48 protein-coding genes, 1 tRNA gene and 1 pseudogene (1 of these 50 running past the window's edge) are annotated in these 57671 nt (G+C 63.4%); 21 read left to right on the top strand and 29 right to left on the bottom strand.

The window, feature by feature from the left end:
- The first annotated feature begins 136 nt into the window (after positions 1–136).
- The 3 genes and pseudogenes from NKI06_RS03720 to NKI06_RS03730 all read left to right on the top strand — a co-directional run bounded on the left by NKI06_RS03720 (position 137) and on the right by NKI06_RS03730 (position 1920).
- Positions 137–213 (top strand) — tRNA-Met (locus NKI06_RS03720).
- Positions 214–275: 62 nt separating this feature from the next.
- A pseudogene (locus tag NKI06_RS03725) lies at positions 276–1629 on the top strand (IS3 family transposase).
- Positions 1630–1689: 60 nt separating this feature from the next.
- A complete protein-coding gene (locus NKI06_RS03730) occupies positions 1690–1920 on the top strand; it encodes a hypothetical protein (RefSeq protein ID WP_352984121.1) in 231 nt (76 codons plus the stop codon).
- Between the two features lie 40 nt (positions 1921–1960).
- On the opposite strand, the gene NKI06_RS03735 is transcribed toward NKI06_RS03730, so the two are convergent.
- On the bottom strand, positions 1961–2755 hold the full coding sequence (locus tag NKI06_RS03735; protein ID WP_352984123.1) for a SapC family protein: 795 nt from the start codon (positions 2753–2755) through the stop codon (positions 1961–1963).
- Positions 2756–2994: 239 nt separating this feature from the next.
- On the opposite strand from NKI06_RS03735, the gene NKI06_RS03740 reads away from it, so the two are divergent.
- A complete protein-coding gene (locus tag NKI06_RS03740; protein ID WP_023672960.1) occupies positions 2995–3264 on the top strand; it encodes a DUF6916 family protein in 270 nt (89 codons plus the stop codon).
- Between the two features lie 72 nt (positions 3265–3336).
- Positions 3337–3915: a 2OG-Fe(II) oxygenase gene (locus NKI06_RS03745; protein WP_352984125.1), complete on the top strand. Its 579-nt coding sequence runs from the start codon at positions 3337–3339 to the stop codon at positions 3913–3915.
- A 15-nt stretch (positions 3916–3930) separates the two neighbouring features.
- On the opposite strand, the gene NKI06_RS03750 is transcribed toward NKI06_RS03745, so the two are convergent.
- The 5 genes from NKI06_RS03750 to NKI06_RS03770 form a co-directional block, all read right to left on the bottom strand.
- Positions 3931–4458: a GNAT family N-acetyltransferase gene (locus tag NKI06_RS03750; protein WP_031203583.1), complete on the bottom strand. Its 528-nt coding sequence runs from the start codon at positions 4456–4458 to the stop codon at positions 3931–3933.
- A 10-nt stretch (positions 4459–4468) separates the two neighbouring features.
- Positions 4469–4996, bottom strand: a complete 528-nt coding sequence (locus NKI06_RS03755) for a phage tail protein (RefSeq protein WP_352984127.1) — start codon at positions 4994–4996, stop codon at positions 4469–4471.
- A 9-nt stretch (positions 4997–5005) separates the two neighbouring features.
- Entirely contained in the window at positions 5006–5527 is a 522-nt protein-coding gene (locus tag NKI06_RS03760) for a phage tail protein (RefSeq protein ID WP_023672956.1), read from the bottom strand.
- A gap of 12 nt (positions 5528–5539) precedes the next feature.
- On the bottom strand, positions 5540–6046 hold the full coding sequence (locus tag NKI06_RS03765) for a phage tail protein (RefSeq protein WP_023672955.1): 507 nt from the start codon (positions 6044–6046) through the stop codon (positions 5540–5542).
- 118 nt (positions 6047–6164) lie between these two features.
- Positions 6165–18407, bottom strand: a complete 12243-nt coding sequence (locus tag NKI06_RS03770; RefSeq protein ID WP_352984129.1) for a beta strand repeat-containing protein — start codon at positions 18405–18407, stop codon at positions 6165–6167.
- A gap of 261 nt (positions 18408–18668) precedes the next feature.
- Between NKI06_RS03770 and NKI06_RS03775 the strand changes: the two genes are divergently transcribed.
- Positions 18669–19217 (top strand): invasion associated locus B family protein, encoded by a 549-nt coding sequence (locus NKI06_RS03775; protein ID WP_031196023.1) that lies wholly within the window; start codon positions 18669–18671, stop codon positions 19215–19217.
- A gap of 55 nt (positions 19218–19272) precedes the next feature.
- On the opposite strand, the gene NKI06_RS03780 is transcribed toward NKI06_RS03775, so the two are convergent.
- From NKI06_RS03780 to NKI06_RS03820, 9 genes are all read right to left on the bottom strand, one after another.
- Positions 19273–20781, bottom strand: a complete 1509-nt coding sequence (locus NKI06_RS03780) for an aldehyde dehydrogenase family protein (protein ID WP_352984131.1) — start codon at positions 20779–20781, stop codon at positions 19273–19275.
- Between the two features lie 20 nt (positions 20782–20801).
- On the bottom strand, positions 20802–21146 hold the full coding sequence (locus tag NKI06_RS03785; protein ID WP_023672951.1) for a cupin domain-containing protein: 345 nt from the start codon (positions 21144–21146) through the stop codon (positions 20802–20804).
- Between the two features lie 23 nt (positions 21147–21169).
- On the bottom strand, positions 21170–21511 hold the full coding sequence (locus NKI06_RS03790; RefSeq protein ID WP_023672950.1) for a cupin domain-containing protein: 342 nt from the start codon (positions 21509–21511) through the stop codon (positions 21170–21172).
- Between the two features lie 21 nt (positions 21512–21532).
- Entirely contained in the window at positions 21533–21883 is a 351-nt protein-coding gene (locus NKI06_RS03795; RefSeq protein WP_023672949.1) for a cupin domain-containing protein, read from the bottom strand.
- On the bottom strand, positions 21880–23154 hold the full coding sequence (locus NKI06_RS03800; protein ID WP_023672948.1) for a glycosyltransferase: 1275 nt from the start codon (positions 23152–23154) through the stop codon (positions 21880–21882). The genes NKI06_RS03795 and NKI06_RS03800 overlap by 4 nt, the downstream gene beginning before the upstream one ends.
- A gap of 9 nt (positions 23155–23163) precedes the next feature.
- A complete protein-coding gene (locus tag NKI06_RS03805; protein ID WP_352757865.1) occupies positions 23164–24237 on the bottom strand; it encodes an ABC transporter ATP-binding protein in 1074 nt (357 codons plus the stop codon).
- Positions 24234–25025 carry an ABC transporter permease gene (locus tag NKI06_RS03810; protein WP_352984132.1) on the bottom strand — a complete coding sequence of 264 codons (792 nt, stop codon included), beginning with the start codon at positions 25023–25025 and terminating at the stop codon, positions 24234–24236. Before NKI06_RS03810 ends, NKI06_RS03805 begins: the two co-directional genes overlap by 4 nt.
- A gap of 186 nt (positions 25026–25211) precedes the next feature.
- Positions 25212–26054, bottom strand: a complete 843-nt coding sequence (locus NKI06_RS03815) for an ABC transporter permease (protein WP_023712268.1) — start codon at positions 26052–26054, stop codon at positions 25212–25214.
- A 94-nt stretch (positions 26055–26148) separates the two neighbouring features.
- Complete coding sequence (locus NKI06_RS03820) at positions 26149–27213, bottom strand: polyamine ABC transporter substrate-binding protein (RefSeq protein ID WP_023686655.1); 1065 nt, start codon at positions 27211–27213, stop codon at positions 26149–26151.
- A gap of 235 nt (positions 27214–27448) precedes the next feature.
- On the opposite strand from NKI06_RS03820, the gene NKI06_RS03825 reads away from it, so the two are divergent.
- The 5 genes from NKI06_RS03825 to ggt are packed head-to-tail and all read left to right on the top strand — an operon-like array spanning position 27449 to position 34002.
- Complete coding sequence (locus NKI06_RS03825; RefSeq protein ID WP_352984133.1) at positions 27449–28387, top strand: GntR family transcriptional regulator; 939 nt, start codon at positions 27449–27451, stop codon at positions 28385–28387.
- A 10-nt stretch (positions 28388–28397) separates the two neighbouring features.
- Positions 28398–29681, top strand: coding sequence for a glycosyltransferase (locus NKI06_RS03830; protein ID WP_352666185.1), 1284 nt, complete (start codon positions 28398–28400; stop codon positions 29679–29681).
- 6 nt (positions 29682–29687) lie between these two features.
- The gene (locus NKI06_RS03835; protein ID WP_023820474.1) at positions 29688–31070 is read left to right on the top strand and encodes a glutamine synthetase family protein; all 1383 of its coding nucleotides are present in this window, start codon (positions 29688–29690) and stop codon (positions 31068–31070) included.
- A gap of 2 nt (positions 31071–31072) precedes the next feature.
- The gene (locus NKI06_RS03840; protein ID WP_352984135.1) at positions 31073–32374 is read left to right on the top strand and encodes an NAD(P)/FAD-dependent oxidoreductase; all 1302 of its coding nucleotides are present in this window, start codon (positions 31073–31075) and stop codon (positions 32372–32374) included.
- 41 nt (positions 32375–32415) lie between these two features.
- A complete protein-coding gene (ggt, locus tag NKI06_RS03845) occupies positions 32416–34002 on the top strand; it encodes a gamma-glutamyltransferase (protein ID WP_352984136.1) in 1587 nt (528 codons plus the stop codon).
- A gap of 22 nt (positions 34003–34024) precedes the next feature.
- Here the strand turns inward: ggt and NKI06_RS03850 are convergent, their stop codons facing one another.
- From NKI06_RS03850 to NKI06_RS03870, 5 genes are all read right to left on the bottom strand, one after another.
- Complete coding sequence (locus tag NKI06_RS03850) at positions 34025–34189, bottom strand: hypothetical protein (protein WP_023701459.1); 165 nt, start codon at positions 34187–34189, stop codon at positions 34025–34027.
- The gene (locus NKI06_RS03855) at positions 34186–35241 is read right to left on the bottom strand and encodes an ABC transporter ATP-binding protein (protein WP_352984138.1); all 1056 of its coding nucleotides are present in this window, start codon (positions 35239–35241) and stop codon (positions 34186–34188) included. Before NKI06_RS03855 ends, NKI06_RS03850 begins: the two co-directional genes overlap by 4 nt.
- 12 nt (positions 35242–35253) lie before the next feature.
- Complete coding sequence (locus NKI06_RS03860; RefSeq protein ID WP_023686650.1) at positions 35254–36087, bottom strand: carbohydrate ABC transporter permease; 834 nt, start codon at positions 36085–36087, stop codon at positions 35254–35256.
- Positions 36088–36097: 10 nt separating this feature from the next.
- The gene (locus tag NKI06_RS03865) at positions 36098–37027 is read right to left on the bottom strand and encodes a carbohydrate ABC transporter permease (protein ID WP_155923309.1); all 930 of its coding nucleotides are present in this window, start codon (positions 37025–37027) and stop codon (positions 36098–36100) included.
- A 67-nt stretch (positions 37028–37094) separates the two neighbouring features.
- Complete coding sequence (locus NKI06_RS03870; protein WP_023672935.1) at positions 37095–38408, bottom strand: ABC transporter substrate-binding protein; 1314 nt, start codon at positions 38406–38408, stop codon at positions 37095–37097.
- A 237-nt stretch (positions 38409–38645) separates the two neighbouring features.
- Between NKI06_RS03870 and NKI06_RS03875 the strand changes: the two genes are divergently transcribed.
- From NKI06_RS03875 to NKI06_RS03895, 5 genes are read left to right on the top strand one after another with little or no spacing between them, the layout of a single operon-like run.
- On the top strand, positions 38646–39323 hold the full coding sequence (locus NKI06_RS03875) for a beta/alpha barrel domain-containing protein (protein ID WP_023672934.1): 678 nt from the start codon (positions 38646–38648) through the stop codon (positions 39321–39323).
- A complete protein-coding gene (locus NKI06_RS03880) occupies positions 39323–40780 on the top strand; it encodes a xylulokinase (RefSeq protein ID WP_352984140.1) in 1458 nt (485 codons plus the stop codon). Before NKI06_RS03875 ends, NKI06_RS03880 begins: the two co-directional genes overlap by 1 nt.
- Before the next feature lie 14 nt (positions 40781–40794).
- Entirely contained in the window at positions 40795–42087 is a 1293-nt protein-coding gene (locus NKI06_RS03885; protein ID WP_352984142.1) for an iron-containing alcohol dehydrogenase, read from the top strand.
- 7 nt (positions 42088–42094) lie between these two features.
- The gene (locus NKI06_RS03890) at positions 42095–42898 is read left to right on the top strand and encodes an HAD-IIB family hydrolase (RefSeq protein WP_352984270.1); all 804 of its coding nucleotides are present in this window, start codon (positions 42095–42097) and stop codon (positions 42896–42898) included.
- Between the two features lie 2 nt (positions 42899–42900).
- Positions 42901–43683, top strand: coding sequence for a DeoR/GlpR family DNA-binding transcription regulator (locus NKI06_RS03895; RefSeq protein WP_023692035.1), 783 nt, complete (start codon positions 42901–42903; stop codon positions 43681–43683).
- An 11-nt stretch (positions 43684–43694) separates the two neighbouring features.
- Here the strand turns inward: NKI06_RS03895 and NKI06_RS03900 are convergent, their stop codons facing one another.
- The 6 genes from NKI06_RS03900 to NKI06_RS03925 form a co-directional block, all read right to left on the bottom strand.
- Positions 43695–44204 carry an L-2-amino-thiazoline-4-carboxylic acid hydrolase gene (locus tag NKI06_RS03900; protein ID WP_352984144.1) on the bottom strand — a complete coding sequence of 170 codons (510 nt, stop codon included), beginning with the start codon at positions 44202–44204 and terminating at the stop codon, positions 43695–43697.
- Positions 44201–44986: an ATP-binding cassette domain-containing protein gene (locus tag NKI06_RS03905; protein WP_352984145.1), complete on the bottom strand. Its 786-nt coding sequence runs from the start codon at positions 44984–44986 to the stop codon at positions 44201–44203. The genes NKI06_RS03900 and NKI06_RS03905 overlap by 4 nt, the downstream gene beginning before the upstream one ends.
- The gene (locus NKI06_RS03910) at positions 44983–45984 is read right to left on the bottom strand and encodes an ABC transporter ATP-binding protein (protein ID WP_352984146.1); all 1002 of its coding nucleotides are present in this window, start codon (positions 45982–45984) and stop codon (positions 44983–44985) included. Before NKI06_RS03910 ends, NKI06_RS03905 begins: the two co-directional genes overlap by 4 nt.
- Positions 45981–46811 carry an ABC transporter permease gene (locus NKI06_RS03915; protein WP_352762659.1) on the bottom strand — a complete coding sequence of 277 codons (831 nt, stop codon included), beginning with the start codon at positions 46809–46811 and terminating at the stop codon, positions 45981–45983. The genes NKI06_RS03910 and NKI06_RS03915 overlap by 4 nt, the downstream gene beginning before the upstream one ends.
- Positions 46808–47794 (bottom strand): ABC transporter permease, encoded by a 987-nt coding sequence (locus NKI06_RS03920; protein ID WP_352984147.1) that lies wholly within the window; start codon positions 47792–47794, stop codon positions 46808–46810. Before NKI06_RS03920 ends, NKI06_RS03915 begins: the two co-directional genes overlap by 4 nt.
- A 110-nt stretch (positions 47795–47904) precedes the next feature.
- Positions 47905–49506: an ABC transporter substrate-binding protein gene (locus NKI06_RS03925; RefSeq protein WP_502900571.1), complete on the bottom strand. Its 1602-nt coding sequence runs from the start codon at positions 49504–49506 to the stop codon at positions 47905–47907.
- Between the two features lie 365 nt (positions 49507–49871).
- Between NKI06_RS03925 and NKI06_RS03930 the strand changes: the two genes are divergently transcribed.
- A complete protein-coding gene (locus NKI06_RS03930) occupies positions 49872–51062 on the top strand; it encodes a M24 family metallopeptidase (RefSeq protein ID WP_023804583.1) in 1191 nt (396 codons plus the stop codon).
- A 170-nt stretch (positions 51063–51232) separates the two neighbouring features.
- Here the strand turns inward: NKI06_RS03930 and NKI06_RS03935 are convergent, their stop codons facing one another.
- From NKI06_RS03935 to NKI06_RS03945, 3 genes are read right to left on the bottom strand one after another with little or no spacing between them, the layout of a single operon-like run.
- Complete coding sequence (locus NKI06_RS03935) at positions 51233–51649, bottom strand: cupin domain-containing protein (protein ID WP_023737504.1); 417 nt, start codon at positions 51647–51649, stop codon at positions 51233–51235.
- Positions 51646–52509 (bottom strand): phosphoenolpyruvate hydrolase family protein, encoded by an 864-nt coding sequence (locus NKI06_RS03940; protein ID WP_023754222.1) that lies wholly within the window; start codon positions 52507–52509, stop codon positions 51646–51648. The genes NKI06_RS03935 and NKI06_RS03940 overlap by 4 nt, the downstream gene beginning before the upstream one ends.
- 10 nt (positions 52510–52519) lie before the next feature.
- Positions 52520–53716, bottom strand: coding sequence for a Tm-1-like ATP-binding domain-containing protein (locus NKI06_RS03945; protein WP_352984149.1), 1197 nt, complete (start codon positions 53714–53716; stop codon positions 52520–52522).
- 111 nt (positions 53717–53827) lie between these two features.
- On the opposite strand from NKI06_RS03945, the gene NKI06_RS03950 reads away from it, so the two are divergent.
- The 4 genes from NKI06_RS03950 to NKI06_RS03965 form a co-directional block, all read left to right on the top strand.
- Positions 53828–54511, top strand: a complete 684-nt coding sequence (locus NKI06_RS03950; RefSeq protein ID WP_023704248.1) for a TetR/AcrR family transcriptional regulator — start codon at positions 53828–53830, stop codon at positions 54509–54511.
- 359 nt (positions 54512–54870) lie between these two features.
- Positions 54871–56187, top strand: coding sequence for an ABC transporter substrate-binding protein (locus NKI06_RS03955; RefSeq protein ID WP_352984150.1), 1317 nt, complete (start codon positions 54871–54873; stop codon positions 56185–56187).
- Positions 56188–56254: 67 nt separating this feature from the next.
- Entirely contained in the window at positions 56255–57160 is a 906-nt protein-coding gene (locus NKI06_RS03960; protein WP_023682997.1) for a carbohydrate ABC transporter permease, read from the top strand.
- 1 nt (position 57161) lies between these two features.
- Positions 57162–57671 carry the 5' portion of a carbohydrate ABC transporter permease gene (locus NKI06_RS03965; protein WP_352984152.1) on the top strand. Its footprint extends 450 nt past the window's final position, so only the first 510 of its 960 coding nucleotides appear in the window; its start codon is at positions 57162–57164; its stop codon lies off the right edge, out of view.

Raw genomic sequence — 57671 nt, forward strand, 5'->3', positions numbered from 1 at the left:
TAGGCTTACGTCCAGATAAGCAAGCAAACGCTTGCTTCAGATCCGGAGCAAGCAAGAGCTTGCCCTGGAGAGTCCGGAGCAAGCAAGAGCTTGCCTTGGAGAGTCCGGAGCAAGCAAGAGCTTGCCTTGGAGGTGACGCGGGGTGGAGCAGCCCGGTAGCTCGTCAGGCTCATAACCTGAAGGTCACAGGTTCAAATCCTGTCCCCGCAACCAACAAAAAAGCCCGCTTCGTGAACTGACCCCCGAAAGTTGGACACAACCTTCGGGGGTTTTGCATGTCCAAATACAGCGAGAGTTTCAAGCGCTCGGTTGTCGACATCTATTTAGGCGAGGATGAGGGCTACGCGAGCGCGGCGTCAATGCATGGCGTTGATGCGGCCACTGTTCGCAAGTGGGTTGCGTTGTACCAGGCCCATGGAGATGCCGGGCTATCTGCCAAGTACGATCGTTATGACGCGGCGTTCAGGCTGTCGGTGCTTGAGCGGATGTGGGAGGAAGGTCTGTCGTATCGGCAGACGGCTGCATTGTTCAATATCCGCAATGCCAGTTGCCTGACGGGCTGGGAGAAGCGCTATCATGCGGGCGGGATAGAGGCGCTCGGCCCACGTCCCAGAGGACGACCCATGTCAAAGCCGCCGTCCCCCGCAGTGCCTGTTGCAGCCAGTGACGAGGCCAAAAGCCGCGAAGAACTGCTGGCTGAGCTGAAGCATCTGCGGATGGAGAACGACTACCTAAAAAAACTGGAGGCCTTAACGCAGGGACATGCGCCCAAAAAGCGCAAGCCGTCCAGGCGTTAAGGCCGTTGCATTCGCTTGAGGGGCTGCTCGAGCTGGCGAAGCTTGCGCGCAGCACGTTCTATTACAGACAGAAAGCAGCGAAGCGCTCGGACCGCCATGCGGCGCTGAAGGCGGTGATCAAGGCCATCTTCGACAGCCACAAGGGTCGCTACGGCTATCGCCGGGTGACTGCGCAACTGCACCGGTTGGGCCGGCGCGTCAACCACAAGACCGTCCAGAGCCTGATGGCCGGGATGGGATTGAAGTCGCTGGTCAGGCCGAAGAAGTATCGCTCCTACAGGGGCGAGGCTGGGCGGACCGCTCCCGATCTGTTGCAGCGCAAGTTCGGCGCCGACCGCGCCAACCGCAAATGGGTGACCGACGTGACGGAGTTCAGCCTGGCCGGCGACAAGCTCTATCTGTCCCCGGTCATGGATCTCTACAATGGCGAGATCGTCGCGTTCGAGACGGCGCGGCGGCCACGCTTCAAACTGGTGGACAATATGCTGACCAAAGCCCTCGCCCGGCTTGGTGAGAACGAAAGGCCGATCCTGCATTCCGATCAGGGATGGCAGTATCAAATGTCGGCATTCCAACGCAGGCTGAAGCCAGAGGCCTTCAACAGAGCATGTCACGCAAAGGCAATTGCCTCGACAACGCCCCAATGGAGAGCTTCTTTGCCATCCTCAAATCCGAGCTCTTCCATCCCGGAACCTTCGACACCGTTCAAAGCCTGGACGACGCCATCACGGACTACATCGACTACTACAACCACCGCCGCATCAAACTGAAACTGAAAGGGCTGGCCCCTGTGCAATACAGGAACCAGCCCTTAAACCTGCCAACTCAATGAACCGTCCAACTTTATGGGGTCAGTTCATCACGCGGGCTTTTTGCGTTCGGACCGTGATCGATGGCCACGACCGGCTATTCAACGATTGAGGAGGGCAGCAAGGTTGGCGTGCTCGGCTTTATTGAGAGGTCCGCGAACCGGGGGATTGATGCCGCCTCGGCGCATTTCGCCGAGAGCTACACGTCGAGCATTGGGAGTTCGCCAACCCGTCATGGCAAGCGATCTGCACGACAACAGCATGATTCGAGCGGCGGAGAGATCGTCGTACGAAGGCGCGAACCGTTGATTTAAACAACCCGCGCCTTGCCGAAGCTTTTCGTCGCGGGCCGCGTCAGCCAGCTCGCCGCAATGACGCCTGGAAGACCAGCGAGGTCCAGCTGTTGCTCGAGGCGAGATGGCAATAGAGCAGCGCAAGCGCGCCGGATTTCCTGAGATCGAGAAACGCCTCGTCGCTCAATTTGTTGAAGGCCGGCTCGTCGATCACCTGAAAGTCGGTGAGGTTGAGGGTCTCGCCGCCCTCCAGCGTCACCTTGCTCTGCCGCGGCGCGAACAGGCCGTGCGCGTCGATCTTGTCGATCATGGCGCGAGTCGCATTGAAGTCGGTCTGGAACTGGCTGCAGAAGGCGAGCGCCTGCTTCGAGGCCTCGGCCGGCTCGTTGCCGTCGAAGAAGGGCGCGATCTCGTCGCTGTCCTTGGACGAAGGCATCTGCTCGACGACGCGTTCGCTGGCACGGTCGATGCACAACGTCAGGCGGCCGGTCGTTTTCGATTCATCGGCGAGGATGAAGGGGTAACGGCGGACATAGGCGGGAATGTAATGCGGCTCCGCCCATTTGCCGTCGGCGCCTACGAACAGGTTCTGGTCCTGGCGCAGACCGGTGATGATGACAGGCGCCTTGGCGTCGCCAATGAAAACGATCGGATAGGAGCGCATCGCCGCGGGCATTTCCGATGCGACGACGGGGATGGCGTGCGCGGTGCGGGAAAAGGAGAAATCGGCCCGCGCCGTAAGGCCGAGTGAGCCGTGCCGCAGCGGATTGAGCGCCTCGGGTTTTTTGTAGAACAGCGGCAGCGCGTTGGTCGCGGTGCTTCCGGCCGGGGCCGTGTCTGTTTTCGCGTCAGTCATCCCTAGTGTTCTCCTCTTATACCATTCCGGTTTAGGCCAGCGTCGGCGAGGGCGCAACGCGCTGACGACTGATCTACCCCGACATTAGCGGGATAAATCTACATCGTTGTTCGATCGTGCTCTTTTGTACTTCTGGAGATCGAGCTCTATAGACAGCACGCCATGAAGCGGCGAGATTGGTTGACGGGATAGACATCTCAAGAGAGCCGTCTGAAAGACAGACGAACCAGGGCAGGCGCATGGCATCGCTTTCGGATTTCGAGCAGGGGCAGAGCTTTTCCGTCGAAGCCGGCGGTCAGACGCTCACGATGGAACTGAGCGCGGTGCAGCCCATTGCCAACAGCCCGCGCGACGGCGGTGGCTTCACGCTGCTGTTCAGGGGGCCGCGCGACGCGGCGCTGCCGCAGGCTATCTATCGGTTCAACGGCAAAAGCGGCGCCCATGAGATCTTCATCGTGCCGATCGCTGCCGATGAGGCAGGGCGGCTTTACGAGGCGGTATTCAACTGATTTTTTTCGACCGGATCGGCCACGGGGACGCTCCGGCCATCAGGGCGATTTGGCAGCGCGGCGGCTCGACATATGATCGACTATATCGAGATTGCGGACGTATTTGACGGAGCGGCGTGTAGCGCACTGTGCGCGGAAATTCGGGCGGCCTTGAGCCGTCCGGCCGGCCTGCTGGGGCGTGCCGACCAGAAGATGGCATGGCCGGAGATCCGAAAGACCGTGCGCGCCGATGTTTCGCAGGCCACTGAAGAGCGAGTGAGTGCCCTGTTGGCGCAGCAGAAGGCGGCTCTGGAGCGGCATTTCGGGCTGCTGCTCGGCCAGGTCGAGAAACCTCAGTTCCTTCACTATCGGCAAGGCGATTTCTTTGTGCCGCACCAGGATGGCAATACGCCGCTCATTCACGACGAGTCGCGGTTCCGAAAGATCTCGGTGGTGATCTTTCTCAACCGTCAATCGGACAACCCTTCGCCAGAAAGCTATGCAGGCGGCTCGCTGGTCCTGCATGGGCCTTACAGCGGCCCGGACCTGCGCATTGCCATGCCGGCATTGCCGGGCTCTCTCGTCGCCTTTCGCTCGGAAACGACGCATGAAGTCACGCCGGTCACGTGCAACGAACGTTTCACCATCGTCTCCTGGTATCGCGGCACGTGACGACCGGCACGGCCCTTACGGCGAACGGATCATCAGGTCGTAGACGCCCTTGTCCTCGGCAACGGTGAAGCCGAGGCGCTTGTAGAGCCGCCGCGCTGGATTGTTCTTCTCGACATGGATCGAGACCGACTTGCCGACGGCGGCGGCCTCATCGATGAGATCGGCGAGCAACGCACCGCCAGACCCCTTGCCGCGATGCGCCGGCAGGAAGGCGATATCTATGATGCAATGCTCGCTCGCCGAGCGCTCGATATACAGGCGACCGATATCTTGCCTTGCCTGCTCGATCACCAGCCAGTCGGCGTTGGGATAGTATTTCTGGTAATGCGCGTGCTGCGCTTGAAACTGCATGTCGAGGAACGCCGTTTTCTGCGCGTCGCTCCACGGCGTGACGGCAAGTTCTTCGGCGCGGGTCGAGGCGTAGAGCGCCGACAGGAACGGCAGATCGGTGTCCGCCATCGGGCGGAACGTCAGATCAATCCGCGCCGCGCGCACCCAGCAAAATATAACAGGCCCGTTGTCCACAATCGGAAGCTGGATCATGGAGTGGCGCTTACGGACGCGCCGGATAAACGCCTTGCATAGCAATGATGAACGTCATCGCCATATAGGGAGGCAGGTTGTTGTGAGGCAACGTACTGCCCGTCATGCTCAGTGCCTGGGGGTCCATCTGGACCAGATTTTGCGAAGTGTTGTTCTGATACAGCGTTCCGCCCCCCGATTTCCCCAGAACAACCGCATCGGTAAGAGTTCCCTGGGCGCCACTCTCGGTGGATATCGCGACAAAATGATTATGTTGCGGCATTTCCGTTTGCAGAAGGGTGATGGACGTTTCGCCACCCGTCTCGCCGAGAAACCGCTCCGACAAGCCATTGCCCTGTCCTTGCCCCATGGGCGCGGAGCCAGCCATATTCGGCAACGCGAAGGTCGACTTGCCGTCGCCGCCGTAAACTGTGCCCAGCAGCGAAAACAGCGCCGTATTCTGCGAGATTGGCAGGAGCTGGCCATCGCAGGTCGCCCACCCCGTCGGGGCGAAATCTCCGGCAAAAATTCGAATTTCGGCGACGAACGGATTGGTCATGGCAAGTCTCTAGCTTTGCTGGGGGAAGATGCCAAATAGCGAGATGATGAAACTGACGGCGAGGAACGGCACCATATTGTCGTGAGGCTGGCTGCCGCCGGCCGGCGAAATGGCTCCGGCGGCCATGTTGCCATCAGGTGCGATACCCACATAGGGCGTCAGCAGGCTCGATGTCGCCAGGACACCGCCGGACGGACCCGGATTCTTGGCGATATTCGACGAACCGGTCCAGGTATGGGAATGGTTCGGCATTTGTTGGGTTGAAACAGTGACGGATTCGACCCCGCCCAGTTCTCCGATGATATAGGTCTGGCTGACCAGCGGGCCCTTGCCAGCATGGACGGGGATGCGGGATGCGAGGTTGGGCAGGGCGAATGTTTCCTCCCCGTCGCCGCCATAGGTCGTACCGATCAGATTGAACAAGGTTTCGTTCTCGGAGATCGGCATCAACTGGCCTTGGCAGAACGCCCAGCCATTCGGAGGGAAATTGCCACCGAACATCCTGATCTCGCCGACAAAAGGTTGGCTCATCGAAGCGTCCTCTTAATTTCGCGACGGGAATATGCCTTGCAGGGCAATGATGAAATTCAAGACGAGATAGGGCGATCTGTTCTCATGCGGCTGGCCGCCACCGACGAAAGTGATGTTTTCCTTCGCCATAGCCACCGCGCTGCCAGGCGGCTGATAGATCGGGCTGGCGTTCGCCCCCAACAGCGCGCCGGATGGATTGTTGACGTTGCCGGCAGTGTTCGATGCGTTGACGAAATGGTTGTGTGTCGGCATTTCGCCGAGCGTGAGCGTGTGAAACTCTTCGCCGCCCTGGCCGCCGACAATTGCACCAATAGGGCCGCCCGTATGAACCGGCGCACGTCCCCTCATATCCGGAAGGGCAAAATTTGTCTGGCCGTTGCCGCCGTACCTGGTGCCAAGAAGTGAGAACAATGGCTGGTTCTGGTTAAGCGGCAACAACTGGCCGTTACAAAATGCCCAGCCGCGCGGTGCATAGTTCCAGGAAATGATCTTGACTTCACCTAAATAAGGCTCACTCATCCCCGTTCCCTCCGTTGGCCGCTTACTGTCTGAATTCTTGTATTATGCCTAAGCAAGACAACAAGTCGATATCAAATTCATAAAATATATTTCCTAGGACGAAATCCAAGGTTGCTGACTACGGTGTCGCGGCAGGCAGCAGTGGCAGCGGCTGGTTGAAGAACGTCCGGGTGTCCGTCAGTGCCGTTGCCCCGCCATTGACGGTTTCGATACCGGCCTCGCTCGCCTGCGGTACGTTGATCGTGCCGTCGGCGCCGCCGAGGCCGTCCGCGAGGAAGCGGATGGCATTGGCGTTGTTGACGTTGGTGATGGTGTTGGCATGAACGTCGGCATTGATGATAGCGCCGGCAAATGTGGCGGTGACCGTGATGCCGCGGCTGTCGGCATTGTCGCGAATGGTGTTGTTGGTGACCGTCGCGTGCACGGTGCCCGGCTGCACGAGCTGCGTGATCGAGACGCTGTCGCCACCGCTTATGCCGTTGACGCCGATGCTCTGGATAATGTTGTTGTCGATCAGCACCTTGGCGACGCCGAGGCTTTCATGCCCAACCCTGATGCCGTTGCCGGTTCGCGATCCCGAGGTTGCTACGCCTTGCGTACCGATGACGTTGTTGGCGATTGTGCCGTCAAGCGTCCGTGCGAGGTCGCCGCTGCTGAACACGTTGATGGCCGTCGAGTCGCTGTTGGTGACGGTGTTGTTCCGGACGGTGAAATTCAGATTGCCGCCCGTGCCGGCGCCGGAATTGCTGCTCTGGGTAAGGTTGATGCCGTTGTTCAGATTGTTGAATAGATTTCCCGTGGTCTCGCCGATGTGAGCGTTGACGGTGCCGTCATTGGCAATGACGAACAGACCGGTTCCAGGGATGACTCCCGGTCCGGGATAGGCGTTGTTGCCGGTGAAGGTTGCGCCGTCGACGGTCAGCGTCATCGTCGGCGCGCCGGCGACACCGGCGCCGTCCGCCTCGAAGATGAAGTCGCTGCCGGCATTGTTCGAGGCGCCGTTGTTCGAGAACGTGCCGCCGCTCACCACCAGGTTCGCCAACGTGCCGCCGGAATTGATGACCTGCACGTTATGGGTGAATGAGTTGGAGACCGTAAGGTTGGTGAACGTGGTGACGTGCGAGGCGTTGCCGGTAAGTTCGTTGAACAGGATTCCGGACTCGGTGTTGGCATCGGCATTGCTGTTCAGGGTCAGACCGTTGAGCACCACACCGTTGACGCGCAGGCCCTTTATGCCGTTGCCCGCATTGTCGCTGATAATCATGTTGCTCAGGCTGACATCCTGAGTGTCGGTCAGGCTGACGCCATCGCCGGTCGAGTTCTGGATCGTGCCGCCGCTGCCCCCCGTCGCGCCGGTGCCGGTCACCACCAGATTGCCGCTGGTGCCGGTGTTGTTGAGCACGATGCCGTTGGCTGCACCATTGGACGCAATGCTCCTGAACGTCACGTCGCCGGCGCCGATCGTCGTGTTGGCGACATTAAGGGCCGTGCCCGTGCCGGACACGATGGTGTTGCCGGTGCCCTGCACCGTCATCGTGCCGCCGGTGGTGGCTGCCGGACCGGGGCCGGTGGCGCTGAAACCGGCGCCGCTGGTCGTGGCGATGACCAGCCCGCCATTGGTGAAGTTGATCGTCGCGCCGGCATTGTCGCTCAGGCTGACGCCAGCCGCCGTGGTCGAGGTGATCGATTTCGACGCGCCGGAGAAGGTGATGATGCCGGCGACATTGTCGTCCAGCAGGATGCCGATCTGGCCCGCCGCATTATGCGTGATGTTGCCCGACAGGGTGATGTTGCCGGCGGTCAGGGCGCGATCCTGGATGTTGACCGCCTGGCCGGTGCTGCCGCTGGTGATCGCGCCGGCATAGGTGAAGGCCGCCGTGCCGCCGCTGTTGGCGGTGCCTAGGCCATCGCCGATACGGATCACGGCGCTTGTTCCGCCCACCAGCGCGCCGGTGCCGAGGTCGATCGCTCCCGAACCGGTGACGGTATCGAGGATGACGGCGCTGGTGCCGCCGGCGCCTTTGTTCGTGGAAGCGAAGGTCACGCCGCCCGCCGCGATGGCAACGCTGTCAAGGTTGACCGCGACGCCGCTGCCGGTCGAAATCGTGTTGCCCGAGCCGATAACGGTCACGGTGCCAGTACCGTTGCTCGTGGCGTTGAAGCCGGTGCCGGAGGTGGTGGTGATGGCTAGGCCGCCGCCGGTGAAGTTGACCGCGGTGTTGGTGTTCGCCGTCAGGTCGACGGCATTGTTGGCTCCGGTGGTCAGTATCTTGCTGGCGCCGGAGAAGTTGATCGTGCCGCCGGTGTTGGCGTTGACGAGGATCCCGTTGGCCACGCCGCCGGTGGCGCTGAGAGTGCCCGACAATGTCGTGGTGCCGGCGGTGCGGGTGGAGATGCTGACGACGTTTCCGGCCGTGGTCTTGGTGACCGAGCCGGCATAGCTGACATTGGCCGAGCCGCCGGTGACCAGGAAGGCCGCGCCGGTCGCGCCGCCGAGCGCACCGGAGCCGAGGCTGACAGTGCCGGCGCCGGTGACATTGGTCAGCGACACGTTGTTGGTGCCGCCGGTCGAATTGGTCGAGGTGAAATTGATGCCGGTGGTGGTGGCGATGCCGTTGAGGTTGACCGCCTGCGCGGAAGTGGAGCTCACCGTGCCGGTCGTCACATTGACCGTGCCGCCATTGATGGCGCTGAATCCGGTGGTGCCGTTGGTGACGATGTCGAGGTTTGCGAAGCTGACGGTCGAGGCCGTGGCGCCGTTGTTGATTGCGACTGCGGTGCCGGTCATCGGCGTCGTGGTGCCGAGATCGACCGTACCGGTGAAGCTCACCGTATTGGCCGCCGTCGCGCCGGAAATACTAATGCCGCTCGCAGCGCCGTTGGCGATCACCGAGCCGGCGAAGGTGAAGCTGCCGCCAGCGCGGGTCGAGATCGTGGCCGCCGCGCCCGACGTGCTGATGATGGAGCTGGCGCCGTCGAAGCTGATCACCGCGTTGCCGCTGGTCACCGAAAGGCCGCTGCCGCCCGATATATCGACATTGGTACCGGCAATCGTGCCGCCAGCGCCCGACGCGCCGCCGAAGGCGATGCCGGTTCCGCTCGCCGCCGTGGTGATGTTGACGTTGGTCAGCGTCGTCGTGCCGGTGGTGTTGTCGAGTTTGAAAGCAATGCCGGTGGCGCCGGTGCTGGTGACGTTGGTGATGGTGGTGTTGGACGCGTTCAGCCACACATCGCTGGCGTTGCCGGAGAAAGTAACGTTGTTGATCGTCGTGCTGTTCGACGGGGTAATCTCGATACCCTGCGTGGCGAAATTGCTGATGGTCATGTTGCTGATGACGGTATTCGCAGCACCCGCGCCATTGTCCTTGACGCCACGCGCGGCACCCGCCGGGCTGCCATTCAGGATGAAGCTGTCGATGATGTTGCCGCTGGCGCCGAGCGTGATGACATTGTTGCCGGCGCTCGTCGTCAGCGTCGCGGCGCCATTGGGCGTCTGGTCGATGATCGAGATGCTGTTGCTGGCGAGCTGGATGGTGGAGGGCACCGTCAGCGCCAGATTGATGTTGCCGTTGCCGAAGCCGCGCACCTGCTCGCCGGTGGCGAGAGCCAGCGTGTCGTTGCCATTGCTGCCTGCCGCGGAGATGGTGCCGCCATCGTTGACGAGAACCAGGATGTCCGTCGCCACGGCTGCTGCTTCGGCGGTGGCCAGCGTCGCGAGATTGTTCTGGTCGCGACCGCTGCCGTCACCGGTCGCGGACGCGCCGACGAAATAGACCTTGCCGACTCCGAAGCCCAGGCCGGGAGCCGACTGGAAGTTCACATCCTGGAAATTGTAGGTGCCGGCAACCGGCGCACTGGATGCGTCGATGCCTACATTGGCGCCGATGGTCGAGAGCTGGTCGGTCGCCGATTCGCCGTCGCCATAGGTGAAAGCGAGGTTGGTGGCGCTGTTGAGGAACACGCCGGTGTTGACGCCGGCAATGCTGGAGCTGGCGCCGCCGACAACGGCATCGCCGAGGCGTACCGTCTGGCCGCCAGTGGCGCCACGCAGGTCGACGCCTATCGAGGTGCCGGCGGCGGCGGCATTGGTGACATCGAAGTCATTGGCCGTCACCGCCGCATTGATGGTGGCACCGTTGAGGTCGAAGGCCACGCCCGTGGTGCTGTTCAGGCCGATGTCGAGATCGTTGAAGGACAGCGCCGCGCCAAGCGCGCCGGAAACATCGACACCACGCGTGGTGATGCCTTGCAGGTTGACCGTGCCGAGAATGATGGCGCCGCCGCCCGACGAGGCGATATTGGTCAGCGAGATGCCGGTTGCGGCGGCAGTGGCCGAAACACTGTCGAAATTCATGCCCGCAGCGCCAATCGTAACGCCATTGAGGTTCAACGCGGTGCCGCCGGCCGTCGTGGTGATGCTGTTGTCGCTGAGGAGCGCGCCGACGCTGACCGTGCCACCGCCGCTGGCGTTGAAGCCCGTGCCGGAGGTGGTGGTAATCACCAGGCCACCCGTATCGAAGTTGATCGTCGCGCTGGTGTTAGTCGTCAAGTCGACCGCCGTATTGGCGCCAGTGGTCAGCGTCTTCGTGCCACCGCTGAGAGTGATGGTCCCGCCGGAGTTGCCGTGGACATAAATACCATTGTCGAAACCGCCGGTGGCGCTGAGCGCGCCGGACAGTGTGACCGTGCCGCCGGTGACGCCGGAGATGTCGACGATCTTGCCGGCGGTGGTCTTGGTGACCGTGCCGCCATAGCTGACGGTCGCAGCACTGCCATTGAGCAGGAATGCGACGCCCGAAGCGCCGCTCAATGCGCCGGATCCGAGGCTGACTGTTCCGGTGACATTGGCCAGGCCAACATTGTTGGTGCCGCCGCCCGACGAGGTCGAGTCGAGCGCAATGCTGGCGGCGACGTTGATGAGGTTGATCGCCTGGCCGCTGGTCGAATTTACCGTCTGGGCTGCAGCGGAAGCGGTGATGCCCATAACGCCACCGGTCCCGACAATGCCGGTGCCGCTGGTGGTATCGATGGTCAGGCCGTTGAGGAAGTTCACCGTGCCGGCGCTTTGCGAGAAGCCGACGCCGCTGCTCGTGTCGATGTTGGCGAGGCCGGCGATGTTGAGGTTGCCGCTGACCCAGTTGATGCCGCCGCCGGTCGTCGCGACGTTGTTCACCGTCACCGTGTTGAAGGTAAACGTGCCGGTGTTGGCGCCGGTGACGTCGATGCCGAAGCTGCCGGTGCCGGTGATGCTGGTTGCGCCGGAGACATTCACCGCCCCGGTGACGCCGTTGAGGATGATGCCGCTGGTGGCGCCGCTCGAGGTGATGCTGTCGAAATTGACGCCGCCGGCGCCGAGTGTGCCTTGCAGCGACAGCGCGGTCTGGCCCGTGGCGTTGATCGTCGTCGAACCGGCATTGGCGACGGTGAGGCCATTCAGTCCCGAAAGGCTGAGGCCGGTGGCCAACGATGTCGTGATGTCGAGGCCGCCATTGAAGTTGACCGCAGCTGCCGCGCTGCCGCCCGAAATCGAAACGCCGTTGCCGCCGGTGATCGTCACCTGGTCGGTGAAGGTCACCGCGCCGCCGGTGCGGTTGGCGATATTGATGCCGCCACCGGTCAGCGTTCCCGGAGTGGCGCTGTTGGGCAGGATGCCGCGCGACACCGAAATGGTGCCGGTGCCGCCGTTGACGTCGAGCAGCGTGCCGGCAACGTTGATGTTGTTGTTGATGATCGACAGATTGCCGTTGAGGCCGGCGACCTGGATGGCCGTCTGACCAGCGGCGACGTTGCTGATCGTCACGCCTTCGATGGTGATGCCGCTGGCATTGCTGAAGCCGACCGCGCTCTGATCGATGAGGAAGGCGGCACCGGCCGCGCTGCTGAAGTCGAAAGCGGTGTGGCGCACGGCGTTGTCGCCGAGCAATTGCATCAGGTTGGCCGTCCCGCTGACCACGGCCTCGTCGCCGGTGATGTTGCCGCCGGTGGCGCCGAAATTGCCCTGGACGTTGGCCGGCTGGATCGTGCCGGTCGAAACCACATTGCTGTTGCCGAAGCCGGTGATCGTCTGGCCGGAATCGAGCGTGAAGGCGGTGGCGCCGAGATTGATCGTGCCGACGAAGGCGAAGTTCTGCGTGCCGGTCAGCGCATCGGCGGCGGCGAGCGAAATGGTGTTGACGCCCATGCTGAGATTGCCGGTCGTGCCGGCGGCGATGAAGCCGCCCGACTGCGAGACCAGCGTGATCGAACCGGGCGCGGTGGCGAGGTTGGCGCTGCCGGTGAAGAACACGTCGTCGAAATCGTAGTTGCCGAGCGTCGGATCGAGACCGACCGTGTTGACGGTGAAGCCGCCGGCGGCGGCGATGATGAAGGATTCCAGCCCGTCGGTCGAATCGCCGTCGCCGAAGGTGAAGTTGGCATTGGCGGAGGTCGCCGTGGTCTGGCCGGACGACAATTCGACGCCGATGCCGACATTGTCGATCTTCGAGCCCCGCAGGAAGGTGATGACCTTGTTGCCGGTGGTCGACGACAGGTCGATGCCGCGCGAGGTCAGGTCGCCCAGGCCGGTGATCGTCGTCAGGCCGAAATCGGCCGTCGTCGAGGAGCCGCTGAAGTCGATGCCGGTCTGGTTGGCGCCGACATCGTCGATGGTGGTCGTGCCGAAGCTGACATCGTTGTTGGTGCCAGCGAAGTTGATGCCGGCAGTGCCGCTCGTGGTGCCCAGCGTGACCTGGGTCGTGCCGAAGGTCACCGGGCCGGCATTGCCGACAATGTTGATGCCGATGCCGCCGGCGCCCGTCACGGTCACCGCCCCGAAGGTTGCCGATGCGGTGCTCGCGACACCGGAGACGGACAGGCCGGTGCCCAAGGCATTGGTGATCGATAGCGGGGTGGTAACATTCAACGTTGCGGTGCCGATCAGGCCACCGACCACCGCGCCGCCGCCACCGCTCGCCGACAGGGTCGGGCCGGTGAAGCTGAACGCACCGCCTGCCGGGGGCAATGTCGAGCCGATGGCGAACAGATTTCCGGTGCCGGTCGACGTGACGCTGCCGCTGAACTGGGCCGAGCCGCCGATGGTGCCGTCGATCTTGACCGCCGTGCCTGGTGCTGTTGCCGAGCTGGAGATGTTGGCCGAGACCGTGATCGCGGCGCTGCCGCCAAAAACCACGACGCCGTTGCCGGTGCCGGAACCGGTGATGGTGCCGCCGATGTTGATCGTGCCGGTGTTGTTGGTCAGGCTGACGTCGTCGCCCGAAACCAGCGTCGTCACCAGATTGTTGACATTGACCGTCGCGGCGCTGCCTTGCACCACGAAGCCGGGGCCACCGCCAACAACCGTGTCGATCGTCGTCGTGCCATTGAAGGTAACGGCGTTGGCCACGTTGGTGAGGCGGATGGCGTCGCCATTGACGCGATTGATGTCGACAGCGCCGAAGGTGACGCTGCCGCCGCTGGTGTTTTCGATGAGGATGCCGGTCTGCACGGCGCCGCCTGAGCCGTCGACGGTGACGCTGTCGAAAATGACGCCGCCTGCACCGATGGTCAAACCGCCGGCGCCACCGAGATGGATGCCGTTTTCGACAGGGCCGAGCCCAGATGCGGTCGTGTTAGTGCCGGTGACGGTGAGCGTGCCGCCATTGATGGCGCTGAAGGCAAGGCCGCCATCGGTGGTGAGGTCGAGCCCGCCGGTGAAATTGATCGTGCCGCCGGCATTGCCGGTCAGGTCGATGGCGTTGGCCGCGCCGGTGCTGGCGGTGATTTGGCCGTCGAAGGTGGCCGAGCCGCCGGTCATGCCGCTGATCATGACCGCGCTCGCGGCACTCGTCTGATTGATGGTGCCGTTGTAGGTGAGGTTAGGCGTTGCTCCAAGAATGCTGAGCGCCGTGCCCGTCGTGCCGGCGATCGAACTCGCATTGTCGAAGGTCAGCGTGCCCGTGGAACCGCCCGTGACGCTGACGCCGATACCGGCGCCGGTGATGTCCAAATTGTTGAAGGTGCCGGTGCCGCCGAAGTTGCTGGCCAGCAGGCCAGTGCCGCTGACGCCGCCCATCGTCGTGTTGGTGATGTTGATCGCACCCGTTGCGCCGGTCAGGTCGATGCCGGTTACGGCGCTGCTGATCGTCACCCCGGTGATGGTGGCCGCGTTTACATTCGATCCGTTGATCGCCGAGCCCGAACCCGCATTGCTGACGCTGAGGTCGGCGACGCGGTTGCCGTTGGCGAGATCGATGGTGCTGCCGGCCGAGTTGTTGAGGGTGGCGGCGCCATTGCCGAACGGATCGACCTGGGTGCCCGAAGTAACCACCTCGGCGCCGGTGACGTTGGCCGGCGGCCCGCCGAGAGCGACGGTGTTGCCGTTGGCGAAGGAGACGATCTGCTGGCCGTCGGCAAGCGTGAAGCCGTCGGCATCGGTGTTGATGGTTCCAGCGCCGCTGTTGACAAGGACGAAGATGGTGTTGGCGTCGGTCGTCAGACCGTCGGCGGCGTCGGCGTTGATAAGGTCGCCAACGCTCGCGCCGGAGCCGGTTCCGGTGTTTGCTGCGCCGACGAAGATGACGTTGGCGGTGTCGAACAGCTGCGGGCCGACCAAATGGGTGGCGTTGAAAGCATAGGTGCCGTTGCCGGCCAGCAGGCCGCGCATGTCGAGCGAGGCGGTGGTCCCCGTGATCGATGCGCCGCCGGCGGCACCGAACGAGAAGGTGGTGTTGGCGCTGGTCCCGGGCGCGCCGTGCGTGCCCATCTGGACGCCGGTGCCGGCGGAAATGACGCCGGTGCCGATCGTCACCGAGCCGCCGGTGGTGCCGGAAAGGTCGATGCCGGTCGAAGTGCCGGCGCCGGTGATGTCGAGCGAGGTGGCGGTGAAGGTCGACTGGCTGCCCGACAGGTCGAGCCCGGTCTTGCCGGTCGGCAGGCCGGTGATGTCGATGTTGGCGAAGCTGATCGTGCCGTTCGTACCGGAAATGTCGATCGCGTTTTGGCCCGGCTGGTCGATCGCGACATCGCCGAAAGTGATGGCACCGGAATTGGCAGCCAGTATGATACCAGAGCCAGAAGGAGCGGTGACCGTGACATTGCCGCCAAAGCCTACCGTTGCCGAGCTATTCTGGATGACAATGCCGTTTGCGACGTTCGAAATCGCCGTCGAGCCGGAGATATCGAAGCTGCCGGTGACGTTCGTGAGGCCGACACCGGTCCCGCCACTAATCTGGTTGAGGCTGGTCAGCGTGACATCGAGCCCAATCTGGGATGCGCTGAATCCGTTGCCGCCATTGCCGGAGATCGTTCCGCCAGTGGTCGTCAGCTTGCCGGCGCCCGTCGATGTGGCGTCGACGCCACTGCCGCCATTGACCTTGGCGTCAAGCGTCTCGAAGCCGTAGGTACCGTTGCCGTTGATCAACAGGCCGTCGGTGCCGTTGTTCGACAGCGTCGTCGTGCCGTTGAACGAATAGGTTCCGTCGCCCTGGATCGACAAGCCGGCGCCGCCATTGTTGGTCGAGCTGAGGCTGGTGGCGGCAACGGTATTGGTGCCGTCGAACAGCAAGCCGTTCAGGTCGGCGCCGCTGACGGCTAGGCCCGTCATTGTGACATTGCTGACGGCGCTGCCGTGAACCGCGTTGCCGCCACCGGTATTGGACAGGTTGAAGTCGAGCAGCGAGGTATTGTTGGCGAGCGTCACCGTGTCGCCGGCACCGCTATTGGTCAGCGTGGCTGCGCCGCCGGCGTCGGAGACGGTGCTGCTGTGCACGACATTGTCGCCCGTCACATTGATCGGGATGCCGCCGAGCGAGAACGTGCGGCCATTGCCGAACGAAGCCAGCGTCTGGCCGGCGCTCAGCGAGAAGCCGTCCGCATCGTCTATGTCCGTGCCGCGATTGACCAGCACGAAGATCGCGGTGCCGTCGGTATTGGCATCGGCCGTCGCGACCGTCGCCAGGTCGAGCAGCGAGGATCCGGTGCCCGAACCGGTCGCGGTCGCGCCGACGAAAATCACATTCTGCTGGTCGAACAGCTGCGGGCCGCTGAAGGTCGTCGAGCCGAAAGCATAGAGCCCGAGCGTCTGGTTGAGCCCCCGCGCGTCGAGCGAGGCGGTGATGCCGGCAATCGAGCCGCCGCCGAAACTGAATTGGGCATTGGCCGAATTGGCCAGCGAGCCGGAAATGCCGAAGCGCACGCCGGTATCGACATTGGCGATCGCGCCGCCATCGGTGATGACGATCGTCGCCCCGCCCGCGCTCGGCGAAGACAGATCGATGCCGATCGAGCCGGCGGCGCCTGTGCCAGTGATGTTGAGCGACTGCGCCCTGAAATTGGTCTGGCTGCCGGAGAAATCGAGGCCGACGCCGGAGCCGAGGCCAGCAATGACGATGTTGCCGGCAATTATCGATGTGTTGGCGCCCGCAAACACCATGCCGTCCGAGCCGGGATTGGTGATGTTGATGTCGCCGAAACGGATCGCCGCCGGCGATTCCGTGATCGCGATGGCGGGTCCGGTCGTGTTCGAGATCGTCGTCGCGCCGTTGACGGTGAAGTTGCCCGAGACATGATCGAGGACGACGCCGGATGCGCCGCCGGTCTGGGTGATCGAATCGAGCACGATATGGGCGGTGATCGGATCGATGAAGACACCGACGCCGTCGTCGCCGAGCGCCTTGTTGGCCGACACCTGGCCGCCGCTGATGGTGATCGAGCCGGCGACCCCGGTGCCCTTCACGGTAATGCCGGCATCGTTGTTGTCGAGCGAGTTGAGGGTGGCGAAAGTGTAGGTGCCGTGGCCGGTTATATCCAGGCCGTCGTCGCCATTGCCCTGCAGTAGCGTCGTGCCGGTGAAGTTATAGGTGCCGTCGCCTTCGATGTGCAGTCCGTCGAGGCCGTTGCCGGTCGCGGTGAAGTTCGAGCCATTGACGCCGGTCGATGTACCGGTGAAGTCGGCGCCGTGGCCGCCGGTGCCGGTGACCGTGACGTTGGTCAACGTGGCGCCGGTGATGTTGTTGCCGAAGATGCCGTCCTTGCCGCCTGTGATGATGATGCCGCTCAGCGTGTTGCCGTTGGCGAGCGTCAGGACGTTGTTGGCGGGGTTGGTGCCCTGGAGGGTGCCGTTGGATCCGCCGAAATTGTAGGTGCCGATGCTGCCGTCGACGAGCCGCGCCTGGACGCCCCCGCCACCGCCGATGACGGTCTGGCCGTTGGCGAGCGTCACACCGGCTGTCGTAATGTTGCCCTTGCCGCCGAGCGCGACGACGACGGCGTTCGCGCCGGCGCCGGCGACCGCATTGTCGAGCGTGGTCGGGTCGCCGATCGTGCCGAGGCCGAGCGCGTCGTTGTCACCATCGGCAAAGAAGAACTGGCCGAATGCCGTGTTGGTGGCGGCATTGATCGCCACCCGCGTCGACGTGCCGGTAACTTTGTCCTGGCTCTCGATGCGAACGCCGATGTCGCCACGCACGCGCTCGTTGACGCGTTTGCGCAGGCCGGGGCTGACCGGATAGACCGGCTCGGCGCCGTCATCGGCCGAAGACGAGCCCTTGTCGAAAGCGTTGAGCGGCACCGTCAGCCGGATGCTGCCGGCGAACTGGGTGTCATCGCGGTTGTCGTTGCGCACCTCGCCGGTGAAGGTCAGCGACGTGCCTTTGCCGATGACGTCGCCGATCGAATATTCCAGGCCGGCCTTGGCGCCGGTGATGCTGCCGTCGTCGCCGTCGGGATCGCCGAAATGGTAGGCGCCGAGATCGAAACGCAGTGAATGGTTCTCGGGCAGGTTGAGCGGCACCTGAACGCCGACCTCGCCCTCGATGCCCCAGGCCGCGTAATCGCGGTGGGCGATGGCCGATATCTGCTCGATCAGCTGATGACCGACCAGCGACAGGCTCGACTCTTGCCCGGCCGTGCTGCGGTCGCCGCTGATCGGCAGATAGACGTTTACGTGCGCATCGTATTTTGAGGTGATGGCCTCGAGGCCGAGCGTCGAGGCGACGAACTGGTGACTGTCGTGGTTCTGGATGTTGAGATAGGCGTAGCCGCCGATCATCAGATCCGGATTCACGATGCGGCGAACGCCGAGGCCGACGTCCTGGCCGAAGCCGTCGTCGAAATCGTATTTCGAGCGCACATCGAGAAAGAGAACGGATTCGAGGTTCTGCTTCAGCGGCAGGAAACCCTCGATCGCCGTGTTGCCGCCATTGTTGTTGGCGCCGATGATGGCGCGGACCTGCGGCTGCCACAGTCCGGTGTCGCCGGCATGGGCGGCTATGCCGGAAAGGGCAAGTGCCAGAGTGGACAGCGCAGTCGTCTTCCAGAGATGCCTGGAAAAACCTGACCGGCGATACTTGCTATTCGCCCGGAAGCTTCTTCCGTGCGTCGCCATGTCATTGATCTGCCGAGTTTTCTCGGTCGTCTCCATCCCTTGCGAACCCCGACGAGTACACGCTCCGTCGCTAATACTATCCGAATCCCAGTGTATAGCGAGCATGATTGTTTGCTTTACACGTACAAGATTTCAAAGTTGTTTATTGTGACAATTCAGCAACAGTAATTTAGCCTGAGCTCATGTACCGTATTGGCTTCCCCGCCAGGCTCGGCTGTTGTATCAACGCGCTCGGCGAAACCCTGACACGACGAGGATCGGGTGGCTTCATTGCTGAGAACCGTTTGTGGCCGGGCCGCCTGGGTCGGCGCGCTATGGCTGGTCGTGACGGCAGGGTCGGCGCTTGCCGAAGAGCCGAAGTCAACCACATCTGCCGAGACCAAGCCTGCAGAAGGCAATCCGTGGGCGCTAAACTGCGCCAGCGGATCGGCCGGCATCGAGCTTCAATGCCAGGTCTCCCAAAACCTTACCGAGGCCAAGACGGGGCAGCGCGTTCTTACCGTTACGGTTCGCCGCGACAACGGCAATGGCAACCTCGCCATGCTGCTGGCCTTGCCGCACGGGCTGTTCCTGCCTTCCGGCGCCTCGTACCAGATCGACCAGGGGCAGAAGACGACCATTGCCATCCAGACCAGCGACCAGAACGGCGCCTATGCCGCGACCCCTTTGTCGGCGGACCTCGTCAAGGCGATGAAATCGGGAACCAACCTGAACATCGGCATGGAGTCGGTGACGCGCAAGCCGGTGACCATTCCGGTCTCGCTTGCCGGATTCACTGCCGCGATCGACAAGCTTCAAGCGTTGAAATAGCCGGCCTATCTCGGCAGATGCGTAAGCATCAGCTTACGTTATGGACTGGCCGGGCTCACACGTGCTTGCGGCCGCCTGTCTCGCGGAACCAGCTGTCGGGGTAAGGATACCACCAGTCCTGGATCGCCGGTCTGTGGTCGATGATGACCATCTTGGAGCGTCGGAAGGCGTCGAGTCCCTGGCGTCCCAGCTCGCGGCCAAGGCCTGATGCCTTCCAGCCGCCGAAGGGCAAGGCGTCATTGTCGATCAGCGGGTTGTTGACCCAGACCATGCCGGCCTCGAGCCGCTCGGCCGCCTCATGCGCCTCGGCGAGGTCGGTGGTGAACACCGAGGCGCCGAGGCCGAACGGGCTGTCATTGGCAAGCCGGATCGCCTCGTCGAAATCCTTGACGCGGCAGATCGCGGCGACCGGTCCGAAACACTCTTCGCGCACGATCGCCATATCGGGTGTAACCCCGGTCAGGATCGTAGGCTCGTAGAACCAGCCAGTGTTGTGCGCCGGCGGAATGCGCCCGCCGGCAACGGCTATAGCGCCGTTGCTGATGGCATCATCGACCAGCCGCATCACTTTCGCTCGCGCGGCCTCGCTGACCAGCGGGCCGATCTCGGTCTTGTCCATGCCATTGCCGATGCGCAGCGCCCGCGTCTTCTCGGCGAACAGCTCGACGAAGCGATCGTGAACCGAATCGACGACGAAGAAGCGCTCGGCCGAAGTGCACACCTGGCCGGTGAGGTGGAAGGCTGCGGTGACGCTGCCGGCAGCGGCCACCTCCAGCGGAGCGTACTCGCTGACAATCAGCGGATCGCTGCCGCCGGCTTCGATGACGCAAGGCTTCATGCGCTCGGCGCAGGCGACTGCCACGGCTTTGCCGGCGGCGACCGAGCCGGTGAAGGCGACAGCGTGGATGCGTTCGGAGGCGATCAGCGCCTGCGCGGTGGTGGCCGTGCCAGGCAGGCAGGCGACCAGCCCTTCCGGCAGTGAACGGAACACCGTCATGTAGTCCAGCGTCGACAGCGTCGTCGCTTCGGCCGGCTTGATGACGCAGCCATTGCCGGCGGCAAGCGAGGCCGCGACGGTCCAGCACATCAGCAGGATCGGGAAGTTGTAAGGCATGATGTGCACGGAGACGCCATACGGCTCGTAGCGCGCATACTGGAACGACCCGGCCTGCGTCGTACCGGCGATCTTGCCGGCGTCGTCGCGCGCCATCTCGGCATAGTAGCGGAAGATCGGCGCGCAATTGGCGATCTCGCCGATCGCTTCGGGATAAGGCTTGCCCATCTCGCGCACCATCAGCTCGGCGCAGCGCGTGAAGTCCGCCGCCTCGATGGCGTTGGCGACCGCATGCAGATGCTTTGCCCGGCTCTTGGCATCGAGCTGCTTCCAGGCGGCTTGTGCCGTGGTTGCGGCACACAGCACCGCATCGACCTCACCGTCCGTTGCGGCGGAGATCGAGCCGACGGTCTCCAGCGTCGCCGGATCGATCACCGGTTTTGCCGTGCCGGTCATCGGCCGGTAGTCCGGATTGACGAAGAAAGCCGGCCGTTCAGCGGAGAATTGCATGGTCGTCCTTTCAGGTCCGCTCAGCGGATCATGTAGACCTTCTTGATGGTCTCATGGACGGTGCAGACGCCTTTCCAATTCTGAGGAAAGAACGCCGCCGTGTCCGGCTCGATCTGGATGACCTCGCCCGATTCGTGCACATAGGTGCAGCGGCCCTCGAGGAAGTGGCAGAACTCGTCGCGGGTGACATGGCAGTGCCATTTGCCGGGGGTGCAGACCCACAGGCCGCATTCCGAACGGCCCTCCGGCCCCTTGTAGAGCAGCTTGCCCGAGGTGTGGGACACGCCCTCGATCATGGTCGGGATGACGCCCCAGTCGACGAGGTCGGTGATGGCAAGCGGGGATTGCATGATGGGCGTGGTCATGGCGATTTCCTTTAAAAAAGTGCTCAGCGGCACATGAAGGCCTTGGTCAGTGTTTGCGTGATGGTGGAGGTGCCGGCCCAGCCGGCGGGGAAGAACACCAGCATGCCGGCCTCGACCGGGATCTCTTCGCCATTCTCGCGGACATAGGTCCCGCGGCCCGACAGGAAATGGCAGAACTCGTCGGCGGCAAAGGTAACCTTGCGGCTGCCTGGCGTGCACGACCACAGGCCGCATTCGCTTGAGCCGTCCGGGTTCTGCGAGAGGATCCTGCCCGAGGCGCGCGGCGAGCCGGCAAGCGTGTTGCTGCCCCCGCCCCAGTCCTCCAGTTTCACGGTCGAGGCCTTTGGCCAGTGCGGTGTCGGCATATTGGGAAGCTCCGTTGCTGTTCAAGCCAGCATGTAGACGTTGCGCATGGTCTCATGCACGGTGCATTCGCCTGTCCAGCCGGCAGGGAACATGACCACGGTCCCGGCTGCGACTTCTACCACCTCCCCAGCATCCGACCGGTACGTCGCGCGGCCGGCGACGAAATGGCACAATTCGTCGCGCGGAATCGAGAGCCGCCAGCGGCCGGGCGTGCAGACCCAGATGCCGGATTCCGGCTGGTTGTTGGGTCCTTTGTGGACAAGCCTGCCGGTCGAGTGCGACGCGCCGTCGAGCGCGTCGGACTGGGCGCCCCAGTCGACGAGGTCGGTGCGGGTGGAGGCTTGGTAAAGGTGCGGGGCGGAGGAGGTCACAGCAACTTCTCCAGCAACCCTGCGGCCTTTTCCGGTCCGTTCTGTGCCCGCATCTGCGACGAGGTCTTCGCCAGCTTGGCCTTCATCTTGGGGTCGGTCAGGCAAGCCTCGATCCTGCTGACCAACTGGGCGTCGCTCCAGTCGTAGCGCGGCATGCCGAAGCCGTGGCCGGTTTCCTGGACGCGGGTGGCGTTGTCGTGGCCGTCCCAGACATAGGGCATGATGATGGCCGGCTTGCCGAAATAGAGGCACTCCGTGAACGAGTTGTTGCCGCCATGGTGGATGACGGCATCGACCTGCGGGATGACTGAAGGCTGCGGAAACCAGCTCTCGACGATGACGTTGTCCGGCACATCCGTGTACAGGTCCTTATAGCCGCCGACATTGACCAGCGCGCGGTAACGGGTCTTGCCCAGTGTTGTGATGATGCGCTTCAACAAATCGACATCGCCGGCGCCGAGGCTGCCGAAGGAAACATAGAGCAGCGGCCCGTCATTGTTCTCGGCGAAGGTCGGCACGGCGTATGGCTTTTCCTGCCGCACGCAGCCTTCGAGATACTGGAATTTTGTCGTATCAAGCGGATGGCGGCGTTTGAACTTTGCCGCTTCGGGATAGAGCAGGAGATTGAGATAGGGCGAGGCCTCGAAGAACTGACCGACCGGGTATGGCGCTTCATTGTTTGCGGTGAGGAAGGCGTTGAAGTCGTCGTGGATGGGCTTGATCACCGCATTGAAATGATCGCGATAGCGCTGGTGGCCGACATGGTCGTTCTCGCCGCAACCGGAGAGATGCGGCGGGATGTCCTCATCCTCGATCTCGTTTTCCGAGCAGGAGATGACGCGCACCCAAGGCTTGCCGAACTGTTTGATGGCCGGAAACAGGATCACATTGTCGACGCAAATGACATCAGGCTTGATGGCGGCCAGGACTCGCGGCAAATCCTTCTGCGCCCATTTGGCGCTGTCGACGATCGCGGTCCAGCAATCCTTCACGTAATTGTCGACCTGATCGTAGGGCGATTTGCGGAAGTTCGGGATGTGGCCGTTGATGAAGTCTTCCCAGAATTTCGCCATCTGCTCGGGCGGCATCGGCTCCGACAGGTTCACCGGATGCGCTTCGAAGCCGTAACCCTTGTAGACATCGACAAAGCCGGGGTCGGACAGGAACACTGCCTTATGGCCGCGCGCCTCGACCGCTTGCGCGATGCCGACCGAATTGAGCGCCGGGCCGTAGGCCGCTTCGGGAAAAAACGCGATCGTCTTCTGCGCCATCAAGCTCTCCTATTCCTGAAAAATTCTGACATCGGCGGCGTCCCAGCCGAGTTCGACCTGATCGCCCGACGAGACCGGCCGGCGGTCGGCGGCATCGGCGGTGACGCGCACCAGAAATGGTTTTGGCGACAGAGGCGTGCGGATATGCAACTGCAGGTCCAGCCCGTGATAGGCCAGCGCCTCGACCATGCCGGCGGTGCGGTTGGCGGTCTCGGGTGACGGGAACAGCCGGATGCGTTCGGGTCGCACCGAGGCCACGGCGGAAGCGCCGGGTGAAAGCGCGGCGGGAACCTTGCCGGCAATGCGCGCGCCGTTCGCGGCGATCACGCCATCCGCAGACACCTTGCCCGGTACGAAATTCATTACGCCGATGAAGTCGGCGACGAAACGGTCGGCGGGATGCTCGTAGATCGCATGCGGCGCGTCGCATTGCAGCAACTGGCCGTCCTTGAGCACCGCCATGCGGTCGGCCATGACGAGTGACTCTTCCTGGTCGTGGGTGACGATGACGAAGGTGATGCCGACTTCGTGCTGCAGGCGCTTCAGCTCCAACTGCATGGCGCCGCGCAGTTTCTTGTCGAGCGCCCCGAGCGGTTCGTCGAGCAGCAGCAATCGAGGCCGTTTGACCAGCGCGCGGGCGAGCGCGACGCGCTGCTTCTGGCCACCCGACAATTGCTCAGGCTTACGGTCGGCGAAGGGGACAAGCTCGGTGGTGGCCAGAATGGCCTCGACGCGGGAACGGATTTCAGCTTTCGGCAAGCGCTCCATCTCCAGCCCGTAGGAGACATTGGCGCGCACGCTCATATGCGGGAACAGCGCGTAGGACTGGAACATCAGATTGACCGGCCGCTTGTTGGGCGGGGTCCGGGCGATGTCCTTGCCATCGAGCAGTATGCGGCCGTCGGTTGGCGTCTCGAAGCCGGCCAGCATGCGCAGCAGCGTGGTCTTGCCGCAGCCGGAGGGTCCAAGCAGCGCGAAGAACTCGTTTTCGCGGATGTCGAGCGAGATGCCATCGACGGCGGTGACCCGGCCGAACTTCTTCGAAACGTTATCAATGGCCAGCAGCGTGCGCGGTTCGCTCATTGGCCGATGATCCCACGGTTGAGCCGCTGCGACAGGGTCAGCGCGGTGATGGATACCGCCATGACGATGGTCGCCAGCGCGTTGATCTCCGGCGTGATGCCGAAGCGGATCATGGCGTAGATCTGCATCGGCAGCGTCGTCGAGGCGCGGCCGGCACCGGCGGTGAAGAAGGCGATGATGAACTCGTCGACCGAGAGCGTTAAGGCAAGCAGAGCGCCGGCAATCACTGCCGGCGCGATGACCGGCAATGTCACACGCCGGAAGGTGGTCAGAGCCGCGGCGCCGAGGTCGGCGGAGGCCTCGACGATCGACCAGTCGAAACTCTTTAGCCTTGCGCGCACCACCGAGCAGACGAAGGCGAGGTTGAAGACGACATGGGCGAGGATGATGGTGTGCAGGCCCATGGTCAGGTTTAGCATGGAGAAGAACGACAGCAGAGCGATCGCCAGGACGATGTCGGGGATGATCATCGGTGCGAAGATCAGCGCCTCGAGACCCCTGCCGTATTGCCGGCGCATCTCGATGCCGATGGCCAGCAGCGTGCCGAGCAGCGTGGCGATGGCCGTGGAGACCAACGCCACGATCAGCGTGTTGAGCGCAGCGGAAAGGATTGCGGAATTGCCGGCCAGCGAGGCATACCATTTCAGCGAAAAGCCCGACCATGCCGTCGGCAATCCGCCTTCGTTGAAGGACAGCGCCACCAGCACGGCGATCGGGATGTAGAGGAAGGCGAAGACGAGGGTGAGGATCGTCCGCATGCCGAGCGTACGGGTGAAGGAATGGGTCATCGCCGGCCTCCGACAATTGGAGGGCAAGCGAACGACCAGAGTCCTTCTCCCTGTTCGCGGGTAGAAGCTACCGGCAGGCAGACGGGGGGCAGCGTTGAGCGTCGCAAAGGTTGACGCCGCCCCTCATCCGCCCCTTCGGGGCACCTTCTCCCGGTGAACGGGGAGAAGGCAAGAATTGCGCGGCGCTCAGCCATAGGCGTCACCCCTTGCCTCAGCCGCACGCCCCGCGGCGCGGTCGGCGGCGAGCGCCTGCGCCATAAGCACCAGAAGCATGATGGCGATCAGCGCCATCGCCAATGCCGCGCCAAACGGCCAGTCATTGGCGGTCAGGAACTGGTCGTAGACGAGGTTGCCGATCATCTGGAAGCGGCCGCCGCCAAGCAGCGCCGGGGTGACGAAATTGCCGATCGACAGCACAAAGACGAAGACAGCACCCGCAGCGATGCCGGGCACGGTCAGCGGCAGGATGACACGTCGGAAGGTGGTGGCAGCGGAGGCGCCGAGATCGCGTGAGGCCTCGGCCAGTTCCGGGTTGAGGCGTGACAGCGGCGCGTAGCAGGCGAGGATGACGAAGGGCAGATAGTTGTAGACGAGGCCTGCGATGACCGAGCCTTCGGTATAGAGCATCGAGGGCGGTTCGCCGGTGTAGCCGAACCAGCGCAAGAGCTGGGTGATCAGGCCTTCGCGGTTCAGCAGCACGATCCAGGCATAGGTGCGGATCAGGTAGTTGGACCAGAACGGCAGCACGGCGAAAAACAGGAACACCGGCTGCCACCGGCGCGGGGCGGCCGCGATCGCATAGGCGGCGGCATAGCCGATCACCACCGCGATCAGGGTCGCGGTGCCGGCGATACGCGCCGATTTGAGTAAGATGCCGGCATAGAGCGGGTCGAAGACCAACCCGAAATTTTCCAGCGTCAAAGTGTAGTCGATGCCGCCATAGACGCCGCGCCGGAAGAAGGCGAGCGCCAGCACCAGGGCGCATGGGATAACCATCAGCGCGGTCAGCCAGACCAGCGCCGGGGCCATCAGCAGAGAGGAACGAAGTCGGGTCTGGGACAATTTCTCGGGTACCGCTCAGGGCCGGCGGCAGAAGTGCTGCCGGCCGTGAAGTCTGCGCCGCTTACTGCGCGGCCTTGATCTCGCTGACGATCTTGGAATAGTCGCGCTGGGCTTCGCCGACGTCACGCAACTGCTCGAACTTGACGAGATCGGCCACCGGCATCGCCATGTTGGGGAATTTGGCCAGGAAGTCGGCCGGCAGGCTTTCCATCGCCGGCTTGTTCGGCACCTTGTAGTCGATGTTCTGCGCCGCCCAGGCGTGGTTCTTGGCGTCGAGCATGAAGTTGATGAACTTGAAGGCGTCGTCCTTGTGCTCGGACGCCTTCATCACCACCATCGTGTCGACCCACAGGTCCGAACCTTCTTTAGGGATGACGTATTTGATCTCCGGCTTGTCGGCGATGCCGTAATTGCACCAGCCGTCCCAGGCCTGCACCATCAGCGCCTCGCCGGAAACCAGCTTGGAATAGAAGGTGGTGTCGTCATAGGCGAGCAGGGTCTTCTTGGCGGAGATCAAGAGGTCCTTGACCTCGGCCATCTTGGCCGGGTCGGTCTCGTTGACCGAATAGCCCTTGTCGAGCTGCCCGGCGGCCAGCAGCCAGCGATCGGTCGCCAGCATGGTGGTCTTGCCCTTCATCTCGTCGGAAGGGGCGAGCAGGTCGCTCCAGCTCGTGGGCGCCGTCTTGACAAGGTCAGAGCGGTAGCAGAGGCCCGTCGTGCCCCAGGTGTAAGGCACGGAGAAAGCGTTGCCGGCATCGTGCGGCAGCTTGGTCGCTTCGGGATAGAGGTTGGCGAGGTTGGGGATCTTGGCATGGTCGATCGGCTCGGTCAGGCCAAGCTTGTTCAATACTTCGGCGAAGGGCGAGGAGACGAAGACCACGTCATAGCCCTTGCCGCCGGCGGCAATCAGCTTGCCCATGATCTCTTCATTGGTGGCGTGCACCACCACTTCGCCGGCAATGCCGGTGGCGGTCTTGAAAGCGGCCATGGCGTCGGGTGCCATGTACCCATCCCAGTTCGAAATAACGAGGTCGGCTGCGGCGGCCGGCCCCGAGAGCGTCAGGGCGAGACCGAGAGCGATTGAGGATGTATTGAGCGCACGGCGCCGCAGGCTGGTAGCGGTCATGGCAGTCTCCCATTCGGTTTGATCGTCGAAATCATTTGCCGGACCAAGGCCGGCGACGCGCGCGCCTGCCTCGATCCTGTTCCCTCGGTCTTTTCTCGCCGATTGTGCCGACAGTACTATTGCAGAAAAAAGTACGTCAATCCATAATCTGTCAACCGACGGAGGAATTTGGCCGATTGTCCCTGTTCCGGCGATCAGCCAGACCAATGCGCCACATTCGCATTCGAGAAAAGTCATGCAAGCCGTAGCCAGACGACCTCGCACCAACCATCTCGATCTGGCGCAGCGCATCCTGGATGTGGCGCGGCAGCGTGGCTTCGAGCCTGGCGCCCGCCTGCCCGAACAGCAGATCGCCTCGCTGTGCAATGTCTCGCGCACGCCCGTACGCGCCGCACTCGGCCTGCTCGCGGAACGGGGCGTGGTGCGCTGGGAGGCCGACAGCGGTTATCATCTGACGGTCGACCTCGCCGCCCAGCCCGCCATTGCCGCCGAGCTACCTAGTGCGGAGGAAGACGAGCTCGCCGAAGCCATCCTGCGCGACCGCTCGGCGCGACGGTTGGACCAGACGGTGACCATCGCGGGGCTGATGCGACGCTACGACGCTGATCGCAAGACGGTACTAAAAGCACTTAACAAACTGACCGACGAGAATCTTCTGGATCGTGCGCCTGGGCAATCCTGGTTGTTTCGCCGCGCGCCGGACGATCCGGAGGCGCAAGGCGAAAGCTACGAGTTCCGCCTGGTGCTGGAGCCGGCGGCCATCCTGACGCCAGGCTTTCGGCTGGACGGGGCGCGGGCAGCAATGTTGCGGCAAGGCATGGAAGCGCTTGCAGCGCTGCCGGACGAGACATTCGACACGCGCGAGTTCCAGCGGCTGGACATGGATTTTCATGGCATGATCGCCGAGGGCTGCGCCAACCGTTTTGTGTCGGATGCATTGGCCGATCATCTCCGCCTGCGCCGGCTGCCGGGCATCTATTCCGGCGTCAACGTGTTTCGGCTGCGGCAATCGTTGCGCGAACGCTCGGGCATACTCGACTATCTTGAAAGCCGGCAGTATGAGGTGGCTGCCGATCTGCTTCGCATCCACCTGCGGCTCTCCCGCAGCCAGCGACCGCAAGCAGCCAGCCGCGGAGCTCCCGCACTGTTCAGCATGATCAGCCGGCCGGATTGAAGAGGAATAATTGACGCGTAAAGCCAGCCCGACCATCGCGCTGTTTCCCGAAGCCAGTTTCGGCGCCGCGTTGAATTGCGTCGGTATCGCACAGGCATTGCGCGCACGGGGCGCTCGCCCCGTCTTCATCTGCCATGCCGGCTTCTCCGGCGTCTTTACCGACTATGGCTTCCAGGAATACCATCTGCCGACGGATGAGCCGCTGAGCGACAGCGACCGCCAGAGCTATTGGCAGGCCTTCGTGCGCCGGCACCTGCCGCATTTCCGGCTGAGCCCGATCGACCAGCTCGAGACCTATGTCGCGCCGACCTGGCAAGCGATCGTCGACACCGCCGTCAACGCCGAGGCGCCGCTGCGCCAATTGCTGGCGCGGCTGAAGCCGGATGTGGTGGTGCTCGACAACGTCATCATGTTCCCGGCGATCGCCGCCGCCGGCTGCCCGTGGGTGCGCGTCGTCTCCTGTGCCGAGACGGAACTGCCGGATGCCGAGGTGCCGCCCTATCTCTCGGGGATGGGTGCCGACGACCCGCAACGTGCGGCGTTCGAAGCGCGCTATCTCGCGGCCTCCGCACCCGCGCATGAGCGCTTCAACCGTTTTCGCGCGGATGCCGGCCTGGCGCCGTTGCCCAAGGGCCTGTTCCTCGAGACATCACCCGACCTCAATCTGCTGCTGACGCCAGCGATCGTACGGCGTGAGCGGGCCGAGCCGCTCGACCCCAAACGCTTCGTTTATCTCGAAGGCTGCGTGCGCTCGGAAGGGCCGTTCGAGGTGCCGGTGTTTCCGCGCAATGGCGGGCCGCTGGTCTATGTCAGCTTCGGCAGTCTCGGCGCGATGGATGTCGGGCTGATCGAACGCATGCTCGCCGTCTTCGACCGGCTGCCGGCGCGCTTCATCGTCAATGCCGGCGGCCTGCGCGACGCCTACCGCGCGGTGCCGGACAATGTCTATCTCGACGCCTGGTTTCCGCAGCCTTCGGTGGTGGCGAAGTCGGACCTGTTTATTCATCACGGAGGAAACAACAGTTTTTGCGAGGCGCTGCGCTTCGGCGTGCCGTCGCTGATCATGCCCTATTGCTGGGACGGACATGACAATGCGCAACGCGCGGGAGAGACGGGCGTGGGCGACCATATCGGCCGCGACGCCTGGACCGAAGGGGGATTGGAGAGAGCCATTCTCGGCCTGCTGGCCGACGATGCGATGCGCGCCCGCCTCAGGGACAATGCTGCCAAGATGGCGCTGACCCCTGGAACGGATGTGGCCGCGCAAGCCATACTCTCTCTCATAGGTACGTGAACCAAAATGCAGGACAAAAATACCAACACCGCTCTCTTCACCGGCAACGATCCCAAGGCCTGGCTCGCCCAGCACGGCATAACGGAGGTCGAGTGCCTGGTGCCCGACATGAATGGCGTGCTGCGCGGCAAGGCGCTGCCGACGGTGAAATTCCTCAAGGCGCTGGAAGACCGCGCGCTCTACCTGCCGAGCAGCGCTTTCCTGGTCAGCATCGATGGCCGCTACTCCGGTTCCATCGACGAAGGCTTTGCCTATCAAGACCCGGATATGCGCATGGTGCCTGATATGTCGACGCTGTGCCTGGCGCCGGGCGGTGGCGCTGGCAAAGCCTATGTCTTCGCCGACGCCTTCCACATGGAAGGCAAGCCCTGGATGGCCTCGCCACGACATGTGCTGCGCGCCGTGCTCGATCTCTACCGAAAGCGCGGTTGGCGCGCGGTGGTGGCGCCGGAAGTCGAATTCTATCTGACCGCGCCCAATCCGAATCCCGACCAGCCGCTGACGGCACCGGTTGGCGCCAATGGCCGCGCCGAGGGCTCGCAGCATCCCTATGACATGGTGGCGCTGGAAGAATTCGAGCCGGTGATAAGGCGCGTCTATGATTATGCCGCAGCCGCCGGCCTGCCGCTCGACACGCTGATCCATGAATCGGGCACCGCGCAGCTGGAGATCAATCTGCTGCACGGCGACGCGGTGCCACTCGCCGACCAGGTGCTGCTGTTCAAGCGGCTGACTCGCCAGGCGGCGCAGCAGAGCGGCATGCACGCCACCTTCATGGCCAAGCCGATCGCCGCGCAGGCCGGCAGCTCGATGCATCTGCACATGTCTGTCGTCGATGAAACGACAGGCGCCGCGCTGTTTGCCGACAGAGATGATGCAGACACCGAAATGTTCGGCCATTTCATCGGCGGCCTGCAGAAATATGTGCCCGAGATCATGCCGCTGTTCGCACCCAACGTGAACTCGTTCCGCCGCATCCGGCCGAACCACAGCGCGCCGGCCAACATCGAATGGTCGCATGACAACCGCTCCTGCGGCCTGCGCGTGCCGGCAGGTGGCCGCGCCGCCCGGCGGGTAGAGAACCGCTTGCCGGGTGCGGATTGCAATCCCTATCTGGCGATCGCCGGTTCGCTGCTTGCCGGCTATCTCGGCGTCGAGCAGAAGCTGGCGCGCTCGGCTGAGGCCTCGGGCAATGCCTACAGGATCAAAAGCACGCTGCCGAAAACGATGGAGGAGGCGCTTGATCGTTTCACTGCTTGCGAGCCGGTGCGGGCATTGCTCGGCGAGGATTTTTTCCAGACCTATCTGCGCGTCAAGAGCGTCGAACTCGACCTGTTCCAGAGCGTGGTGACGAGCTGGGAACGCGACCATTTGCTGCTGAAGGTGTGATCATGTCCTCCGGCTCAACGGGTTTCAATTCGAGCCTCGATATCGGCAATTCCTATTATGTCGCCACCGCCAATCCGGCGCCGGACCATCCGGCGCTGGTGGGAGATGTCGGCGCCGATCTGGTGGTGGTCGGTGGCGGCTGCACCGGCCTGTCGGCCGCCCTTCATGCCGCCGAGCGCGGCCTGAAGGTGGTGCTGCTCGAAGGCGGCAAGATCGGCTGGGGCGCGTCGGGCCGCAATGGCGGCCAGATGATCCCCGGCCTGCGCAAAGGCGCCAAGGGGCTGGTCAAGCTCTACGGCCCCGAGCGGGCGAAGGCGCTGTTCGACCTCGCCTTCGAGGCGCGGGGCCTGGTGCTCGACATCATCGAGCGCCACGCCATCGACTGCGATCTGCGGCTGACCGGCCATCTCGTCGGTGCCGTTAATGGCTCCGACCTCAGGGATCTCGAAGACGAGGCCAAATGCCTCGAGAGCGTGATGAAGTTCCGCGACGTCGAGATCCTGTCGGCGGCGCAGGCACGCGGCAAGGTGGACACGCCCTATCATGGCGCGATGTATGAGTCGCTCGGCGGCCATATGCATCCGCTGAACTACACGCTCGGCCTTGCCCGTGCCGCCGTGGCGGCCGGTGTCGTCATCCATGAAAATTCCGTCGCGGTAAAGCTGGAGCGCGAGCCTTCGATCCGGGTCTCGACGGCGCAGGGGTCGGTAAGGGCCAAACATGTCGTGCTGGCCGGCGACGCGCTGCTGCATGGGCTGGAGCCGCGCGTCAACAGCCGCATCATGCCGGTAGGCAACTATATCGTCGCCACCGAGCCGCTGGAGGGCAAGCGCAATGTGATCCCGGCCAATGTGGCGGTGTCCGATACACGCTTCGTCGTCAACTACTACCGCATGTCGGCGGACGGTCGGCTGCTATTCGGCGGCGGCGAGCGCTACACGCCATCGCCGCCGGCCGACATCGCCGGTTTCGTGCGGCCGCACATGGAGGCCACCTTCCCGCAACTGAAGGGCTGCCGCATCGATCATGCCTGGGGCGGTCTGGTGTCGGTGACCACGTCGCGGCTGCCGCATGTCGGGCACTATGGCGAGGTCTATTTCGCGCATGGCTATTCCGGCAAGGGCGTCATCCTGTCAACGCTGTCGGGCAAGCTCTTGGCCGAAGCGATTACGGGCGACGCCTCGCGGCTGGACCTGTTCTCGACGCTGACGCCGATGCCGTTCCCGGGCGGTACGGCGCTGCGGGGCCCGCTCTATGTGCTGGGGATGTTGTGGTACGCCATGCGCGACCGCATCAAGCATTGAAGGCTGCGGCCGGCGGGCGCGAAATCATTGGAGGCGATTGCATGCGTGATTTTCAGTCCCCCGGACGCTCGCCAGTTCGCGCGACAGAAGCGATGGCGGCGACATCGCATCCGCTGGCGACGCTGGCCGCCATCGACATGCTGCGCTCCGGCGGCAATGCCATGGATGCCGCTGTGTGCGCTGCGGCGGTGCAAGGCGTCGTCGAGCCGCAATCGACCGGCATCGGCGGCGACTGTTTTGTGCTCTACAGTCCCAAAGGCGAGGGCGATGTTCTCGCTTTCAACGGCTCGGGGCGTTCGCCCGCTGCGGCAACCGCCGAATGGTATCTGGAGCGGGGGCATTGCGAACTGCCTGCGGCCGGACCGCATGCCGTCACCATACCAGGCGCCATCGATGCATGGTGCCGGCTACTCGAGGACCACGGAAAAAAGGGCATCGACGCCGCGCTGGCGCCAGCCATTCGCTATGCCGAACAAGGCTATGTCGTTCATGATCGCGTCGCCTTCGACTGGGCCGACGAGGTCGCCCTGCTCTCAGCCGATGAACATGCCGCGCGCATATTCCTGCCCGAGGGAAGGGCGCCGCAAGCCGGCGATGTGCATCGGCAGCCGCACTTGGCGGACACCTTGCGCATCATCGCCAACCGAGGCCGTGCAGGGTTTTATGAAGGTGAAGTCGCGGACGATCTGGTGGAACGTCTTCGCGCGCTGGGCGGGCTGCATGCATTGGAGGATTTCGCCGAGACCCAAGGCGACTACGTCACGTCGGTGAATACGTCCTATCGCGGCTACGATATCCATCAGATGCCACCGAACAATCAGGGCATGACGGCGCTGATCATGCTGAATGTGCTTTCGGGCTTCAGCCTTGGTTCGTTGGAGCCGAACAGTGCCCAGCGGCTGCATCTCGAGATCGAAGCCGGCCGGCTTGCCTACCAGGACCGCGATACTTTCATCGGCGACCAGGATTTCGTCCAGGTCCCCGTCGAACAACTGCTGTCGGCAGCTTATGCGGAGCGGCTGCGCGCCGCCATCGATCCGGCCCTCGCCATGACGCATCTGCCGCGGCTTGAGCTGCCGCGCAGCGACACCGTCTATATCTCCGTGGTCGACCGCGACCGCAATGCAGTCAGCTTCATCAACTCGACCTTCGGTTCCTTCGGCAGCGGCGTCGTCGGTCCCAAGACAGGCGTCGTGCTGCAGAATCGCGGCAGCAGTTTTCGCCTCACGGAAGGCCATCCAAATCGTATCGCGCCGCGAAAGCGACCGATGCACACCATCATGCCTGGCATGGCGACGCGAGGGGGTAAGGTGGTGATGCCGTTCGGGGTGATGGGCGGCGGCTACCAGCCGTTCGGCCATGTCCATCTGTTGACCAACATGATCGATTTCGGGATGGACCCGCAGCAGGCACTGGATGCGCCACGGGTGTTCTACAAGGACAATGCCGTGCTGGCCGAGCGCGGGATTCCGGCTGAGGCGATCGCCGGCCTGCGTCAGAGCGGTCATCAGGTTTCGATCGCCGAGGAGCCGCATGGCGGCGGCCAGCTGGTGCTGATCGATTGGGAAAAGGGCACGCTCACCGGTGCCTCCGATCCTCGCAAGGACGGTTGTGCGCTGGGCTACTGATCTGCGTTGCTGGAATGCGCATTCAGAACCAGATCAGCCAGACAAGCTGCAGGGTTACCAGTGCAATGGCGTCCCAGAAGATGAGTTCGCCTGTCGAGAACCAGCGCCGCGACCGGTTGAAGCTGTAGAACAGCCACCAGACCAAGGCTGCGGCGGCCAGCGGCACCAAAGCGAGCAGCGTGCTCACGGCAGCCGCGCTCCCGACACAGCATCGAATGTGTGCAGCGCTGCCGGCGGAAAGCGTAGATAAAGCGGCTGGCCGGGATCGAAAGCGCGATCGTCATTCACAGTCCTGACGATTAGCGCGTTGGCCTCGCTATTGGCGAAGATCAGCACGTCCGGCTCGACCGGTTCGACGACGTCGACGGCAAACAGGATGGCGTCGCCGGCAGTCGCGTCGACAAGCTGGATCTGCTCCGGGCGAATGCCGAGCACGATGGGACCATCAGGCTTTCCCGGAAGCGGGCAAGTGAAACCGCTGGCGTGGAAGACGCCGGCGCGGACATCGCCATCGAACGTGTTCATCGCTGGACGGCCGATGAATTCGGCGATGAAGCGATTGGCAGGCCGCCGATAGATCTCGCGCGGGTCGTCGTACTGGATCAGTGCGCCTTCGCGCAACACCGCGACCCTGGTCGCCAGCGTCATCGCCTCTTCCTGGTCGTGGGTGACGAAGACGAAGGTCTTTTTCAGCTCGCGATGCAGACGCTTCAGCTCGGTGCGCATGTGGAGCCGCAACAAGGCGTCGAGATTGGACAGCGGCTCGTCCATCAGACAGAGGCTCGGCTGCCAGACGAGTGCGCGGGCCACAGCCACGCGCTGCGCCTGGCCGCCCGACAATTGCGAAGGGCGGCGGTCGAGGTAACGGGTGATCTCAAGCAGCTCGGCCATGGCGCGGACGCAGCGGTCAAGCTCGGCGGCCGGCATCTTTCGGATGCGCAAGGGATAGGCGATGTTCTCGTAGACGCTCTTATGGCTGTAGAGCGCATAGTTCTGGAACACCATGCCCATGCCGCGCAGGCGCGGCGGCAGGTCGGTGACATCGAGGCCCTCGACCATGATGCGCCCGGCGGTGGGACGTTCAAGGCCGGCAAGCAGCCGGCAGGCTGTCGTCTTGCCGGAACCAGAGGGCCCGAGCAGAACCAGGAATTCGCCGGGCTCGAAAGCAAGATCGAGCACCTGCAGCGCCACCGTCCCGTCCGGGAATGCCTTGGTGACGCCGTCGAAAACAATTGCCATGCAAGGATCCCTTCAACCCTTGACCGCGCCGAAGGTGAGGCCGCGGACGAGCTGTTTCTGGACAAGGAACGTGAAAAGCACGATCGGCAGCGTTGCCACGATCGCGACTGCCGCGACCTGTCCCCAGAGCGTGCCATGCGGCGTCACCAGCCCCGGTATGCCGACGGTCAGCGGCCGCCCGTCGAAAGCGACGAGGATGAAGGCATAGAGGAACTCGTTCCACGACAGGATGAAGCAGAGCACCGCTGTGGCGCCGATGCCGGGTGCGGCCAGCGGCGCGACGACGAAGAAGAATGCGCCGAGCCGCGAGCGGCCGTCCATCATCGCGGCCTCGTCGATCTCCCTGGGGATTTCGGCGAAGAAGCCGCGCATCATCCAGACGACGAGCGACAGGTTGAAGGAGGTGTGGGCGATCACAACGGCGTAGATGGTGTCGATCAGGCCCAGCGAGGTGAAGAACAGGAACAGCGGCACGGCGATTGAGATCGGCGGCGCCATGCGCGTGGTCAGGAAGAAGAAGAACAGGTCTTCCTTGCCGGGAAAATCCGAGCGGGCAAAGCCATAGGCCGCTGGCGCGCCGATGACGATGCAGAGTATGGTCGACGACACCGAGATCAGCACCGAATTGATCGCCAGCGGCCAGTATCCCTTGTCGATGAAGACGGCGGGATAGTTGGCAAGCGTCGGCGAAAAAATCCATTTCGGCACAGAAGACAGAAGATCGACGCGGTTCTTGAACGACGCCAGCACCATCCAGACATAAGGCGTCAGCGCCACCACGACGGCGACGAGCAACACCGCCCAGGCAAAGCTTTTCCAGGCGCGGTTGGTGGACTGATCGATCATCGCAGCGCCCTCAAAACGCCCCCACCTGCTTGCGGCTCGACCAGTAGACGGCCTTGTAGAAGACCGAGCACAGGATCAGCACGACGAGATAGATCATGAAGGCGACCGCGGCGCCGTAGCCGAGGTCCCAGTTACGGAAATTGACGCGGTAGGCGTAGATCGAGACCAGCTCGGTCAGCGTTCCCGGTCCGCCGCCGGTCATCAGGAAAACCTTGTCGAACTCCTTGAAGGCGTCGATGCCGCGCAGCAGCAGCACGAGCGCGATGACCGGCCGCAGCAGCGGCAGCATGACGTTTCGGAAAATCTGGAACGGTTTGGCGCCATCCATCATCGCCGCCTCGAACGGCGCGCGCGGCAGGCTCATCATCCCGGCGAGCATGATCAGGGTGACGAAAGGCGTCCACTGCCAGACATCGATGGCGACGATGGTCGGAAACACCAGGTCGGGTGCCGAAAGCACCGCCGAATTCTGCGCCAGCAGGCCGACCTTGCGCATGTAGAAGGTGAGCATGCCGAAATCGCCCTGCAACAGCAGCCGCCAGATCAGCCCGACGGCGACCGGCGCGATCATCATCGGGATGAGCAGCAGTGTGGTGAGAAGCCGCTGGCTGGCGACGAAGCGGAAGATCAGGAAGGCCAGCGCAAAGCCGAGCAGGAATTCCAGGCCGACGGCGATGATGACGAATTTCAGCGTCAGCAGGAACGATGCCCAGAAGAATGGGTCGTTGCGCATCAGCTTGCGGAAATTGTCGAAACCGACGAAGGCGCCGGCATGGCTGGCGTCGGCGAAGCTGAGGTCGGTCAGCGCGGTGTAGACCATGTAGTAGAACGGGCCGACCAGGAAGACGACGACGAGCAGCGTCGCCGGCAGCATCAAGAGCGGCCCCACCCCACGGTCGAGAAGCGGCATTCCGCGCGGCGATGGAGTGCGGTTCGTCACGGGCGTTTCCTGCGGACAAGAACGGCTACCCGCTTGTGCGGGTAGCCTCTGCGCGACATCTCAAGGCCTATCGTGCCGGATAGGTCATGGGTGCGCAAGAACCGAGCAGTGTCGAGATGTCGGTGGCGGCGGTGTCGAGGGCGGCCTGCGCCTCCTTTTCGCCGGCGAGGTAGGATGACAGTTCGCGCACTAGTATGTCGGTCATCTCGGCCGATTGCGGCAGCGTCGCCTTCGGCACCGCATGCTCGTTGGCCTCCATCGAAGCCTTGGCATAGGGCAGCTTCTGCACCTCGGCGGAGGCATAGACATCCGGCCGACCTGAAGCGCCGCCATTGAGATGCTGTTCGAGCTGACGGTCATAGCCCATCATCCACTGGACGAAGAGGAAGGCGGCCTGCTGGTTCTTCGAATAGACCGGGATGAGATAGGTCCAGCCCTCGACCTGGCCGATCTTCCCGCCGTCGCCTTGCGGCACGAGATCGAAGCCAACCTTGCCGACCACGGTGGAGGCCGTGGTGTCGACCGACACGGCATAGGTTGCGTCGTTCCACATGATCAGCTCGGCGACCTTGGCTTGCTGCATCAGCGCCATGACATCATCCCAGAAATAGTTGAGGCTGTCCGGCGGCGAGAATTGCAGCAGGCTCTTGTAATATTCGAGCGAGGCGACGGCCTTGGGGCTGTTGACGATGACCGGGCCGCAGGCCGAGCCGCTCTTCACGTCGAGCACGTCGCCGCCGAAGGAATAAAGGAAATTGAGCCACTCATACCACAGTGCCTCATGGCGCTTGCCCTGCAGGGCGGTGCCGTAAAAACCCTGGTCGGGGCGATAGAACCATTCGGCGATATCGCGGTATTGCTTCCAGTCCTTGGCGGGAGCGAGGCCGTAGCCATACTTGGCCTTGAAGCCTGCCTGCTCCTTGGGATCGGCGAGCAGGTCCGAGCGATACCACATGAACATGTTGAGCACTGTGAAGGGGAAGCCGTACTCCTTGCCGTCATACCAGGAGATTTCGTGCCAGGCGGTCTGGTAGAGCTGCTTCTCCGGCTCGAAGCTCGGATCGCGCAAAGCCGGGTCGGCCATCATCTTGGCGATTTCGACCAGATGGTTGTTGGTGGCGAACTTGCCGAGTTCGCGATGCGGCTGGATGATGACGTCGTAGCGGCCGCGGTGCGAGTTGAGATCGAGCTGCACCTTGTTGACGGCTTCCGAGTGCTCGTACATCTCGACTTCGACATGGATGCCGGTCTGTTTTTCAAACTCCGGCGCCATCTTCTTCAGCGCTTCGAGCGGCGGCAGCGCCTCGCCGACCATGCGGATGGTCTGGCCGCTATAGGGTTTCGACGCCTCTTTCAGATCCCACGCGTCCGCTTGTGTCACTTGCCACGTCAGGGGCCACACAAATACGACTGCGACGAGCAGTCTGGACGCGGTACGTCTCAGCGGCTTGAGCATTCTTCCCTCTCCCTAGAAGTCGTGCCTGGCGGGCCGGCGCCCGTTTTGTCATAAAATGTGTGGTACTGCAAATCAAAATGTGGCATCTTGCAACAAATGGTTGGGAGGTGTTAACAGACCGGCAGCAAACCGGCTTTCCCGACCAGGCGAGGGACCTTTCGGATGGACTTCATCTTCATGCTGACGCGCAACGATCGCACGGTCGAGGACTGTCTCGACCTGGTCGATTTGATTGAGCCGGTCGGCCTGAAGCATGTCGGCTTCAAGGATATTGGCGTCGCGCCGGATGTGCTGCGCAAGCTCGCTGTCGCCATTGGCCGGACAGGCGCCACCACTTACATGGAAGTTGTCTCGACGACGGCTGAGGCCTGCCTTAATTCCGCGCGCATCGCCAGGGATCTCGGCATCCAGCGCCTGCTCGGTGGTACCCAGGTCGACGAGATCATGGCGTTGCTGGAGGGGAGCGGCACCGAATACTACCCTTTTCCCGGGCGGCCGGTCGGCCATCCGACCAAGCTCGGCGGTTCGGCCGAGGATGTCGAGGCCGACTGCCGGGCCTTCGCCGAGAAGGGTTGTGCGGGATGCGACATCCTCGCCTATCGCGCCACCGAGGCCGACCCGGCCGAACTGGTGCGCGCAGCCCGGCGCGGGCTTGGTCCGTCGCGGCATCTGATCGTCGCCGGCGCTGTGGCATCAGCCGATCGGATCAAGGCAATCAAGCTGGCCGGCGCCAACGCTTTTACCATTGGCACAGCGGTTTTCGATGGCTCCTATTCGCCGACGAAAGGTTCTATCCTCTCGCAACTGCGGGATGTCCTCGCGGATTGCGAGCGTGTCTAATGCCAGTCATCGGCATCGATCTCGGCACACAAAGCCTGAAGGCGATCGTTGTCGATGACGAATTGCGGCTGCGTGGCGAGGCCGCTGTGTTGTACCAGCCGGCCTTCCCGGCGCCCGGCTGGGCCGAACAGAACCCGGCGCTGTGGCTGGCGGCGCTCAAGCCGGCCATTGCCGGCGCGCTCGACAAGGCTGGGCTTGCGCCGTCCGACATCAAGGGTATTGCCATTGCCGGCCAGCTCGACGGCTGCGTCGCGGTCGATCGCAATGGTGAGGCGCTGGCTCCGTGCATCATCTGGATGGACCGGCGGGCGGCAGGAGAGATCGCCGGCATCGACCCGGACTTCATCCGTGAGCGCACCGGTCTCGTTCTGGACGCCACCCATATGGCGGCGAAAATCCGCTGGGCCGCGCGCAACCTGCCCGAAGCGCGCCGAGTGGCGCTCTGGCATCAACCGGTATCATTCGTGGTCGCAGCGCTGTGCGGTCGTGCCGTCATCGATCACGCGCTGGCCTCGACGACCATGCTCTATGGGCTGAAGGAGCACAATTATGCCGGCGATCTGCTGGCGGCCTTCGACATCGATGCAGATAAATTGCCCGGCATCGACGATGCATCTGAGATCGCCGGCGCCTTGACCCACGCCGGCGCCGAGCTCACCGGTCTGCCTGTGGGCACGCCGCTGGCGGTCGGCACCGGCGATGATTTTTCGGCCGCCATAGGCGCCGGGGTTGTCGTGCCCGGTGTCGTCGCCTGCAATCTCGGCACGGCCGAAGTGGTCGGCGCGGTGTCCGGCACGCTTCGCCTCGACCCCGGCGGCCTGGTCGAGACCCATGGCTTTCTCGGCGACGGCTATTTCATCTCCAATCCCGGATGGCTCTCGGGCGGCGCGGTGACGTGGTTTCTAACAACCTTCGGCGTCGATTCGCCGGCGGCGATGTCGGAACTGGCGGCGACGGTGGTTGCCGGCAGCGACGATTTGCTGTTCCTGCCGGCCTTGTCCGGTGCCATGGCGCCGCGCTGGATCGCCGAAGCGCGTGCCGCTTTCTACGGCCTGACATCCTTCCACGGCAAAGCGGCCTGCGCTCGCGCAGTGCTGGAAGGCTGCGCCTTCGCCATGCGCGACGTTGTCGACCGGCTGGACGAGCTCGGCATAACAACCGGGCGCATCCGGCTCTCAGGCGGTGGCGCGCGCAGCCGGGTGTGGGGGCAAATCCGGGCCGATGTCAGCGGCAGGCCGGTCGAGATCGCGGGTGCGGCCGATGCCTCGCCGATCGGTGCGGCAATCCTTGCCGCCGCGGCCGTCGGCCTTACCTCCTCAGTGCAGCAGGCGGCTGAAAGGCTGGCCGGCCACGTCGAGACGATCGACCCTGATCCTTCCGCCAAGGCCGCCTACGACAGAAGTTACCGCCGGTATCGCACCTTGTTCGATGCCCTGACCCCGCTTCATGCTGACTGACCGGACTGCATCCTATGTCCAGACAAATGCTCGATCGCCTTATTGCCGGCACGCTGCCTGACCCGGATAGCCAGGGAATGCTGTCGGTCCCGCTGAAGACCATCGTCATAGGGCGCGGTCTCGGCGACGAGGCCGATGCGCTGGTCAAGCCGCTGCCGCTCGGCCGCAGGCTCGCCGTTGTCATGGATCCCGACACAAGGCTGGCTCTCGGCGAGAGAGTGTCGATTGCGCTGCGCGGCTCGATCGATGTCGACAAGATCATCCTGCCGCGCAGTCCGCATCCCGACATGGACGCCGTGCGATCGGTGATCGCCCGCACGAAAGACGCCAGCGGTCTGGTCGCGGTCGGATCGGGCTCGATCAATGACATCACCAAATATGCCGCCCATCTGACCCAAAAGCCCTATGCGGTGTTCGGCACCGCGCCGTCGATGAACGGCTACACCTCGGTGTCGGCGGCAATCACAGAGGACGGCCTGAAGAAATCGCTGACGGCGAGCCTGCCGGTCGGTGTCTTCCTCGATCTCGATGTCATGGCGCGAGCGCCGCACCGGCTGATCGCTGCCGGCTTCGGCGATTCGATGGCGCGGCCGACCGCGCAGACCGATTGGCTGATGGCGCATCTGTTGCTCGGCACGCCCTACCGGGAGGCGCCGTTCATGCTTCTGGCCGAGGACGAGGAGGCGCTTATCGCCAAAGCCGGCGAACTCGGGACCGGCGACCTTGAGGCGATGGAAGTGCTGGTGCGCACGCTGGTCATGTCGGGCCTTGGCATGACTTTGTGCGGCGGCTCCTATCCGGCCAGTCAGGGCGAACATCTCATCGCCCACTATATCGACATGCGGGGCCAGGGATTGCCCGAGGCGCATCACGGCGAGCACATAGCGGTGACGACGTTGACGATGGCGCGGCTGCAGGAACGCGTGCTGGCGCTGCGGGAGCTGCAGCTCGCGCCGTCCGCCGATACGCCAGACCGCTTCATCGAGATCTTCGGCGAAACGCTCGGACGTTCCTGCTGGGCGGCATTCAAGCCCAAGCTGCTGGACCGCGAACGGGCGGACGCTGTCAACACCATGCTGGCCAGGCAGTGGCGCTCGCATCGCGAAAGGCTGCTGCGGGTGGCACGCCCGGCGCGCGAGATCGCGGCAGCACTGCGTGCCGCCGGCGCCCCAACCACGCCGCAAGAGGTCGCCATACCGGCTGGCTTCTACGACGAGGCGGTCGCCAATGCGCGGCTGATCCGCGACAGGTTCACCATGCTCGACGTCGCTGCTGCCTCGCTCGAAACGGTTGCGGCGGGAGCCTGAGCGGGTGCTGCGTCCGCTCACCGACTTCACCGCGCCGGACCGGCGCAACATCGCTGTCGTGCTGACCGACATAGACGACACCTTGACCGACAAGGGTCGGTTGCCGGCAAAAGCCTATGCGGCGCTCGAGCGGCTGAAGCAGGCCGGCTTCATTGTCGCGCCGGTTACCGGCCGCCCTGCCGGCTGGTGCGACCTGATCGCCCGGCAATGGCCGGTGGACGGCGTGATCGGCGAGAACGGCGCCTTCTATTTCCGCTACGACGACGCCAAAAAGCGGATTGTTCGCCACTACGCCAAGAGCGCTGCCGAACGGCAGGCCGATGCCGCGCGCCTCAAGGAGATCGAGCAAACCGTTCTGCGCGAAGTTCCGGGTGCGGCGGTCGCGGCCGACCAGGCCTATCGCGAGGCCGATCTGGCGATCGATTTTTGCGAGGACGTGGCGCCGCTGCCCAAATCTGAAGTGCTGAAGATCGTCGCTATCTTTCAGCGCTATGGAGCGGCGGCGAAAATCTCGTCCATCCATGTCAATGGCTGGTTCGGCAAATACGACAAACTGTCAACAAGCCGGCTATTCTTGCGCGACTGTTTTGGTATAGACATAGACCACGACAAGGACAGCATTGTCTTCGTCGGCGATAGTCCAAACGATGCGCCAATGTTCGGCTTCTTCCCCAACAGCGTCGGTGTCGCTAATGTGCTGGACTTCGCCGGCGAACTTCCGGCATCTCCTGCCTTCGTCACAAGCGGGCGCGGCGCGCAAGGGTTTGCCGAGCTTGCCGACGCACTGATTGCTGCAAAGGGAATGGAATAATCATGGATCAGGGCCGACTGACGAAGAAGGAGCGGCACGCGCTTATCCTTTCGGAAGTGCGCCGGTCGGCGTCCATCCGCATCTCCAAACTTGCACGGCGCATCGGCGTCGCCGGCGAGACCATCCGCCGCGATCTCATCGAACTCGGCGATGCCGGGCTGATCAACCGCACTTATGGCGGTGCGACGATCTCGCTGGTGACATCAGAGCCGGTGATTTCGGAGCGCGGCCTGACCCTGGTCGAGGAGCGCGCCCGCATCGGCCGCGGCGCAGCGGGCCTGGTCCAGAAGGGCCAGATCGTGATGATCGATGGCGGTTCGACCACTTATGAGGTGGCGCGCAACCTTTCGCAGCTGAAGCGCGACCTGACTATCATTACCAATTCCACCGGCGTGGCCTCGGTGGCGGGCGCCAATCCGACCTTTCGGGTGCTGCTCTGCCCCGGGACCTATGATAGCCGGGAAGGCAGCGTGTTGGGCGAAGACACCGTCGAGTTCCTGCGCCGCTACAATGCCGACGTCGCCATTATCGGCGCATCGGGGATAAGCGCCGATGGTCCGAGCGACATGATCTCGGGCGCCGCGGCCGTTAAACGCGCAATGATATCGCGTTCACTGTCGACGGTGCTGGTGGTGACACACGACAAGTTTGGCCGCAGCAGTCTCGAACGCATCTGCGGGCTCGATGACATTGCCGATATCGTCACCGACAGCGAACCAAAGGCCGACCTGCGCACTGCTGCCGAACAGGCGGGCACGGAGCTGCATGTGTTTGCCGCCGGCTGATCAGCAACTGCCTATCCGGGGGCATCCCGGTTGGTCAGCGCGATGTGGCAGCAGCCGGAGCCGTGGCCCGGCGTCCAGGTGACATTGTCGAAGCGCACGCCCGTTGCCTCGAACAGACCACGGTCGAAAGCGCCGGCGATGCGGCAGAGCGTGGCGAGTTTTTCATCACCGACACCGGCCTCGACCCAGGCGTCCTTCAGCGGACAACGCTTCACCTTGAAAGCGATGTGGTCCGGCCCGCGCTCGACATCCGTCGGATACATCAGGCCGCCATCCGGGCTGACGGCCAAAAATGCCTCGCCGATGGCCGGCGCGTCGTTAGGTCCGAAACGGGCGAAGGCGGCCGCCGCCACCTCCTTGCCGCGCTGCTCGATGGTGCGGATCATGATCGCCTCGGCCTTTTCCGCGCCGAGTTCGCGGGTCAGCTCGTCGAGAAACAGACGGTAGAGATCGGCGCGGTTGCGGAAGGCGGAATCGAGTTCGCGCGAGAGTTTTTCGGCTCTGGCTTCTGGTTCGGTCATGGTACCTGCCTGCTACTTTTGTTCAATCTTGGCGCCGCCGCAACCAGCGCCTTGCCGATTGCCGATTGCGGCGCGTCGATTACGTTGCGGGCGTCGCCGCTCTCGGCGATCCGCCCGGCGTCGAGAAGAACGACGCGGTGGGCGATGGCCCGCACCACGCCGAGGTCATGGGAAATAAAGAGATAGGCGATCCGTTCCCTGACCTGCAGGTCGAGCAGCAGCTCGAGGATCTGTCCGCGCACCGAAACGTCGAGCGCCGACACCGCTTCGTCGAGCACGATCAGCGACGGTTTGGTCGCGATGGCTCGGGCGATGGCGACGCGCTGGCGCTGGCCGCCGGAGATTTCGTGAATGGCGCGCGAGGCGAGATCGGCTGCCAGCCCGACGCGCTCCAGCAAGGCAGCAATGCGGGCCGGCCTCTCGGCGCGGGAAGCGATGGCATGGATGCGCAAGGGATCGTCAAGCACGCGAGCCACCGTGGCGCGCGGGTTGAACGCGGCGAGCGGATCCTGGAAAACCATTTGCAGGCGCGCGCGCTTGGTGCGCAGGGCCGCACCCTTCAAGAGCAGAAAGTCATCGCCTTCGAACTGGACGGTGCCGGCGTCGGGCTCGATCAACCTAAGCACCAGCCGCGCGATCGTCGACTTGCCGCTGCCGGAGGGCCCGGCCAGCGCCAGCGTCTCGCCGGGTTCGATGGCGAAGGAGACACCGTCGACGGCCGCGATGGCCTTGCCGCCACGACGGTATCGCTTGGTAAGACCGGAGACGGTGAGCAAGTTCATGCCGGCGCCCGTCGTAGCAGCGGATCGGCGTCGAGGCCGAGATGGGCGTCGAGCAGCGTTCGCGTATAGGCATGGCGCGGGGCGTTTATGATTTGCTCCGTCGGGCCGAGTTCGATCAGTTCGGCGTTCCGGAATACAGCGATACGCTCTGCGAGTTCGGCGGCCAGCGCGATGTCGTGGCTGATGAACAGCAGCGTCATGCCGTCCTCCGCCACCAGTTGCCGAATGAGGCTGACGATTTCCGCTTGCACAATGGTGTCCAGCGCGCTGGTCGCCTCGTCGGCGATCAGCAGTTTCGGACCGGCTGCAATGGCCGCGGCAATTGCAACGCGCTGCTTCTGGCCGCCGGAGAGCTGGTGCGGGAAAGCGCGCATGGCGGTTTGTGGATCGGGCAGCCGGACACGTTCGAGCAGGGTTTTGGCTTTGGCGTAAGCTTGTGGCAAGTCGAGGCCGAGGTGGGTGCAGGCGACTTCGGCGATCTGTTTGCCGACGGTCATGACGGGGTCGAGGCTGGCGGAGGGGTCCTGGAAAACGAAACCAATGTCGCGGCCGGGAAGGGGGAGCGTGCTGGGCTCGGTTAATTTGAGAGGTCGGCGTTCCGTCACACCCCCCTCTGTCCTGCCGGACATCTCCCCCGCAAGGGGGGAGATTGCTCTCTCATCTCCGCCTTCGCCAACCACGAACGTTGCAGAAGGGAAGCCGTCGGCAAAGCTGCTGATCTCCCCCCTTGCGGGGGAGATGTCCGGCAGGACAGAGGGGGGTGGGAAGGATCGCGGCGCCTGAAATTGCCACCTGACATGCCCTTCAATCTTGGCGCTCGCCGGCAGCAGTCCAGCCACCGCCAGCGCCAGCGTGCTCTTGCCCGAACCGCTTTCGCCAATGACCGCCAGCCGCTCGCCGGCAATAACATCCAGGCTGACCCCCTTCAGCGCCGTCACCTCGGTCCCATCCCGCCGATAGTGCACCGAGAGATCGCGGATCTCAGCCAGCGCGGTCACGACAGGCTCCTCCGCACGACCGTCGTCTCCACCACGCCTTCGCCGGCGAGATAGATACCGAGCACGGTCAGCACGAGTGCGATACCTGGAACGATCGACAGGAAGGGCGCGGTGCGCAGCACAGTGCGGCCCTCGGCAATCATGCCGCCCCAGGTGACGCGATTGGGGTCGCCGAGACCGAGGAAGGAAAGCGCTGCCTCGGTGAGGATCGCGGCCGCCACGATTACCGAGGACAAGGCCAGCACCGGCGGCAGAGCGTTGGGAAGCACTTCGCGAAAAGCGATCTCAAGCGGATGCATGCCGATGACGCGAGCGCCGGCGACGTAATCGCGCTCGCGGATCGACAGCACTTCGGCGCGGGCTACACGCGCCGGTCCGGTCCAGGCGCCAAGCGCTATTGCCGTGACGACGACGCCGAGCGACGGCCCGACGACACTGACGAAGGCCAGCGCCAGGAGAAAACTCGGCACGGTCTGGAAGGCATCGGTGATGCGCATCAGCCCCTCGTCGACAAGGCCGCCGGCAAAGCCGGCCAGCGTGCCGACGACCGCGCCGATGAAGAGTGCCGCCGCCGCCGCGGCCAGGCCGACCGCCAGCGAGCTGCGGGCGCCGTGGAACAGTTCGGCCAGCACGTCACGACCGAGCCGGTCGGTGCCGAGCGGCAGCGACCAGTCCTGGAACGGCGGCAGCAGTGCTGGTCCGGCAATGGCTTGCGGGTCGCCGGGGAAGAGCAGCGACGCAAACAGCGCCATGGCGAACAGAAGCGCCAGGATGATCGCGCCGGCGACCGCTTCCGGCCGGCGCAGGAACCGCGGCAGCGCGCTCACGCGCTGGCCTCGCTGGCGCCGACGCGCGGGTCGAGGAAGGCGTAGGCGATGTCGACGGCAAGGTTGACGGCAATGACGAGGACGGCGCTGGTGAGGATGATGCCGAGCAGCAGCGGCGTGTCGCGCGAGGCGACCGCTTCCTGCGCCAGCCGGCCGAGGCCGGGCACGGCAAAGACGCCCTCGATGACGACGCTGCCGCCAAGCATCTGCGCCGATTGCAGGCCGAGCATGGTGACCAGCGGCAAGAGCGCGTTGCGGGCGACATGGGCGAGCACGATGCGGCGGCGTGACAGCCCCCGGGCGCGGGTGGCGAGCACAAAATCCTGCCGCCACGCCTCGGCCATGCCGGCGCGCATCATGCGCAGATAGAGCGCGAGATAGATGAAGCCGAGCGCGGAAACCGGCAGGACGAGGTGGACGGCGATGTTGGTGGCGCGGTCAAAACCGGTCTTGTCCGAGGCCAGGCTCTCGATGCCGCCGATCGGCAGCCAGCGCAGGTCGACGGCAAAGACGACGATCAGCACCAGGCCAAGCCAGAAACCCGGCACGGCATAAAGCGCCAGCGAGCCGATCGACAGGAAGCGGTCGCGAAAGCTGCCGGGTCTGGCGCCGGCGTAGATGCCGAGCGCCGAGCCCAAACCGAAGGAGAGCGCAGTGGCGGTCACCATCAGGAGCAGTGTCGTCGGCAGGCGTTCCAGGATAACATCGCGAATTGGCCGCGAGAAGGTAACGGACTGGCCGAGGTCGAAATGCAGCAGCGCCCAGAGATAGTTCGCGAGCCGTGTCAGCTCGGACTGGTCGAGGCCCCAGCGATGACGCAGCAATTCGATCATGCCGGCGTCGCCGCCGGTCGAGACGATGTAGGCGTCGACCGCGTCACCGGGGGCAGCTTCCAGGAGGAGGAATGTGCCGATGATGACGATCAGCAGCACGAAGATGCTGCCGACGAGGCGACGGCGGATGAGGGTGAGGGCGCGGGTCATGGGAAAGGCATAGCGCTGCGCCAGTCGGGAGAGGTGCGGTGTGACGAAACGCGGCCCTACGCCATGCCTTCACACCAATTTCTTTGCGAACTTTCATCCGCGCAAATGTGTCACGATTCCAGATACGTGTCCGCCCAGTTCGAAACTGCCCAGCGCGGGTTGTTGGCGATGTTCCCCACCGTCTCGCGCGCGACGCTGATGAAGCTCCATTCGGCGACGTTGATCAGCGGCAGGTCCGCCGCGACCTGTTTCTGGAATTCCTTGTAGAGGTCGGTGCGCGCTGACGTATCCAGCGTCTCCGAAGCTTTGGCGATCAGCGCGTCGAGCGCGGCGTTCTTGTAGCCGCCCTGGTTGGAGAACGGCACGCCGTCGGGAATGCCGCTCTGCACCAGGATGGTGGTTGAGATCGCCGGGTCGCCGCGGAACACCGGCGGGCCGACGGCGAGGTCGAAGGCGTGGTCGGTGTAGACGGCCTTGATGTGCGCGGCCGAGTCGTTGTTGACGATCACGGCGTCGATGCCGATTGCCGCCAGCGCCTGGCGCAGATAGTCGCCGAACTGCTTGGTCTCGTTGAAATAGGGTGCCGGCAGGAGTTTCAGCGCAAAACGCTTGCCGTCGTCGGCGCGCTTGTAGCCCGCGTCATCGAGCAGGGCGTTGGCCTTGGCGACGTCGAAGGGATAGGTCGGCACGTCGGCGGTGTAGAATTGCGGGTCGTTCTTCGGCACCGGGCCGGTGGCGGCAGCGGCATAGCCGAGGAACACCGTCTTGACGACAAAATCCTTGTCGATGGCATGCGCGATCGCCTGGCGGACCTTCACGTCGGCCAGTTCCTTGCGGCGATGGTTGATCTCGACGACAAGCTGATAGGTCAGCCCCTCATAGCCCTTGGAGATGACCTTCAGGCCCGGCACCTTGGAGATGCGGTCGAGATCGGCGAGCGGCACGGCGGAGAAGGCGGCGAGCTGGATCTCTTCGGCCTCGAGCGCCGCTGCAGCCGACGTGCGGTCGGGCAGCACCTGGTAGATGATCTCGTCGAGATACGGCTCGTCCTTGGCCCAGTAATCCGCGTTCCTGGTCAGCTTGTAATACTGGCCGGCCTTGTATTCGCCGAACTTGAACGGCCCGGTGCCGATGGGTGCGTTGTTGGCCGGGTTGTCCTCGATCTTGCCGACTTCGTAGATATGTTTCGGCACCACGCTCGACAGCGCCGGCAAGGCGTTGCGGATCAGCTGGAACGGGGTCGGCTTGGCGAATTTGAACACGGCGGTCAGATCGTCAGGCGTGTCGACGGCGGCCAGGTCCTTGAACACCGTGCGGCCGAGATTTTGCAGCGGCTTCCAGATCTGCAGCGCCGAGAAGGCGACGTCGGCCGAGGTGAACGGCTTGCCGTCATGCCATTTGACGCCGTCGCGCAGTTTGAAGGTCACCGACAGCCCGTCGGCGGCACCTTCCCAGGAGAGCGCCAGGTGCGGCTGCAGCCCGTCCTTGCCGTCGAAGGACGCTTCGGCCAGCGTTTCGACGATCTTGCTGGAGATGAAGAAGACGCCGTTGGAGGCGACGATCGCCGGATTGAGGTTGCGCGGTTCGGAATCGGCGGCAAGGACCAGCCGCCCGCCCTTCTTCGGCGTCTGCGCCCAGCTGAATGTGGGCATGGCGGTGGAGGCCAGCAGCAAAGCTGAGCCAAGCAGCGTGCGTCTGGAAATATCCGACATGATCAACCTCCGTCCTCTCCGCGACCAGATGGGCGCACCCCTCGAAGCTGGCCGCACCCGTCAGCATCCTCGCGGCGATTATGACCCTTGCCAAGGGTTTCGCCAGAGACGGAATTGGCGCATCCTTGCTTGGCTTTGAAATTTTCGTCCGCTGGACCAGTTTTAGAGGTGGCCCTTTCATTCTGGTATTCTGGTAGGACCAGATTGCCTTGATGTGCAGCAATGACGACTTGGTGACTGCCTGCTGAAGCTATTTTCCTTGTTTCTGGCTGGACCAGAGTGAGCAAAATGGTGCAGATTTGATCGAAAGCCAAGGGATCGGCCGCTGCACGACGGGCGATCCCACGGAAATCAGGGAGAGAACAATGAACATTGCCCCGGGCAAGAGCGCCGTGAGCAATATCCCGTTCGACCAGGCGAGGGTCGACCGGCTGATGGAAGAGGCCGGCATCGATGTTCTGCTCGCGACGTCCAAGCACAACACGCAGTATCTGCTCGGCGGCTACAAGTTCATCTTCTTTGCCGCCATGGATGCGATCGGCCATAGCCGTTACCTGCCTATCGTCCTCTATGAAAAGGGCGGGCCCGATCATGCCGCCTATATCGGCAACCGCATGGAAGGCGCCGAGCACCAGAACAACCCGTTCTGGACGCCGACGCTGCATGCCGCCTGCTGGGGCACGCTTGATGCTGCCAATCTTGCGGTCGAGCACATCAGCAAGATCGGCAAGGCCGGCGCCCGCCTCGGCATCGAGCCGGCCTTCCTGCCGTCGGACGCCTATGCGCTGATCCGCAAGGCGTTGCCGGATGCCAGGCTGATCGACGCGACCGGCATGCTGGAGCGCATGCGCGCCATCAAGACGGACGCCGAGCTGGAAAAGCTGCGTATTGCCTCCGAGCTCATCACGGATTCCATGCTGGCGACCATCCAGTGGGCGCATGAAGGCAAGACCAAGGCCGAGATCATCGAGCATCTGCGGCGCGAAGAAACCAATCGGGGCGCGCATTTCGAATATTGCCTGCTGACGTTGGGCGCCAGCCACAACCGCGCGGCGTCACCGCAGGCTTGGAAAAAGGGCGACGTGCTGTCGATCGATTCCGGCGGCAATTATCACGGCTATATTGGCGACCTCTGCCGCATGGGCATTTTGGGCGAACCGGATGCCGAACTGGAAGATCTGTTGGCCGAGGTCGAGACAGTGCAGCAGGCGGCGTTCTCGAAGGTGAGGGCAGGCACCATCGGCGGCGACATGATTTCGCACGCGGAGGGCGTGCTGAAGGCGTCGAAGGTCGCGCCCTATACGGATTTCTTCGCCCACGGCATGGGGCTGATCACGCATGAGGCTCCGTTCCTGATGACCAACCATCCGGTGACCTATGAAGGCACCTATGCCGCCAAGCCGCTGGAGACAAACATGGTGCTGTCGGTGGAGACGACCATGCTTCACCCGACGCGGGGGTTCATCAAGTTGGAGGACACGTTGGCGGTGACGGATACGGGATATGTGATGTTTGGGGATCGGGCGCGGGGGTGGAATAGAGGTGGGATAGCCTAGCTCGGCGCTACCCCCTCACCCGGATTGCCATCCGAATTCCGAAGGGCAATTCGGGGCTATCCGACCTCTCCCCGAGGGGAGAGGAGTTTGCGCCGGCGCTGGCTTCTGCCTCTTCTCCCCTCGGGGAGAAGGTGGCCGCGAAGCGGCCGGATGAAGGGGGCCTTTCGCGATTACTTCCCCGCCGGGATCAGCCTGAAATCCGGCAGCTCCCGCAGCACCAGTTCGGGTCCAGCCGGCGAATAGACGACGAAGAGCTGCATCGGCCCATCGCCCGTGTTCAGCGTCGAATGGAAACGGCTTTCCGGCACATAGATGGTGCAGCCGGGGCCGACCTTGGCGACGACCGGATTGCCCTCCTCGTCCTCGACCATCTGCTCGCCATTGCCCGACATAACGAAGATGATCTCTTCCGCGCCGGGATGGTTGTGGCGCGTGTGTCCCTTGCCTGAGGGCAGGTCGACGACACCGCCGGAAAAGCGCTCAGCGCCATTCACTTCAGGCGCCACCGTCAGCGACAGCTTGCCCCAGTCAAAGCCGAAGGCGCTCACGTCCTTCGGGTATACGAATACCTTGCTCTTGTCGGTCATGATCTCATCCCCTTCTTTTTCTTCTGGTCGTGCAGCATGACGGCCTTGAAATCCGCCGTCTGCCTGGCGATCGCGGCTTCAGCCGGCAGCCGTTCCATCGAACTCGCGCCATAAAAGCCGTGCAGGCCCTTGCAGCGGTCGAGGATGTAGCGGGCATCATCCGGCATCGAGATCGGCCCGCCATGGCAAAGCAGGATGACATCCTTGCGCACCGAGCGCGCCGCGTTGGCGATGGCGTCGATCTCGACCACGCAGTCGTCGAGCGACTTGGCCGACGTCGCGCCGATCGAGCCGCCTGTCGTCACCCCCATATGGGCGACGACAATGTCGGCGCCGGCTTTTGTCATGGCGCGCGCCTCGTCGGGGTTGAAGACATAGGGCGTGGTCAGAAGATCGAGCTTGTGCGCCTCGGCGATCATGTCGACCTCCAGCCCGAACCCCATGCCGGTTTCCTCAAAACTCTGGCGCATGCTGCCATCGAACAGGCCGATGGTCGGGAAATTCTGCACGCCTGAAAAGCCCATCGTCTTCAGCTCGGCAAGCAGCAACGGCATGATGACGAAGGGATCGGTGCCGTTGACACCGGCCAGCACCGGCGTCTTTTTGACCACCGGCAGCACCTCATAGGCCATTTCCTTGACGATCTCATTGGCGTTGCCATAGGCGAGCAGGCCGGCAGCCGAGCCGCGCCCGGCCATGCGGTAGCGGCCGGAATTGTAGATGATGATGAGGTCGATGCCGCCGGCTTCCTCGGCCTTGGCCGACAGGCCGGTGCCGGCGCCGCCCCCGACGATGGGCACGCCGTCGGCGATCATCGCCTTGAACTTCTTCAATATGTCCTTGCGCGGTATTGCGGGCATTTGTTGGCTCTCACTGTCTGGGGATGTCGAGGAAGGCCGCGGTTGCGGCTTTGGCAAATTCCGGATCGTTGATGTGCAACGGCAGGCGTGTGAACCGGCGTGTGGCGCTCGGCCTGATGGTGCGCTCGATGGCACCGAACAGCACGGCGTCGGCTTCGGGGTCGAAGAAGGCGCCGCCCTCGATATCGAGTGCCGAGACACCTTTTTCGGGGATCAGGAAATGCACAGGGCCCTCGCAGCGAGCGAGCCTGGTGCCGATCCACTCGCCTATACCGCGGCATTCGTCCACCGTGGTGCGCATCAGTGTGACGTTGGGATTGTGCTCGTAGAACAGCCGGCCCCTAAACTTCTCGGGAATGGTCGGCGGCGCCCAGAAATTGACCATGTCCAGCGCGCCGACCGAGCCTACATAGGGCAGCTTGGTGCGGGCGATGGCGCCGAAGCGGTCCTCCGTCGCCGGCAGCACGCCGCCGAACAGCAGGTCGCAGACTTCCGTCGTGGTGATGTCGATGACGCCGGCGAGCAGGCCCGAGTCCGCGAGCTTCTCCATCGAGCGGCCGCCGGTGCCGGTGGCGTGGAAAACCATGCAGTCATAGTTGGCGCGCAACTGATCCGCGATGGCGGTCACGCAAGGCGTGGTGACGCCGAACATGGTGAGCCCGAGTGCCGGCTTGCCGGTGGCAGTCGGCGCCGGCCTGGCGGCCATGCCGGCGATTGCCTGCGCCGCATTGTGCAGCACGACGCGTGACAGCCGGTTCAGTCCCGCCATATCGGTGACCGATGGCATCATGATGATGTCGGAGACGTCGACATAGGGCGCGGTGTCGCCGGAGGCGAGCGTCGAGACCATGATCTTGGGCAGCCCAAGCGGCAGCGCGCGCATGCCGGCAGTGATGATCGACGTGCCGCCGCCGCCGCCAATGCCGATCACGCCTGATATGTCGTCGCGCGACTGAATGAAATTTGTGAAGGCGGCGCTCATGCCGGCCACTGCCGTGCCGCGATCATCGATGCCGAGCACGCCACTGGCTCCACCCGGATGATGCGCCGCGACCTCGCTGGCCGGGATATCGACCGGCACCGTGGCACCGCGCGTTCCGATGTCGACGCGGGCAACCGAACTGCCGGTGGCGGCAATAGCATCGGCCAGGAAGGCAAGTTCCTCGCCCTTGGTGTCGGCTGTGCCCACCACGTAGATGCGCTTCATCGCGTTTCTCCCGTCACCGGCCGACCGGCGCCGGGCCGCCTGTCGCCCTTTGCCGGCCTTTCGGTGGGCAAAGGTCATTGCAATTTTTTGAGACGCGCGTATCGTATTGACATGGAAGTCTCACGTCAACAAGCCGCTGGGAACGACGACGCCAACGAGGCTGCAGAACGCGGCCCACGGGCCCGCACAAAACGGCTGATGCTGAAGACGGCGACGCGGCTGATGCAGGCGGGCGTCACCCCGTCGGTCAGCGAAGTCGCGGAGGCGGCGCAAGTGTCGCGCGCCACCGCCTATCGCTATTTCCCCAGCCAGGCAGCCCTGGTGCAGGCGGTGGTTGACGAGGGGCTTGGGCCGATCCTGACCTGGCAATCGACGTCCACCGATGCCGGGCGGCGCGTTGCCGAATTGTTCGATACCGCCATGCCGCGCATCGAAGCTTTCGAGGCAACTTTCAAGGCAGCGCTGAAACTGTCGCTCGACCAATGGGCGCAGCGGCAGGCGGGCACGCTGGGCGGCGAGCCGCAATTCACGCGCGGACATCGCGTCCAGCTGCTGAAGGATGCCATCGCACCGCTCAAGGGCCGGCTGCCGCCGCGCGAGTTCAAGCGCCTGGCGCAGGCGCTGTCGATGATGTTCGGCGTCGAAGTGCTGATCGTGCTGAAGGATATATGGGGGCTCGATAGCCGCGGCATGCGGTCGGTCGCGCAATGGGCGGCGGGCGCCCTTGTGCGCGCCGCGGTGGCGGAATCAACGGCTGAAATCGATGCGGCCCCGACGGCGGCATTGGCGAAATAGCGCCAATCTGGTTCGACCAGATTTGGATGCCCACTATTGATGTTAACCGGGATGGCAGTGCCGAAACAAGGCTCTCCTATATCAACGAGTAGGAAAATTCAGGGAAAACAGTCGGATACATGAAAAATCCGGTTATACAAGGTCCGGTGGTGATCCAAGAAAGAGCTTGACGGCTATCCAAAATTGGTAATACCAGATCAGGACAGAAAAAGCGGATCGAAAGTGAGAGCTGCGATCCAGTTTCCGGCAAAGCGAGGAGGCTTGGAACCGGAAAGGTGCGATCTCGGGAGGAACTACCAGGCCGGCTTCACCGCCGGCTAGCATGACAAGGTAGAATGCGCACAAGGGAGGAAATCATTATGCGCAAGACATTGACCAGCCTGCTTGCTGGTATCGGCTTAGTACTTGCCTGCGGAACGTCCGTCTACGCGCAGGACAAGGAGCTCACCATCTTTTGGGCGGAATGGGATCCGGCCAATTATCTGCAGGAACTCGGCAACGAGTACGAGAAGGAAACCGGCGTCAAGATCACGGTGGAAACCACGCCCTGGTCCGACTTCCAGACCAAGGCTTTCACCGAGTTCAACGCCCATGGCGACGCCTATGATATGGTCGTCGGCGACTCGCAATGGCTCGGCGCCGGCTCGACCGGCGGCCACTATGTCGACCTGACCGACTTCTTCAACAAGCACAAGCTTGGCGAAGTGATGGCGCCGGCAACGGTGAAATATTACGCCGAATATCCGGGCGGCAGCAGCAAGTACTGGGCGATCCCGCTCGAGGGCGACGCTGTCGGCTGGTCCTATCGCAAGGACTGGTTCGAGGACCCGAAGGAAAAGGAAGCCTTCAAGGCCAAGTACGGCTACGATCTCGAGGTGCCGAAAGATTTCAAGGCGCTGCGCGACATCGCGGAGTTCTTCTATCGGCCGGATCAGAAGCGATACGGCATCGCCATCTACACCGACAATTCCTATGACGCGATGGCGATGGGCTTCGAAAACGCGCTGTTCTCCTTCGGCGGCGAACTGGGTGACTACAAGACCTACAAGGTCGACGGTTTCATCAACTCCGACAAGGCAATCGCCGCACTCGACGCCTACAAGGAACTCTACACGTTCACGCCTCCGGGCTGGGCCAAGTCGTTCTTCGTCGAGGACAATCAGGCGATCACCGAAAACCTGGCCGCGATGAGCATGAACTACTTCGCGTTCTTCCCCTCGCTGATCAACGAGGCGTCGAACCCGAACGCCAAGAACACCGGCTTCTTCGCCAATCCTCCAGGCCCGAACGGCGATCAGTTCGCCGCACTCGGCGGTCAGGGCATCTCCATCGTTTCCTACTCCAAGAAGCAGGAAGAGGCGACGAAGTTCCTTGAATGGTTCATCAAGGACGAGACCCAGAAGAAGTGGGCGGCGCTCGGCGGCTACACCTGCAGTGCCGCCGTGCTCAAGTCGGAGGAGTTCCAGAACGCCACGCCGTACAACAAGGCCTTCTACGAGACCATGTTCAAGGTGAAGGACTTCTGGGCGGTGCCGGAATATGCCGAGCTGCTGCAGCAGCTCAACCAGCGCGTCTATCCCTACATGATCGGCGGCGAAGGCACCGCCAAGGAAACGCTGGACGCGCTCGCAGGCGACTGGAACGCGACGTTCAAGAAATACGGCCGCGGCCAATAAGCAGCTTTTCTCGCGGAGGAGGCATCCGTGCCTCCTCCGTTCTTTTTTCCGAAACGGGAGCAGGGTCTTGGCGACCACGATGATCACCACGCTGGACACTTCCTCGCGGGCCGCTGCACGCGGCTTGAGCGACATGTCGATCCGCAACCTCTTCATAATCCCGACGATCCTGTTCCTGATCGTCTTCAACATTTTCCCGCTGATCTATTCGCTGGGCTATTCCTTCACCGATTTCCGCGCGTCGACCAACGCGCCGGCGAATTTCGTCGGGCTGCAGAATTATCGCGACCTGCTCAACGACCCCTATGTCTGGTCCAACTTCGCCATCACCGCGAAGTACGTCATCATCTCGGTCGCGGGTCAGCTGCTCGTCGGCTTCGGCGTGGCCATGCTGCTCAACAGGGATATTCCCCTCAAGGGTCTCATCACAACGCTGCTGCTGCTGCCGATGATGCTGTCGATGGCCGTCGTCGGTCTGTTCTGGAAATTGCTCTATGATCCGTCATGGGGGGTCATCAACTATGCGCTTGGCCTCGGCAATTTCGAGTGGCTGGCCGACCCCAAGATGGCGCTCTATGCGGTTGCGCTGACCGACATCTGGATGTGGTCGCCCTTTGTCATGCTGTTGTCGCTGGCCGGCCTTTCAGCGGTGCCGAAGCATCTCTACGAAGCAGCGGCGATCGACCGCGCCGGACCGTTCTACACCTTCTTCCGCATCACGCTGCCGCTGGTCGCGCCGATCCTGATGATCGCGGTCATCTTCCGCACCATGGAAGCGTTCAAGACCTTCGACCTCGCCTATATCCTGACCAGCCAGCCGACGGCCGAGCTGATCTCTATCCGGCTGTACAAGATGGCGTTCCAGGAATGGCAGACCGGGCGCTCCTGCGCGCTCGCCTACATCGTGCTGATCATGGTGCTGGCCATCACCAACATCTACGTCAAGTACCTCAACAAGGTGAAGGAGCGCTGAGATGGCCGCCGTCCGCACTTCTTCCGAAATCGGCTTCAATCGCGTCGCCATCGTCGCCGTCCTTTTGGTGACGATCATCTTCCTGGCGCCGATCTACTGGATCGCCTCGACGGCGTTCAAGCCGCGCAACCTTGCCACGACCATCCCGCCCACGGTGGTGTTCCAGCCGGAGATTTCGCCCTTCGTCAAGCTGTTCACCAAGCGCTCGCAAATGCGCAACCCGCCGTCGCCGGAAGAGTATGCGGCGGCACCCTGGTGGGAACGTGTCGTCTTCGATGGCGGTGAAAAGATCGTGCGCGACGGCAAGGGCCAGGTGCAATGGTCGGGCTATCCGAGCCGCTTCATGAACTCGCTGATCATTGCCATCACCTCGACGGTGCTGGCTGTCGGCATGGGTACCTTCACCGCCTACGGCTTCTCGCGCTTCAAGGTGAATGGGGAGGCGGATCTGCTCTTCTTCATCCTGTCGACGCGCATGCTGCCGCCGGTGGTGGTCGCGATCCCGATGTTC

Origin of the sequence: Mesorhizobium sp. M0772, assembly GCF_040320135.1 — a bacterium.
In the GTDB taxonomy this organism is placed as follows: Bacteria; Pseudomonadota; Alphaproteobacteria; order Rhizobiales; family Rhizobiaceae; genus Mesorhizobium.

Bases quoted from the DNA above. Each gene is read 5' to 3' on its own strand.
- NKI06_RS03730 (WP_352984121.1), top strand. From the start codon at position 1,690: ATGGCCACGACCGGCTATTCAACGATTGAGGAGGGCAGCAAGGTTGGC.
- NKI06_RS03735 (WP_352984123.1), bottom strand. From the start codon at position 2,755: ATGACTGACGCGAAAACAGACACGGCCCCGGCCGGAAGCACCGCGACC.
- NKI06_RS03740 (WP_023672960.1), top strand. From the start codon at position 2,995: ATGGCATCGCTTTCGGATTTCGAGCAGGGGCAGAGCTTTTCCGTCGAA.
- NKI06_RS03745 (WP_352984125.1), top strand. From the start codon at position 3,337: ATGATCGACTATATCGAGATTGCGGACGTATTTGACGGAGCGGCGTGT.
- NKI06_RS03750 (WP_031203583.1), bottom strand. From the start codon at position 4,458: ATGATCCAGCTTCCGATTGTGGACAACGGGCCTGTTATATTTTGCTGG.
- NKI06_RS03755 (WP_352984127.1), bottom strand. From the start codon at position 4,996: ATGACCAATCCGTTCGTCGCCGAAATTCGAATTTTTGCCGGAGATTTC.
- NKI06_RS03760 (WP_023672956.1), bottom strand. From the start codon at position 5,527: ATGAGCCAACCTTTTGTCGGCGAGATCAGGATGTTCGGTGGCAATTTC.
- NKI06_RS03765 (WP_023672955.1), bottom strand. From the start codon at position 6,046: ATGAGTGAGCCTTATTTAGGTGAAGTCAAGATCATTTCCTGGAACTAT.
- NKI06_RS03770 (WP_352984129.1), bottom strand. From the start codon at position 18,407: ATGGCGACGCACGGAAGAAGCTTCCGGGCGAATAGCAAGTATCGCCGG.
- NKI06_RS03780 (WP_352984131.1), bottom strand. From the start codon at position 20,781: ATGCAATTCTCCGCTGAACGGCCGGCTTTCTTCGTCAATCCGGACTAC.
- NKI06_RS03785 (WP_023672951.1), bottom strand. From the start codon at position 21,146: ATGACCACGCCCATCATGCAATCCCCGCTTGCCATCACCGACCTCGTC.
- NKI06_RS03790 (WP_023672950.1), bottom strand. From the start codon at position 21,511: ATGCCGACACCGCACTGGCCAAAGGCCTCGACCGTGAAACTGGAGGAC.
- NKI06_RS03800 (WP_023672948.1), bottom strand. From the start codon at position 23,154: ATGGCGCAGAAGACGATCGCGTTTTTTCCCGAAGCGGCCTACGGCCCG.
- NKI06_RS03805 (WP_352757865.1), bottom strand. From the start codon at position 24,237: ATGAGCGAACCGCGCACGCTGCTGGCCATTGATAACGTTTCGAAGAAG.
- NKI06_RS03810 (WP_352984132.1), bottom strand. From the start codon at position 25,025: ATGACCCATTCCTTCACCCGTACGCTCGGCATGCGGACGATCCTCACC.
- NKI06_RS03815 (WP_023712268.1), bottom strand. From the start codon at position 26,054: ATGGCCCCGGCGCTGGTCTGGCTGACCGCGCTGATGGTTATCCCATGC.
- NKI06_RS03820 (WP_023686655.1), bottom strand. From the start codon at position 27,213: ATGACCGCTACCAGCCTGCGGCGCCGTGCGCTCAATACATCCTCAATC.
- NKI06_RS03825 (WP_352984133.1), top strand. From the start codon at position 27,449: ATGCAAGCCGTAGCCAGACGACCTCGCACCAACCATCTCGATCTGGCG.
- NKI06_RS03835 (WP_023820474.1), top strand. From the start codon at position 29,688: ATGCAGGACAAAAATACCAACACCGCTCTCTTCACCGGCAACGATCCC.
- NKI06_RS03840 (WP_352984135.1), top strand. From the start codon at position 31,073: ATGTCCTCCGGCTCAACGGGTTTCAATTCGAGCCTCGATATCGGCAAT.
- ggt (WP_352984136.1), top strand. From the start codon at position 32,416: ATGCGTGATTTTCAGTCCCCCGGACGCTCGCCAGTTCGCGCGACAGAA.
- NKI06_RS03855 (WP_352984138.1), bottom strand. From the start codon at position 35,241: ATGGCAATTGTTTTCGACGGCGTCACCAAGGCATTCCCGGACGGGACG.
- NKI06_RS03860 (WP_023686650.1), bottom strand. From the start codon at position 36,087: ATGATCGATCAGTCCACCAACCGCGCCTGGAAAAGCTTTGCCTGGGCG.
- NKI06_RS03875 (WP_023672934.1), top strand. From the start codon at position 38,646: ATGGACTTCATCTTCATGCTGACGCGCAACGATCGCACGGTCGAGGAC.
- NKI06_RS03880 (WP_352984140.1), top strand. From the start codon at position 39,323: ATGCCAGTCATCGGCATCGATCTCGGCACACAAAGCCTGAAGGCGATC.
- NKI06_RS03885 (WP_352984142.1), top strand. From the start codon at position 40,795: ATGTCCAGACAAATGCTCGATCGCCTTATTGCCGGCACGCTGCCTGAC.
- NKI06_RS03895 (WP_023692035.1), top strand. From the start codon at position 42,901: ATGGATCAGGGCCGACTGACGAAGAAGGAGCGGCACGCGCTTATCCTT.
- NKI06_RS03900 (WP_352984144.1), bottom strand. From the start codon at position 44,204: ATGACCGAACCAGAAGCCAGAGCCGAAAAACTCTCGCGCGAACTCGAT.
- NKI06_RS03905 (WP_352984145.1), bottom strand. From the start codon at position 44,986: ATGAACTTGCTCACCGTCTCCGGTCTTACCAAGCGATACCGTCGTGGC.
- NKI06_RS03920 (WP_352984147.1), bottom strand. From the start codon at position 47,794: ATGACCCGCGCCCTCACCCTCATCCGCCGTCGCCTCGTCGGCAGCATC.
- NKI06_RS03925 (WP_502900571.1), bottom strand. From the start codon at position 49,506: ATGTCGGATATTTCCAGACGCACGCTGCTTGGCTCAGCTTTGCTGCTG.
- NKI06_RS03930 (WP_023804583.1), top strand. From the start codon at position 49,872: ATGAACATTGCCCCGGGCAAGAGCGCCGTGAGCAATATCCCGTTCGAC.
- NKI06_RS03935 (WP_023737504.1), bottom strand. From the start codon at position 51,649: ATGACCGACAAGAGCAAGGTATTCGTATACCCGAAGGACGTGAGCGCC.
- NKI06_RS03940 (WP_023754222.1), bottom strand. From the start codon at position 52,509: ATGCCCGCAATACCGCGCAAGGACATATTGAAGAAGTTCAAGGCGATG.
- NKI06_RS03945 (WP_352984149.1), bottom strand. From the start codon at position 53,716: ATGAAGCGCATCTACGTGGTGGGCACAGCCGACACCAAGGGCGAGGAA.
- NKI06_RS03950 (WP_023704248.1), top strand. From the start codon at position 53,828: ATGGAAGTCTCACGTCAACAAGCCGCTGGGAACGACGACGCCAACGAG.
- NKI06_RS03955 (WP_352984150.1), top strand. From the start codon at position 54,871: ATGCGCAAGACATTGACCAGCCTGCTTGCTGGTATCGGCTTAGTACTT.